Genomic DNA, 55120 nt, shown 5'->3' on the forward strand with positions numbered 1-55120 from the left:
ATCACAATGCTGAAGGCCACGGTCACGGTGACGACGTCCGGGGAGAAGAACCGCAGATAGAAGGCGTAGAGGCTTCCGGCCAGCGAGGCGGTCACCGCCGAGATAGCAAAGGCTGTCGCCTTGTAGCGCGAGGCGCGGATGCCGAGCATGCCGGCCGCGACGGAGTCGTTGCCAACCGCTGCGAGCGCCCGACCGGTCTGGGAGTTGCGTAGGTTGCTGGTGATCCAGGCGGCGATTGCACCCAGCACGACGAGGACATAGAAGTTCGCCTGGTCGGAGAAGACGGCGTAAGAGCCGAGGTGGAGGCTGGGGATGCCGACAAGCCCGGACGGGCCGTCGGTCAGAGAGATCCAGGCCGTGCTCAGGGACGCCGTCGCGACCGCGAGACCGAGCGTGGCCAGGGCGAAGTAGTAGCCGCGCAGGCGCAGGAAGCCTGCACCGAAGACGAGGGCGAGGAGACCGCTGAAGGCTGCAAGGACGAGTGCCGCCACCGCCGTTGGCCAGTGCCAGTCCATGGTGAGGAAACCGGCGCCGTACCCGCCGATCGCCATGAACATGGTCTGGCCGAGCGAGACCTGGCCGGCCTGGCCGATGAGGGGCGTCAGGCCGATCGTCGCCAGGTAGAAGATCCCGACCGTGACGAGCAGGCTCATCTGGGTGGGCACGAGGTAGGGCAGCGCGATGGCGATCGCGATGCCGACGACCCCGAGGAGGAGTCGGGCCGGCCGGGTGCGCACACCCGTGGGCCTGCCCGCGGACTCGACGGGCATGGGCAGTCGAGCGCTGGTCATCGGCGAACCCTTTCCGGAGTTCCGAACAGGCCCTGGGGACGCAGGAGGAGGACCGCAACCAGCAGCGCGATGGCCGCGAGCTGCGCCAGGTCGGCGTTCCAGTAGCGCCCGAAGACCCCCTGGAGCAGACCGAGGAGCAGACCGCCGACGACGGCACCGGCATTGCTCCCCAGGCCGCCGACGACGGCCGCGATGAAGCCTGCTACGGCGTACGGCGTGACGGTGGTGAACTGGAGGAACGTGATCGGGATGATCGTCGCGCCCGCCAGCGCGGCCATCGCCCCTGCGAGGGCGAAGGCCATCAGCCTCATCCGGTCGACCCGGATGCCCTGCAGCCGCGCCGCGCTGGGATTGGACGCCGTGGCCCGCATCGCCAGCCCGAGCTCGGTCTTGTTGAGCAGGAGCCAGAGACCGAGGACGCAGACCACGAGCGCGCCCGCGAGCCAGAAGTACTGGGTCGGGATCCGCACGCCGCCCCAGTCGAGCGGGTCAGAGCCCGTAAAGGCTGGCATGGTGTAGGGCAGGTTGCCCCACCCCAGGAGCAGCAGGCCGCCGACCGCCTGGAGCATGCCGACGGTCGTGAGCAGCAGCCGGTCGGGTGTGGCGCGCTTCGCCGCCGGGCGCACGATGACGACGTCGACCGCGGCGAGGCCGACTGCGAAGATCACCACGACGATCGGGACGACCGCGAGCGGGCTGATCCCCAGCGACTCCTGGAGCGAGACCGCGCTGAGCGCGGCCAGGACCACGAACCCGCCCTGGGCGAGGCTGATGATCCGACTGATGGAGTAGACCACCGACATACCGAGGGCGATTAGCGCGTAGACACAGCCGTCGGCGAGCCCTCCGAGGACGACCTGGACAAGGTCAGTCATCCCTCTCCACCTCCTGCATACTCGAATCCGTGCGTCGTCGCCTTGACGATCGCCACGTCCTTCTCGGTCAGACCGCGATGGTCGTCTCCGGAGAATGAGTAGGTCCCGACGACACCGGGGAAGTCGGTGATGTGCTCGAGCTCCGTCCTCGCCATGACCGGGTCGCCTTGCGAGCGACGCAGCGCCTCAGCGACGAGCCGCACGCCGTCGTACGCCACGCCGGGACCGAAGTCGGGCTGCTCGCCGTGTGCGGCGACGTAGCCCTGGTGATAGGTCGCCTCGAGATCGCGGATCTTCGGGTCCGAGTACGCCGAGGGCGCCCAGAAATCACGCGTCGCGGGAATCAGCAGCGGATCGGGGAGGAATGCCTTGATCCGCTTGATGAAGTCGTAGGTGAGGTTGCCGTCGGTGGTGGCCACCGGTACATCGAGGCCGACCTGCCCCAGTCCCTTGAAGGCGACCCCGGCGCCGGCACCGGTGGCCCAGACGATGAGGGCCTGCGGCCTCGCTTGCGCGATGCGGCTGAGCTGCGAGGTCACCGAGACGGCGTCCGGCGTGAAGGTCGCACTGCCAACCAGCTTCATGCCTGGCTCCTCGGCCACCGCCTCCTTCGCAGACTCCGCGCCGTCGGCGCCGGACGCGTCGGTGGTCGAGAGCAGCCCGAGGCGGGTGATCCCGCGCGCCTTCCAGTAGGCGACAAGCTGGCTGGCCAGATCTTTGGTCGCCGCGCTAGCCGACCACTGGTACCCAGCCGGCTTGAGACCAGGCGAGAGGCAGTAGTCGACCACCTTGGCGCTCCCGGCCAGCGCCGCGATCGCCTTGCACGGGCCCGAGGTCGAGGGGCCGACGATCGCATCGACGCGACCGAGCATCTTGCGGACCTGCAGCACCGCCTGCGACGGACTGCTCTGATCGTCGGCGGTGACTAGCCTGACCTGCTTCCCGTTGACGCCACCGGCTCTGTTGATCGCTTGGACGGCCAGCTGCGCCCCACGTAGTTCGCCGACGCCCAACTGACTGCCGGGCCCGGTCTGGCTGGCGATCAGCCCGATGGTGTAGGCGCCATCGTCAGCGGCGCTCTGCGCGGCACATCCCGAGAGCGCCAGAACGGCCGCCGCGCCGAGCAAACCGAGGTGCCGCGCCAGCAGAGCGGGCCGTCGCGCGGTCGTGGCACTCATCAGCATCTTTTCCTCTCTGAAGAAGTGCCCTCTGTTCTACAGTGATGCTCACCACACGTCAAGGGTCTCTGTAGAGGCTTTGCCGACCGGATCCGGGCACGCCAGAGCGTGCCCGGAGGCAGCACGAGGGGCCAGCACACGCCGCGCGTGTGCTGGCCTGCGGCGTGATCAGTGCAGGGTCGCCTCGAGCTCGACGACGGCCTCGTGGGCCATGCCGGCGAGCTCCTTGCGCCGCTTCGCGTTGATCCTGTTGATCGGGATCGAGATGTTGATCGCGGCCAGCACGGGCGCACCGTGTACGGCGACCGCGACCGAGCAGACGCTCTCCTCGCTCTCCTCGTTACTGAACGCGTAGCCGCGCCGGCGTACGCCCTCTAGCTCGGCGATCAGCTCGGATCGCGTGCCCACGGAGTTGGGGGTCATTCGGAGCAGCTCCTCCTCCGGGTAGAGGACCTTGAGGTGCTCGTCGTCCATCGTGGCGAGCATGGCCTTGCCGGTCGAGGTGCAGTGCGCCGGCATCGACCTGCCGGCCCTCGAGCTGACCCGGACGGCCTTCGGGCTCTCGATCGACTCCAGGAAGGTCACGGTCGTGCCTTCGAGCGTGCCGAGATGGACGGTCTCGCCGGACCTCTCATTGAGGCGCTCCAGTGCCGGCCTCGCCTGCTCGCGGATATCGAGGCGACGCAGTAGCGCGAAGGCGATCCGGTCGAGGGATGGACCGGCCTCATAGGCCCGCGTCGACGGGTTCTGCCGAACGAAGCCCCGATACTGCAGCATCGCCAGCAGGCGATGGGCGGTGGAGGACGCGACGCCCAGATACTGGCTGGCCTCGGTCAGCCGCAGTGAGCGCTGCGCGCTGAGCAGCCAGAGCAGCCGCAGCGCGTTGTCCACCGACTCGATCGGATATTGCGGCGAGGCGGTGTGCTCGGGAGCGGGCGGGAAGGCCTCGGCAGCGGCTGTCACGTCAGCACTCTATCGAGGCCCGGCACGGGGAAGCGTCATCTCCGTCAGAGCGGCGACAGGCATGAGTTCTGTCTTCCAGAGGGTCGCACGTCGCTCAGGCGTCTTCCTCGAGTCGAGCAAGCTCGTGGCGCCACGCCGTTCCGGTGTTGAAGCCGGCACCGAGATCCGGGAGCTCGGCCATGTCCTCCGCGGCAAGGTCGGCCAGCGTTCCGCCGGCGCAGCGAATCCGGAGCGAGAGCCGGGCGATCGCGTCGACGCTCGCCGCTTGGAGCACGGCCTGCTCGACCGTCTGCGCGGCGCTGGTGAGCCCGTGGCCGCGCAGGACGACCACGGGTCGCGCTCCCATCGCCGCGGCCATCTCGGCGCCGAGGGCGTCGTTGCGGACCAGCACGCCGCGCGGGTAGACGGGGACGCCACCGGCCGCAAGTCGCGCGCCGGGGATGTCGAAGGCTCCGACGATCGGCCTGATCGCAATCCCGGCCAGGTCGGCGGCCACGACGTCCGGTGGGTGGGCGTGGACCACGGCCTCGACGTCGGGCTGGGCGCGAAGGACAGCACTGTGGAGCGGCAGCTCGTTCGGCACCTGATAGCCCTCGAGCTCACCCTCGCCAGCCGGTACGCCGTCGAGCCCCACCAGCCGGATGTCCTCCGGCGTGGTCCAGGCGAGGCCGCGCTCGCGCGGGCCGCGGCAGCGCACGAGGATCGAGGCGTCGTCGACCCGGAGGCTGATATGGCCCAGGATCCCGTCGGCCAGTCCGCGGGCGGCGAGGACGCGGCACGCCGACGCGATCAGCTCACGCTCTGCCGGATAGGAGGCGCTCATGCGCCCTCCATGTCCCGGACCGGCCGGGGTGCGGCGGGCTCGAGCTTCGCGAGCACGTCGTCGTAGGTGCTGCCCGCCGCCATCGCCTTGCGCGTGGTGATCAGCGCCTTCGGCCAGTTGGCGACCGCGGCGCCGAGCAGAGAGCCGCCCGGTCCGGCGTACAGCACGGCGAAGCACCCCGAGGCGACATCACCGAGCAGCGTGTCGGCGACGGCTCCCTCGTGATGGCCGACGACCTGGATTTTCCAGTCGTACTGATCGGACCAGACGTAGTCGATCGCGTGGTAAGGGCGCGGCGAGTCCGGCGCCACGATGGTGCGCGCGACGCAGAGCGCCTGGTCGACCGCATTGGTCCAGTGCTCGACGCGGATCAGCTCGTCCGTGGTGGCGTCACGCCAGCGGCAGACGTCGCCGACGGCGTACACGCCCGGGGCGCCCTCGGCGCGGAGGTACTGGTCGCAGACCAGACCGTCCTCGACGGCGAGGCCGGAGGAGGCCAGCCACGTGGTGTTCGGGTCGGCGCCGATCCCGACCACGACCGCGCCCGCCGACAGCGCCGTGCCGTCACTGAGGCGCACCGTGAACGAGCCACGTTCCCCGTCGATGCCCTCGACTCCCGTCCCGAAGTGGGGCTGGACGCCGTGGTCCTGGTGCAGGCCGAGAAAGATCCGCCCCACCGACTCCTCGAACCCCCGGCTCATGGGCGTGGGCAGCGGGTCGACGAGGTGGACCTCGAGACCGAGGTCGCGCGCAGTCGCGGCGACTTCGGCGCCGATGAACCCGCTGCCCACTACGACGATCGTCCCCCCGTTGTCGAGGTCGGCGCGGAGCCGACGGGCGTCCGCGAGCGTGCGCACGACGTGCACGCCCGGACACCGGCCCCAAGGGGAGGGTCTCGCGTCGGCGCCGGTGGCGACAACGACGTTGTCGTACGCGATCCGGGTGTCGTCGGCGAGCTGGATCTGGCGCAGCGCCGGGTCGAGCGCGGTGACCTCAGCGCCGAGGACGAGCTCGAGGTCGAGCTCCTCGGCGGCCTCGCGGGTGAGCAGCCGAATCGAGTCGGCGTCGCTGGTGCCCTTCAGCAGGGCCTTGGACAACGGCGGCTTGTTATAGGGCAGCTCGGTCTCCCGCTCAAGCAGCACGATCTCACCGTCGTACCCCTCGGATCGGAGCGCCTGCGCGGTGCGCACTCCTCCGACCGAGGCGCCGACGATGACGGTGCGGCTCATTCGTCCTCCACACGCAGCGCCGACACGGGGCAGCTGCGCGCGGCTTCCTCGACGCGGGCGCGATCTCTCTCCTCGACGGTCGTCCTCAGGACAACGACCACTCCGTCGTCGTCGATGTCGAAGACGTCGTCAGCTGCGAGGACGCAGTTGGCGTAGCCCTGGCACGCGTCCAGATCTGCCACGATCTTGGCCATCGGTTCTCTCCTTCGGGTGGATGGCGGATGGGTCCGTCAGCGCTTCACCGCGATGCCGCCGTCGGGGTGGACGACGTCACCGGTGATGCCGCGGGCGCGCTCGGAGGCGAGGAACACATAGCCCCAGGCGTGGTCCTCGCCGCTGAGCGCCACGCCGAGCGGGACACGAGCGGCGAGCTCCTGCTCCCGCCCGGGGGTGTCGTCGAGGCGCCTCCCGTTGAGACCGAGGCTGTTGAGCCCGCGCAGGTCGGTATTGAGGGTGCCGCCCGGCGCGACGCCGTTGACCCGGATGCTCCGCCCCGCAAGCTCGTAAGCCAACGAGGTGACGGCGCCTCGGACCGCGAACTTCGACGGGACGTAGAGAATCCCGCCCCGTCCCGGGTAGTAGGCCGAGGTGGACTCGGTGAGGACGATCGACCCTCCGCTGGCCCGCTCGAGCGCCGGCAGTGCCGCCTTGACCGACATGAGGTGGGACTTGACGTTGATGCTGAACATCTCGTCGAACGCCTTGTCCAGCGCATCCGCGTCGATCTCGGTGATGCCCTTGTAGAAGTCGAAGATCCCGACGCAGTTGACCAGCACGTCGAGGCCACCGAAGGCGTCCACCGTGGCCGCGACCGCCTCCTCGTTGGCGGCGAAGGTGGTCGCGTCGCCGGCGACCACCGGCATGCCCGGATAGGTCTCCCGGATCGCCGCACACTTGTCCTCGGAGAGCTCCAGGACCGCGACCTGCGCGCCCTCCTCGAGGAACGCGTCCACCACCGCCCGGCCGATCCCAGAGCCGGCGCCGACGACGAGGGCACGGCGGCCCTCCAACCAGCCGCTCATGCCTCTTCCCCCGCGTCGTCGTCGGAGATCAGCGGCGCGAGGGGATGGCCGACCAACGCGGAGAGGGTCGCGGCGTTCTGCCACGTGATCGACTCCAGCTCGAGCGGGTCGAGGGTGATCCACTGCCCGGACTTCGGCGAGTCGATCAACAGTCGGGAGCCGTTGCGCGTCTCGACGCGCACGACCCGGATCTCGGAAAACTCGTTGGCGATGACGATCGGCTCGCCGACCGCGTGCTCCAGGAACCCTGCGCGCTGCTGCGCCGCGGTGATGGCGGCCTCACGGTCCTTGGACTCGCCCTCCCATTCCAGCTTCGACATCGCAGGCCTCACAGAAAGATCGCGAGGTTCTGGGTGCGGAGCACCGACTCGTCGACCGAGATGTGGCGACGGGCCAGCAGCCAGCCGCTCTCGCTGCGCCGGAGCAGGTCGACGCGGCCGGCGGAGATGAGGGCCGGTTCGCGGATGTCGCCGCGGCTGCGGAAGAGCAGCTCGGCCGAGTCGACGATCAACTCGTCGTCGTTGCGAGTCGCGAAGGTGCGGACGTTCGTGATGAAGTGCCGCAGCCGCGACGGCGGGTCCTCGGTCCAGGCGTGCTCAGTCGCGAACCGAGCTACACGGCGGCTGAGCGAGTACTTGTTCTCGTCGAAGTGGGCCATGCCGGGAGCGGTGTCATAGCCGGCGCCGAGTGCCGTGGTCACCTTGACTGGCATGTAGTAGTGGATGTCCTCGGCCAGGAGAGCCAGCCAGTCGTCGTACCGCTGCTGATCGAGAATGTAACTCTCCTCGACCAGCCAGCGGTGTGCCGCGAGGTGACGGGGATCGTCGAACATGAGGCTCTCGCCCACGCGCTCGGTGGTCGAAGCGTAGCCGCCCAGCTGAGAGCGGCTGCCGTCGATCGGGAAGTACGTCGTCATCGGACCGTCTCCTCCCGGGTCTCGCCTTGGATAGCCGGAGCTAGGTCGCCCGGCGTGTCGCACGACGTACCGAGCTGGCCACGGATGGCGCCGCCGATCGAGACAGAGTCGATCTGCTCGGGCTCGCGCTCGAGATAATCGGCCCAGCGGCTGAGGAGATGGCGCTGGTTGTATTCCCCGTAGCCGACGTACGCCGTGCCCGGGCCGGCGAACTGATCGGGGCCGAGCGCCGGGACGACCTCCGAGCCGTCCATCTTCATGCCCATCCGGCTGTTGAGGTGCAGGCGGCGCGCCATGGAGCCGGCGGCGGTGTTGGTCAGCGATACCCAGTTCTCGACATCGTCCTGCTCAAACATTCCGGTACTACCGAAGCACATCAGGTACGCCTTGTAAGACTGCGCCTTGAACTCCTCCGGCGCGTTCTTGTCCACGATGAACCAGGAGAGAACCTCGGTCTCGTTCTCGCTGATCGGCTGCCACTGACGCAGCGAGATGAACGGCAACACATCCTCGCCATCCTCGACCTTGGGCCAGTTGTGAACGAAGCTGAGGTTCGGGAAGATCGACGCCGCCGAGATCATGAAGCCGTTGTCGCCGACCACCGCGAGCTGCTCGTGGCTCCACGTCTGCTTCATCCGCTCGATCATCTCGTCGGGATAGCCGACGTAGCGCAGCCGCTCCTCCAGGGTTCCCTCCGGCAGCTTGTACGTCGTACCGCCGCCGTTGCCGGCCCAGTAGGTATTGCCATCCTTACGCTTCTCCGCCTTCGGCTCACGGAACAGGCCGATCTCAACGACCGATGTGTGGGTCTGAGGCGTGTGATACATATCGCCGGCGAAGTTCTCCGCACCGATCTTCCAGTTCGCCTTGACGCGCCAGCGCTGCGGCCCGCGCACCTCGACACCGTCCGGGCTCTGCTTGGTGTAGTAGTCGAGATAGAACGTGAAGTCGCCGAGAAACTCCTCCAGCGACGGCGCCGCAGGGTCGAGACTCACGAAGATCATCCCGTTGTAGCTGTCCACTGATGGCGCCGGCAGCAGCCGCTGACCCTTCTTGGCGAAGCCTTCCTCGCCTCCGTAGGCCTCCTGGTGGAAGGGCAGGCCGACGATCCGGCCGTCATTGCGGTAAGACCAGCCGTGGTAGGGGCAGCGAAAGTGGGACGCATTGCCCATCTCCGCCCGGCATACCTGCATGCCACGGTGCAGACACATGTTGAACATGACGCGGACCTCGCCGGTGTTGTCACGACTCACGATGAAGGAGTCGTCCAGCACGTGACGCACGACGTAATCGCCGACGTTCGGGATCTCGGACTCGTGCGCGACGAAGAGCCAGGAGCGGCTGAACAGGCGCTCCTTCTCCAGCGCGAAGACGTCCTGGTCGTTGTAGATGTGTGCCGGGATCATCCCCTCGCGCACAGCTTCGAACATGGCGGATTGGTCGCCCATCGTCTCTCCTCCGCATCTCTGTTTTTCAGAGACTCATTCTGCAAGAAAGAACTTGCGAGCACAACCCCGAGAGAAAGTCGACCCGCGGCGGCTGCCCGCGGCGGGCCGCACGGAGAGCGGAGCGCGCGCCCGCGCCACTTCCATTGCCGTGCGCGACAGGTTTGACCTGCTCTACCTCGACAGGATCTCGGGCCGCGGTCGGTGCGCGGCGTCAACCGCGTGGAGGGCCGCCTCTCTTTGCACGCAACCAACCCGGAGGGACGCTTCTCGCCTACGCTCCAGACGAGGTTGCGCAGCCCGCCATGCGTCGGCTGGCCCACGACGCCGTACACCGTCACAGCGCCACTTCAGTCGCGGCGAGGCCCGCCTGATCGCCGCACTCATCGTGGCCTCCCGCGCGATCGGTCGCGAGCTCACGTAATGCTGGGAGGAACGGATCGAGCGTCGGAGCAGGCACTTTCGGGCTCTGCCAGAAGTGCGGCGACCCGATCGGGAAGCATCGACTTCTTGCGCGGCCACAAGCGCGCCAGTGCATTACCTGCAGCCAACGCGACTGACCCTGAGAGAGGGCCGGTCAGGAGAGCAGGCGCAGGTGCTCCCCGAAACTGAGCGTTAGGTCCGCAAGGACGAGCTCGCCCTTCTCGGCGGTCGCGAGCGACGGCCGTCCAATCAGTCCTGACTGTGTGTAGCCGGCCATGCCAACGGCGTAGAGGTGGGTGCGCTCCGAGGCGATGTGGTCGGCATCGTCGAACCCGGTTCGCACCTGCTCGGGCGCGACGGCGAGGACGATGGAGGTCTCGAGCTCTCCCCCGTGCATGTCCTCGTGGTTGTCCGTCACCAGTCCGCCGACCTTGCGGGCGCGTTCCCAGTCGTCACGGTGTGGGAAGACGGCCATCCGGCGCCGGCCAACGTTCGCCTCCTGGGCGACGTTGCCGAGGACGTAGTTGCCGCCATGGCCGTTCACTAGGACGAGCTTCGTGATGCCCCTCTGCTCGAGCGAAGCCTGGACGTCTCGGATCACCTGGTAGAGGGTCGCCGCGCTGATGCTCACCGTGCCGGCGAAGTCGCTGTGCTCGTGCGAGCAGGCGATCGTGATCGGGGGCAGCAGGAACAGGTCGTAGCGCTGCGCGACGGCCTCGGCGATGGCACAGGCGACGATCGTGTCGGTGGCAAGCGGAAGATGGCGCCCGTGCTGCTCGAAACTTCCGACCGGGAGCACCGCCACTGACGCTCCGCGCTCGGCCTCCTCGACCGACGTCGACTTCGGGAGCGTGTCCACGATTCTCCCTTCAGTCACCGCTCACTTCAGCCTGGCAAGGTCTCGTCGGAGCTCGGAGACGGCCGCGCTTCGCTCGTACGGCGCCAGGCGCTGCTTCAGGGACACCCACGTAGCGCGAACTCGTGCCGATCCGGCGGCCCGATAGGCAGCGAGCGCATCCTGACCGACGGCGCACGCCGCATCGACGTTGCCGCGGGTCGCCTCGACCATCGAGAGGCGTGCGAGGCAGGGCGCACGGTCGCGCACGAACCCCGCCGGCCACTGATCGAGCGCGGTCGCCAGTCGGGTCGCCGCGACGTCGTACCGGCGGAGGAAGTAGGCGCTGGTCCCGGTCTCCATCAGGACGTACGCCGGCGTGACGAAGTCGAAACCGCCGCCCCCGTCGACCTCGTCGCTGATGACCTCGAGAGCCAGCTCGGCGGCTCGCTCGCTACGGCGGTGGTCACGGACGAGCGCGTGAGAGATCGCCGTCTGCCGCAGCGTCAACGCCCGCACGGGCGGCGAGACCCGGTCGATGTCGCGACATGAGGCGCTCGTCAGGGTGAGCGCGCGGCCGTGCTCGTGGCGCTCGGCGGCGATGTTGCTCTTGCGCATCAGCACGTAGGCGCGCGTCTCGGGATCTCCGACCTCCTCGGCGAAGTCCATCGCGAGATCGGTCCAGCGCTCGGCCCCGTCGAGATCGCCGGCGTCCTGCCCGAGCCAGCCGGCGAACTCTGCGAACCTCGAGCAGAGCTCAAGCCCATCCTGGCGAACCCTTCCACGTGCGCCGATCAGTGTGGGCTCGAGCGTCGACACCTGCTTCGTGGCGAGCTCGAAGAGGCGTTGCGGCCCGACCGTGTTGTCGACCTGGACGAACTGCCCCAGCAGCGCCTGATAGCCACCGATCGACTCGCGTGAGAGCGGGACCGGATGGTCCGCCACTCCCCCGCCGTCGAGGCCGAGCTCGTCTGGGGTGACGCCGAAGATGTCGGACAGCAGCGTCGTGTAGGGCTCCTGCGGCGTGACGTGGCCGTTCTCCCAGCGGGAGAGCTGCGTCTTCAGGCTCTCGCGGGTCGGCAGCGGCACGCGGCGTGAGGCGCCGAGCGCCTCCAGCTCACTGATCAGGCGCAGCTGCGACCAGCCGAGCGCCTGCCGCGCCGCCTTCAAGCGTGTCTCCATGACTCACTCCACGCAGGAGAGGACCGAACGCCTCCCAGTGGAACACCAAGCACCGACAACTTCGCGCCGCTCGGGCGATCCTGTGGATAACTGCCTGGCGACGTGCCCTGTTAACAACGCTCATCTACCGAGCCACGGCCGGACACGGTTCCCTCGAGGTGGACACACGGAGACCGACCTCGGGATCCACCAGCACCGAAGGAGCGCAGTCATGGTCGCGACCGCCCGATCGACCACCACGTACGTCAGCCTGGTCGAGGCAGCCGAGATGCTGGGCCAATCGGTGAAGACGCTTCGCCGGCGGATCGCCGAAGGGACGCTGCCGGCGTACCGCTTCGGTCCACGCTCCATCCGGGTGCGACTGGCCGATCTGAAAGCCTCCGGACACCGGATCCCCAGCGCCCGACAATGAGCCGATCACCTTCCGGATCCGATGCATATCCGATGCAAGCCGAAATTGAAACAGCCCCTGAATCTGCGTTTCCGCAGGTCAGGGGCTGCTTTTCGACTGGTGGGTGATACTGGGTTCGAACCAGTGACCTCTTCGGTGTGAACGAAGCGCGCTACCACTGCGCCAATCACCCATCGCGGCATCGGCCGCGGACGCAGACATTATCGCATCGAGCGCCGGGACTCACATTCAGGGCGCCATCACACGCTAGCGGAGCCACGTGGGACCGGCGCCTCCCAGCCGCGCCACATGGCGAGCAGCCGCCACCCGGCGCAGACGACGAATCCGACGATCGTGACGAGGGTCTGCGACAGACCGACCTGGAGACCGAACGATGTTACGGCGGCGCCGGCGGCCGCGGGGACGGCGTACAAGGTGCTGCGCCGCAGGATGATGGGCACGCGTCCCGCCAGCACGTCGCGTACGGCGCCGCCGCCGACACCGGTGGCGAGCCCCATCAGCGCGGCCGGCACGGGGCCGAGCCCGTAGTCGATCGCCTTGGCCGCCCCGGCAGCCACGAAGAGTCCGAGCCCGAGCGCGTCGAAGGTGTCGACCAGCCGCTCCATCCGACCCAGCGCCGGATGGTAGAAGAACGTCAGCAGCCCGGCCCCGAACGGCACGAGCAGATAGCGCCAGTCCGCGAGCGCCGCGGGCGGGGTCGCGCCGATCAGCACGTCGCGGATGAACCCGCCGCCGAGCCCGGTGGTGGCGGCGAGCACGAGCACACCGAGGACGTCGAGATCCTTGCGCACCGCGACGAGGCCCCCGGAGATCGCGAAGACGAAGATCCCCACGAGGTCCACGACCACGAGGGTGAGCGACTGGTCCGACCCCACGGCGGCCATGTTCGCGGCATCTCGACGAAACACATCGCAGGCGCGCCGGAGTGCCGCCGGGGATGTGCGTGCGTCGTGGCGTAGGGTCGTCACAACCACTCGAAGGATGAGACGAAGACGAGGATGTCGGCCGACGAACTGCCCCTGACCCCCGCCCAGCTCCCCGAGCAGGGCTCCGTGGCGGATGCGCGCCCTCAGGGGCTGACGCTCGTCTCGGTCAGCCGCGACGGACGCCGGATGCTCTTCGTCGACGAGGCGGGACACGAGTTCACCGTCGACGTCGACGACCGTCTCCGTGCGGCCCTCCCGGCTGACTCACCACGCCGATCGGAGCCTCCTGTGAACCAGACCAGCAGCCTTCGCCCCCGCGACATCCAGGCCCGGATCCGGGCCGGGGAGAGCGCCGAGGAGGTGGCCGCGGCCGCGGGCACCACGCCGGAGAAGATCATGGCCTTCGCCGGCCCGGTCCTCGCCGAGCGCGAGCACATGGCCGAGCGCGCCCAGAAGGCGTCCGTACGCCGCAAGGCCGGTGAGGCGGGCACCGCCCGCACCCTCGGGGACGCCGTCGCCGCCCACCTGCGCACCGTCGGTCTCGACCCCGAAGGCGTCGTGACCTGGGACTCCTACCGACGCCCGGACGGACGCTGGAAGCTGACCGGCGAGTACGACACCCCGGCGCGGGCCGGCATCGCCGAGCTGACCTTCGACGTGCAGGGCAACTACGTCGGTCTCGACAACGACGATGCCCGCTGGCTCGTCGGCGACCGCGTGACGGTGACCTCCGAGGTCGTGCAGCCGGTGGTGGACGACCTCCGGGCCGCGCGTGCCCGCCGGCTGCAGGCACCGGTGGCGCCCGAGCCCGCGGAGACGCCCGAGGCGCCCGAGGCGCCCGCCGCTCCCCCGGCGGCCACGTCCGCTCCGTCTGTGGATCCCATCGACGCTGTCGAGGACACCGTCGAGACCCCGCTCGAGGTCGACACCCCGGTGGAGGCCTACCTCTTCGACGACCCCGTCGCCCCGGCCCGCCGTACGCCGGACGAACCCGCCTCGCCCGAGCCGTCCGAGGACAAGTCGGCTGCGGAGCAGCCCGCCGCCGAGGAGGCTCCGGCCGAGCCGGCCAAGCCGCGGCGCACCTCCCGCCGCAAGCGTGCGTCGGTCCCGAGCTGGGACGAGATCATGTTCGGCGGCGGCAAGTCCGAGTGAGTCCCGCGGGCTGACGGCGCCGCCGTCGGTCAGCCGAACGGCAGCGGCTCGGCGACCAGCGAGACCGCCTTCGCCCTCGCAGCGGTGAGGCGACGGCGGTGGTGCTGGCGGCAGAGCACCTCATAGGCGACCACGCCGGCCTCGCCACGAGGCTGCTCGACCGGGTCGACGTCCCCGACGACGATGACCTCCCCCTCGGTCACCATGATCCCGTCCTCGGTCCGGGCGTTGTGCGTCGCGCGCTTGCCGCACCAGCACAGCGCCTCGACCTGGAGCACCTCCGTGCGGTCGGCGAGCTCGACCAGCCGCGCCGACCCCGGGAAGAGCCGGGTCCGGAAGTCGGTGAGGATGCCGAAGCAGAAGACGTCGATCTGGAGCTCGTCGACGATCTTGGCGAGCTGGTCGATCTGCCCGGGGCTGTAGAACTGCGCCTCGTCACAGATGAAGTAGTCGATCCGGGCACCCTGGGTCAGCGCATCGACGGCATACCGCCAGAAGTCGAAGTCGACGGTGACCTCCACCGCGTCGTGGGTGAGCCCCAGCCGCGAGGTGACCATCGCCTCGCCACCGCGGTCGTGGGCGGTGAAGATCCGGCCGGCGCGGCCACGCGCCGCGTGGTTGTGGTTGGTCTGGAGCGCGAGGGTCGACTTCCCTGCGTCCATCGTCCCCGTCCAGAAGGTCAGCTCGGCCACGGCGCAGATCCTTTCACGGCCTGCGCCGCGGCCCGAGCCGGGTCATCCGTGGGTCATCGGTGGGTCACTGGTGGGACTCCGTGACCGCGAGACCCTGCTTGCCCATCGCGCTGGTGATCGTCGTGACGAGCCCGCTGATCGTCGTCAGCGAGGCGAGGTCACCGTGCCGGATCTTGCTGCCCAGACCCGAGACGGCCGCGGAGAGCTTCTGCAGCGGGGTGCCGATCGCCTTGCAGAGAGCGGGGCTGGCCTGCACGTTGGATGTCGCGTTCTTGGTCAGCTTCGCGATCAGCAGCGACGCGCCGCCGGCCTTGATCATCGCCCAGGTGCGGCCGTCCGCGCCCTTCTGGAACTTGCCGGCTTTGTAGGGCTTCCAGATCCAGTGGTGGAACGAGCCGGCGATGAGGCCGACGTCGGCCACGAACCGAGTCTTGGGGAACGCCTTGGTGTTCTCGGTCGGGCACGTCATCGACGCGCTGGTGCTGGTCGTCTGCGTGTCGCTGTCGTCCGAGCCGCAGGCCACCAGGCCGAACGTCGCCAGCACCACGACGGCCAGAGCGGCCACCATTCGTCTCATCACGTGCTCCTTCGGGAGGGTCCGCTCATCGAGCGTCGCGTCGGTCTTCACGAGCATGAGGACGAGGATGGCGCCGGTTCGTGACGCGGTCCAGACCAGCGCGCCGTTCAGCTGACCAGCAGCGGGATCAGCATCTCGTCCGGCGTGAGCGAGCCATGGAGTCCCACGAGGGTGTTCTCATAGGGGAAGTCGGCGGTCGAGACGACCGCATGGTCGGCGTACGCCGCCACGATCACGTCGCCGAGCCTCGGAAGCACCGCGGGGCTGACCCGGCCGAACCAGCCGCGGCCGATGGCGTCCTCGCGCGTCATGACCTCCGCGCGGTCGCCGAGGACCTCTCGCCACGTGTCGACGACGTCGACCACGGCGCCGCGCGCGCAGTAGAGATGCCGGAAGCGAGCCTCGCCGCCCAGCAGCGCGACGCCGTCGCGGAGCACGTGCTCCTCGTCGACGTCGATGCGGTGCTCCGGCGGGCAGTCGATCATGCCGTGGTCGGCGACGACGAGCAGCCGGGTCGAGGGCGGCAGCGCGTCGCGGAGCTGCTCCGCCTCGGCGTCGATCATGGAGAGCTGCTGGAGCCACGGCGCCGACGCGACGCCGTACCGGTGGCCGGTCCAGTCGAGATCGCCGTCGTAGAGATAGGTGAGCGAGGTCGGCTGCCGCGAGACCGACAGCGCGGCGGCGATCCGCTCCCCCACCCGGTCGGCGCCGAGGTAGTCCGCGCCGCGCTGGGAGGCGAGGGTCAGTCCGCTGCCGGCGAACTCCCGCTTGTTGACCACCGTCGCTGCGACACCGACCTCGGCGAGGCGCTGGAACGCGGTGGGGTGGGGCTGCCACTCCTGGGGATCGACGTCCTTGCGCCACTGCAGCGCGTTGAGCAGGTGGTCGGTCCCCGGCACCCGGGAGGTGAACCCGACCAGGCCGTGGCCGCCGGGAGTCAGCGCCGTGCCGAGCGAGGTGAGGCTCACCGCGGTCGTGGACGGCACCCCCGCCGTCGCCGGCTCCTGGTGGTCGAGGAGCGAGGAGAGGTACGGCGCGGCGTGGGCGTAGCGGCGCAGCAGGTTGGCCCCCAGCCCGTCGACGAGGAAGAGGACGTACGACGCCGCCGGCGGCAGCTCGGGACCGGTCGGCGGCTCGGGGTCGGCCGGCGTGCCCGGGAGCGGGCGGCCGAGGGCACGCGCGATCGCCGGAACGACGTCACCGAGCGACCGCTCGCCGTAGGCGGGCGGGACGAACCCCGTCACCTGCGGTGGGTGCGCGACGAGAGCGACTCCGCGAAGGCGAGGAGCCGGCTGACCGCGTCGGGGCCGTCGGCGGCGGCCGAGACCCGCAGCGAGAAGTCGTCGGAGGAGAGGACGCCGGTGTAGCCGTGGTCGGCCTCGCAGTTGGGGTCGGAGCAGGTGGCCGGCTCGAGGTCGACGCGGCTCACGCCGCCCCACCCGATGGTGAGCACGGCCTCGGCCGGACGGCCCGGCCCCGACGTCGGGTTGGCGATCATCCGCGTCACCACCACCGAGGCGACCGAGTCGAGCCGGACGGCCTCGGTGGAGGTCGAGGTGTAGGGCTCCGGCAGCAGGTCGTCACCGGCGTGCTCGTCGGTGTGGGCCAGGATCAGGCGGGTCGGGGTGAGCACCAGCACGGAGAGATGGCGACGGACCTCGTCGTGCTCGAAGGTCGGCTCGTGGTGGACGAAGAAGGAGACGACCTGCTCCCCCGCCACCGCCGAGGCGACGCCGTCGGTCACCACGTCGGGGTAGTAGCCGGTGCGCTCGATCTCGGTCCGGAGCTCGAGGGAGCGATCGAGGTCGTCGGTGCGCGTGCTCATGATGCAGAGTCTGTCACGACACCCGCAGCCATCCGGCGGCGAGTGCACAGGCAGACAGCTCAGTCGGGCAGCGTGTCGGCGATGGCGGGGTTGAGGCGGCGTACGAACCAGTCCGAGCGCGGGTCGGCGACCGGCTCGACCCGGGCGGTCGCGGTGAGACAGCTCGACCCCTGGATCCCGACCAGGACGAGCGAGAGCTCGAGCGAGCTGATCTGCGGCTGGTCGTTCTGCAGCTGGGCGACTCGGAGAATGAGCCGCTCGATCTCCTCGACGTCGACGACGTCGCCGCCGCGGTAGCCGAAGAGCATCGGCGCCGCCTTGACCTCCCGGACCATCGACGCCGCATCACGATGCGAGAGCGGCGGGATGCGGTAGACACGGTCGCCGAGCAGCTCGGTCAGTGGGCCCGCCACGCCGAAGGAGACGACCGGTCCGAAGAGCGGGTCCTCCATGCTGCGGATCGTGATCGGCACTCCCGGCGGGGCGGTCTTCTGGACGGTGAATCCGCCGACGTCGGGCGTCACGCGACCCGCGATCAGCTCCCACGCGTCGAGCATCTCCTCGGCGTCCTCGATGTTGCGGACGACGTGGGCCTGGTCCGGCCGCTCCCGCACGCTGTCCGCGGTCGCCTTGAGGACGACGTCCCAGCCCAGCCCCTCGGCCGCCGCGACGGCCTCCTCCGGGGTGCTGACCGGGTGGGATCCCCACAGCTCGATGCCGTACGCCGCCAGCAGCCGCCGCAGCTCGTCGTCGCCCAGCTCGCCACCGGCGGGACGCTGGGCGAGCACCTCGCTGACGAGCTTGCGCGCCGCGGGGACGTCGACGTCGTCGGCCGCGATGGGCGGGCCGTCGGGGGTGCGGAGCCAGACGGCGTACTCCACGACCTTGGCGAGTGCGCGCACGGCGCTCTCCACCGAGGAGTACGACGGCACCGACCCGCGTCCGGCGGTCGATCCGGCCACATCGGGGACGCGCAGCAGCTCCGGCACGCCCTCGGCGCCCAGGAACGACGAGACGAGCGGCTTGTCGGACTGTTCCCCCACCGCGGCGAGCACGTTGGCGATGTCCTCGCCGGTGACGTCCAGCGGCGGGATGTAGACCGCGACGACGGCGTCGACATCGGGGTCGTCGATCGCGGAGTCGAGCGCGTCCTCGAAGTCCTCGGGGGTGGGCTCCGCCGCCAGCGGCACCTGCTTGTTGACGACCAGGCCGACCGAGGCGGCGGCGTCGGCGGCGAGCAGCCCGAGCGCGTCGGAGTTGCCGACGATGGCGACCCGGCGCCCGCGCGGCAGCGGCTGGTGGGCGAGGAGCTGGGCGACGTCGAACATGTCGTCGAGCGTGTCGACCTGGATGATCCCGGCCTGGCGGAACATCGCGTCGACGGCGGCCGGCGGCGCCGAGATCTTGCGGACCGCGTGGCCCATCGGGACACCCTGGGTGGTGCGACCGGAGCGGACCGCGACGATCGGCTTGCGCAGGCTCACCCGGCGCGAGATCCGGGAGAACTTGCGCGGGTTGCCGATCGACTCCAGATACATCATGACGACCTCGGTGGAGTCGTCCTCCTCCCAGTACTGCAGGAGGTCGTTGCCGGACACGTCGGCGCGGTTGCCGGCCGAGACGAACGTCGACAGCCCGAGCCCGCGGTTGTTGACCTTCTCCAGGATCGCGCTGCCGAGGGCGCCCGACTGGCAGAAGAAGCCCGCGCGGCCGCGCGGCGGCATGAGCGGTGAGAGGCTCGCGTTGATCTGGACGGCCGGGTCGGTGTTGATGATGCCGAGCGCGTTGGGGCCGATCAGGCGCAGGCCATAGCTGCGGCTGAGGTTGACCAGGCGGCGCTGGCGCTGGCGTCCCTCCTCGCCGGTCTCGGCGAAGCCGCTCGAGATGACGACCAGGCCGTGGACACCCTTGGCCGCGCAGTCCAGGACGACGTCCTGCACGGCCTCGGCCGGGACCGCGACGATGGCGACGTCGACGTCGTCGGCGATGTCCTGGACCCGCTTGTAGGCCGGCATGCCGCTCACCGCCGGCGAATTGGGGTTGACCACGTAGACCCGGCCGGTGAAGTCGCCGATCACCAGGTTGCGCACGAGCGCCTGGCCGATGGTCTCCTGACGCCGGCTCGCCCCGATGACCGCGACGCTGCGCGGGTTGAAGAAGCGGTTGATCGAGGCCGCCTCGGCCTCGTGCTCGCGCTTGGCGAGGATCCCGACCGCGGTGTCGGTCACGTCGATCGGGAACTCCAGCGAGATCACGCCGTCCTCATAGACCGACGCGACCTTGTAGCCGGCGTCGCGGAACGTCTGGATCATCCGGCTGTTGTCGGGGAGCACGTCGGCGGTGAACCGCGAGATGCCGCGCTCGCGCCCCGCCTGGGCGAGGTGCTCGAGGAGGATCTGCGCGATGCCCCGGCCCTGGTAGTGGTCCTCCACGAGGAACGCCACCTCGGCCTCGCCGGGTCGGACGACGTCGTACCGTCCGACGGCGATCATCCGGCCCCGCAGCGTCAGGATGAAGGCCACCCGGGTGACGTAGTCGAGCTCGGTGAAGCGGTGGATGTCCTTCTCCGACAGCGTCGGCATCGGCGAGAAGAAGCGGTAGTACTTCGACTCGTCGGACACCCGGGCGTAGAACTCGACCAGCAGGTCCTTGTCCTCGGCCGTGATGGGCCGGATGTGGGCCGTCCGCCCGTCGCGGAGCAGCACGTCGGCCTCCCAGTGGCGGGGCCAGGAGGGGCTGCCTGAGGGGCTGAGCGTGGTCACGCCTGAAATCTAGCGGGAGACCATGGCGTACGGCGTACCGTGCCACCTCACGGGAGGCTGCGGACCGCGTCGTACGACGCCCTCCGGCGTGCCCCCGTGGGTTCTGTCGGTAGCAGCAGGGAGAATGCCCGCATGGCACGTGGCAAGACCCAGCAGGAGCCCGAGGACTTCGAGGAGCACATCCTCGACATCGACGTGGGCGACGAGATGCGCTCCTCGTTCTTGGAGTATGCCTACTCCGTCATCTACTCCCGCGCGCTCCCGGACGCCCGTGACGGGCTGAAGCCGGTGCAGCGCCGGATCCTCTACACGATGAACGACATGCGGCTCTTCCCCGACCGCGGTCACGTGAAGTCGGCCCGTGTCGTCGGCGAGGTCATGGGCCGGCTCCACCCGCACGGCGACGGCGCGATCTACGACGCACTCGTGCGCATGGCGCAGTCCTTCGCGATGCGGCTGCCGATGGTCGACGGGCACGGGAATTATGGTTCTCCTGACGATAGTCCGGCAGCCATGCGATACACCGAGTGTCGGATGGCGGCGCCGGCGGTGGCGATGACGGCGAGCATCGACGAGGACACCGTCGAGTTCCGCCCCAACTACGACAGCCGCGAGCTCGAGCCGGCCGTCCTCCCCGCGGCGATCCCCAACCTGCTCGTCAACGGCGCGTCCGGGATCGCGGTCGGGATGGCGACCAACATGGCGCCGCACAACCTCGTCGAGGTGGTCGCGGCCTGCCGTCACCTCATCACCCATCCGGACGCCACGCTCGACGACCTGATGCGCTATGTCCCGGGCCCCGATCTGCCCACCGGCGGGACGATCGTCGGCCTCGACGGGATCCGGGACGCCTACGAGTCGGGCCGAGGCAGCTTCAAGATGCGCGCCACGGCCCGGATCGAGCCGGTCGGCCGCCGCAAGGGCATCGTCGTGACCGAGCTGCCCTACAACGTCGGCACCGAGAAGGTCATCGAGCGGATCAAGCAGCTCGTCCAGTCCAAGAAGCTCCAGGGCATCAGCGACGTGAAGGACCTCACCGACCGGGAGAAGGGCACCCGCCTGGTCATCGAGCTCAAGAACGGCTTCGTGCCCGAGGCCCTGCTCGAGCAGCTCTATCGCCAGACCCCGCTCGAGGACTCCTTCGGCATCAACAACGTGGCCCTCGTCGACGGCCAGCCGCGCACGCTCGGCCTCAAGCCGCTGCTCGAGGTCTTCCTGGGGCACCGGTACGACGTCGTACGCCGCCGGAGCCAGTACCGCCGCGGCAAGGCCGCCGACCGCCTCCACCTGGTGGAGGGCCTGCTGATCGCGATCCTCGACATCGACGAGGTCATCCAGGTCATCCGGTCCTCCGACAACGCCGGGCAGGCCAAGGAGCGCCTGATCGGGGTCTTCGAGCTCTCCGAGGCGCAAGCGGAGTACATCCTCGACATGGCGCTGCGGCGTCTCACCAAGTTCTCCCGGATCGAGCTCGAGAAGGAGCAGAGCGAGCTCCAGCGCACCATCGAGGAGCTCGACGCGATCCTCTCCGACGAGCAGCTCCTCAAGAAGGTCGTCTCCGACGAGCTCGCCGAGGTCGCCAAGACGTTCGGCACACCCCGCCGGACCGTGCTGCTGCAGTCCGCCGGCTCCGCGGCCATCGAGGCCCAGAAGATGTCGGTCGAGGTGGCCGACGAGCCCTGCTTCGCGTTCCTCTCCTCGACCGGCCTGCTCGCGCGTACGGCGAACGCCGACCCCCTCCACACCGGCGGCGGCCGCGCCAACCACGACGTCATCGTCTCGGCGGTGGCCACCACCGCCCGCGGCGAGGTGGGCGTCCTGACCTCCACCGGTCGCCTCGTGCGGCTGGGCGTGCTCGACCTGCCGGCGATCCCCGCGACCGCCGGGGACCCCAACCTGCAGGGCGGCGTCCCGCTCTCGGCGCTGCTCTCCCTCGACGCCGGTGAGCGCGCGCTCGCGCTGTGCACGCTCACCACCGAGGGGCCGGGGCTCGCGCTCGGCACCCGCCTCGGCACGGTCAAGCGGGTCAACCCGGAGGTGCTCAGCAAGGACGAGTGGGAGGTCATCCGCCTGGCCGACGGCGACGAGGTCGTCGGCGCGGTCCAGCTGCAGACCGGCCGGGAGGAGCTCTGCTTCATCACCTCCGACGCGCAACTCCTCCACTTCGGCGCCGACGGCGTCCGGCCGCAGGGCCGCACCGGGGGCGGCGTCGCCGGCATCCGGGTGGCGCACGGGTCGCGCGTCGTCTTCTTCGGCGTCGTCGACCCCCAGGACGGTGCGGTGGTCGTCACCGTGTCCGGCTCGTCGAGCGCCCTGCCCGGCACCGAAGCCGGCTCGGTGAAGGTGACGCCGTTCGGTGAATACCCCGCCAAGGGCCGTGCCACCGGTGGCGTGCGCTGCCACCGCTACCTCAAGGGCGAGGACACCTTGGTCTTCGGCTACGCCGGGGCCGGGCCCGCGCGCGCCGCCGCCAACAGCGGCGTGCCCGTCGAGCTCCCGGCGGCCGAGGGCCGGCGGGACGGCTCGGGGATCCCCGCGGGGCAGCCGATCGACGCGGTCGCCGGCCCCGTCGCCGTACGCCTCGGATTGGACGTCGCCCCGGGCACGGAGTCGTGATGTCCAGGCCGGGGTCCAGGCGGCACGGCGTCCTCGTCGGCGTCCTCGCCGCCGTCACGCTGGTCGCCACCGGCTGTGGCGGCTCCGGCGGCGGCCTGACCCCGCACGATGCGCTCGCGGAGGCCAAGAAGCACCTCGACGACACCGCCGGCGTCCACGTCGTGCTCGCCACGAAGGACCTGCCCGACGGCGTCGACGGGCTGGAGAAGGCCGACGGGGTGCTGACCAGGGCGCCCGCGTTCAAGGGCACCATCACGGCGCCGATCAAGGGGCTGAAGGCGAGCGTCGACGTCGTGGCGGTCGGCGGCAAGGTCTACGTCAAGCTGCCGTTCGTCGGCAGCTTCCAGGCCGTCGATCCGGCCGACTTCGGGGTCCCCGACCCCGCGACGCTCCTCGACGAGAAGACCGGCATCTCCTCGCTTCTGCCCGCCACCGAGAAGGTGACGAAGGGTGACAGCGTCCGCGGCGGGAAGGACAACAAGCAGGTCCTGACCGAATACTCCGGCACCGTTCCCGGGTCCGCCGTCGCCGGCATCATCTCCGGCGCGACCGGCGACTTCTCCGCGACCTACACCATCGACGGCGACGGCGTGCTCACCGAGGCCGTCCTCACCGGCCACTTCAACGGGACCGGCGTCGCCGCCAACACCTACACCGTCGACCTCGACGACTACGGCACCCACCCGGAGATCACGGCCCCGTGACGCGGCCCTCGCGGCGCGCGCGGACGCTGCTCGCCCTCGCCTCCGTGGCGGTCGCGTTCGCCGCGGCCGACACCTACGTCGTCGTCCTCGCCCTCCCCGACATGATGGCCGGGGTCGGGCTCTCCGTGGAGCAGCTCCAACGCGCGGCCCCGGTGGTCTCCGGCTTCCTGCTGGGGTACGTCGCGATGCTGCCCCTCATCGGCCGCATCGCCGACGTGCGCGGTCGGCTGCCCGTGCTCGTCGCGGGGCTCGTGGTCTTCGCTGCTGGCTCGCTCGTCACGGCGGCGGCGTACGACCTGGCCTCGATGGTCGTCGGCCGCTTCTTCCAGGGACTCGGTGGCGGTGCCCTCGTCCCGGCCACGATGGCGCTGGTCGCCGACCTCTATCCCGTCGAGCGCCGCGGGGTGCCGCTCGGGCTCGTGTCCGCCGTCCAGGAGCTCGGCTCGGTGCTCGGTCCCCTCGGCGGTGCCGTCGTGCTCGCGCTCGCCGACTGGCGCGGCATCTTCGTGGTCAACCTCGTCGTCGGCGTGGTCCTCGCCCTCGCCATCCGCCGACTCGGTGCGCATGCTCGGCCGGAAGGACCCGCCGAGTCGGCCCCCATGGTCGCGAGAGTCGATCCGATCGGTGTGGCGCTCCTGATCGTCATGCTCGTCGCCGCGGCGCTCGTCGTCATCGAGCCGACGGGCATGATGCGCGACGTCACCTGGGGCCGGCTCTTCATCCCCCAGCTCGGATCGGGACGCTGGACGACCCCGCTGGGACTGGTCGCGATCGTCGCCGCCGCGGTGTTCCTCGAGCGCTGCGCAACGGCCCGCCGGCCGCTGCTCGACCTGCGCGGCTGGCTCCGGAGCGCGCGTGACGTCGACCTGCTCGGCGCCTTCCTGCTCGCGGTCGTCCTCGGCGGCATCATCCTGGCCTTCGCGACCGCCGACCCGTCGGTCCAGGTCATCTCCGCCCAGGGGGTCTGGTATCTCCTGGCCGCCGCCCTCGCCGCGGTCGCGCTCGGCGTCCACCTCCGGCACGCCCGCGACCCGCTCGTCCCGGTCGGCACCCTGCGTCGTACGCCGGCGTGGGGCTCGGTCCTCGTCAGCTTCCTCGTCGGCGCCGCCCTGGTCGCGGCCCTCATCGACATCCCGCTCTTCGCGCGGACGACGATCTACGGCGACAGCCAGCTCAAGGCCGCGCTCGTCCTGCTCCGCTTCCTGGTGGCCCTGCCGGTGGGGGCGGTCGCCGGCGGCTACCTCACCCGGCGGGTGCCCGCCGGGGCGGTCGCCGGCGCCGGCCTGCTGCTCGCCGCGCTCGGCTTCGTCTGGATGACCCGCTGGGACGTCGACAGCCTGGCCCAGGCCGCAGCGACGCTGCCCCTCGTCGTCGGCGGTCTCGGCTTCGGTCTCGCCCTCGCCCCGGTCAACGCCGCCGTCCTGGCCACGACCGACAGCGCCGTCCACGGCGTGGCGAGCTCCCTCGTCGTGGTCGCCCGGATGGTCGGGATGCTCGTCGGGATCTCGGGACTGACGACACTCGGGTTGCGCCGCTACTACGCCGAGCAGGCCGACCTGCCCCCGCTGCGCGAGGTGTGCTCACCAGGCGCGGGTCTCTGCCGGGAATACTCCGACCTCCTCCAGCGCGCCGGCATCGCCCAGGAGCACACCGTCTTCGCCGGCGCCGCGGTCGCGGCTCTCGCCGGCGCCGTCCTCGCCGTGGTCCTCTTCCGGGGTGCGCCCACCCGTGAGGTGGATACCCGCGAGGCGCTCTCGGCCGTCGGATAACCTCAGACCATGGCCGACGACTTCGAGGATCTCCTTGCTGCCAACCGCGACTACGCCGCGAACTTCGCCCTGAGCGGCTTCGACGGCATCGCCCACGCCGGCGTCGCGATCGTGACCTGCATGGACAGCCGGATCGACCCGCTCAACATGCTTGGGCTCAAGGCGGGCGACGCCAAGATCTTCCGCAACCCCGGCGGCCGCGTGACCGTGGCCGCGATGGAGGCGCTGGTGCTCGGCGTCCACCTGCTCAACGTCAACCGCATCCTCGTCGTCCCCCACACCCGCTGTGCCGTCGCGAGCAACAGCGAGGCCGAGCTGAAGAGCCGCATCGCCGAGTCCGCCGGCCAGGACGCCAGCTGGCTGCCGCTCCACGTCATCGACGACCAGGTCCGTGCCCTCGCCGAGGACGTCCAGAAGGTGCGGTCGCACCCGCTGATCCCCGACACCACCCTCGTCGGCGGCTTCCTCTACGACGTCGACTCGGGTCTGCTCAGCCAGAAGGTCTGAGCAGGCGGACTCGGCCGGGACGGGTCACGCGCGCGGTCGCCAGCGCTTCCACAGCGCCTCGGCCTCGGCGCGCACCTTCCCCTCCCACTCCAGGCGTACGGCGGCGGTGATCTGCGCCTCGTCGGCCTCGAGCGTCTCGGCAACCAGCGTCACGGCCTCGGTCAGCGGCGCCGGCCGTCGGTAGCGCACGTCGATGCCGGCGGTGACGTAGGCCAGGTCCTGGCCGGGCGCGGGCAGCCAGCCGGCGGCGAACGCCGTGTGGTGGACGGCCGCGGCGCTGTGGCAGTCGAGCAGCGTCGCGATCACCCCACCGTTGAGGTATCCGCCACCGTTGTCGTGCTCGGGCCACGGCATGAAGGTCGCGGTCACCGTGCCGTCCGGCTGGGCGAAGCTCTTCAGCTGCAGACCCGCCTTGTTGGCCGGGCCGCAGCCGAAGCACGTCATCGTCGGCCACCACTGGTCCTGGAGCGCGTCGGTCGTCATGGCCCCAGCCTGCCCGAACCGCGCGAGACGCGCGTTGCGACCGGCCGAGATGCGCGTTGGACCGGTCGAAATGTGTCTTGTGACCGGTCGAGATGTGTCTTGTGGACGCGTCCCGAGGGCCACGACCGCTGACTCGACCCGTTGGAACCGACATCTCGGGGTCTCAGGAGACCAGCTCGGCCCCTGCGTAGACGTTGAGGTCGCCGTGGCGGACCATCCCGGCGAGGAGGAGGTCGTGCTCGCGGGCGAGGTCGACCGCGAGCGAGGACGGCGCGGAGACCGCGACGATTCCGGCCACGCCGGCGGCGACGGCCTTCTGCACGATCTCGAACGACACCCGACCGCTCACCACCAGCAGGTGGTCGGTGGCCGGCAGCAGGCCGTCGAGCAGCGCGCGCCCGACGACCTTGTCGACGGCGTTGTGACGGCCGACATCCTCGAAGGCGCACCGCAGCTCCCCGTCTGCGGTCGCGAGCGCCGCGGCGTGGACTCCGCCGGTCTTGTCGAAGGCACGCTGCCGCGCGCGGAGCGCGTCGGGCAGCCCGGCGAGCACGTCGCGGTCGACCGCCCAGCCCGGCGTGTGGGGTGTGGCGCGTCGCAGCGGTGCGAGGTCGAGCACGTCGGCGGAGCAGACGCCGCAGGCGGCCGACGTGATGAACGCACGCGGTCGTGGCGGCGTGACGCCGGCGGCGAGGGTCATGTGGACCCGGTCGGTGTCCTCCTCGCGACAGGTGCGCAACTGCACGATGTCGTCCGGGCGGCGTACGCCGGACTCGACCGTCAACCAGCCGGCGGCGAGCTCGAGGTCGTGACCGGGCGTGCGCATCAGCGTCGCGACCGCCTCCCCGTCGAGCCCGAGCACCAGGGGCGCCTCGACCGCGAGGTCGTCGGGCGCGCTCACCCCACGTCGCACGATCGCGCGTCGGGTTGTCATCACGGCCATGGTCCCAGCCTAGATCTCGGTAGGTGAGTCCGCCGACTTCCGCAGCGGCTACGGATCCCGTCGCCGTGCCGTGCTCCGTAGGTTCGGCCCGACGCCACCCCACCATCCGCCTGAAGGAGACCACCATGCCGCTCTACATGGACGTCCACCGCGTCGGCCCGGTCAAGGCCGACGACGTCGCCGAAGCCCACGCCAAGGACGTCGCCATCCAGGACCAGTACGGCGTGAACTACCTGAACTACTGGGTCGACGAGAGCGAGGGCCTGATCTTCTGCCTCGTCGACGCGCTCGACCCGGAGGCCGCCAACACGGTTCACAAGCAGTCTCACGGACTCGTCGCCGACGAGATCCACCAGGTCAGACAGGGCTGAGCGCCCGCGCTCAGCCGCCGAGGAGCAGCGCCCGCACCGCGACAGCCGCCGGCGTCACACGCCTGGTGCGGCGTGGGGTCCCGGACGTTGCGGGAGAGGCGGCCGGCAGGCGAGGAGGAGCGTTCAGTCGACCAGCACCGGAGTCGCGGTCACCGCCTCCAGATCCAGCTCCGGCCCCTGGATCGTCACCGTCCCCGCCACCGCACGCCACCTGCCGCCATCGACCCGGAAGTCCGCCCCATAGGTCGTCTCCAGACTCGGATGGAACATCCCCTTGGTCAGATAGCGGTGCGTGATGTCGCGCGCCAGCGCCGCCTTCGTCGTGAACGGCCTCCCCGGATCCCGCGTGGTCAACCAGTGACCATCCCCGAAGACGAACGAAAATTCGTTCGGCCGGATCCGGAACTCCACCCGATGACCCAACAACCTCACCGACCGCCGAAACGACCCCTGCGTCGTGTAGAACACCGTGTCAAAGTTCACCAGCGTCCGCCCCTTCGGCGGCTGAATCACCAACGGCGCGGCCGGCAACGGAAGCTCTCGGAAAGCGTGGATGACGCGCTCGACGGTCAGGCTCACCGGGCCGTCGTCGGTTTCAGTTTCGGATGCGCAACCTTCATGCGGATCCGTGGTCCTGCCGTCGGGGTACTCGTACCAGATCCACGTCATCAAGCTCCCGTCGTCACACTTCATCGGGTGCAGACACTTCGCCGTCATGCTCATGCCGCACAGCACGGTGGTGTGCTTCTTGAGCGCTTGGTGCGCCACGTCCCTCGCTTCGCCGCCAGGCGACTCCTCCGATCCCGTCGCGCTCGCCAGCTTCTTCGCGTCGTTCTGACGCTTGGTCATATCGACATGGAGCCGGTCTCCCTTCGCGGTCGCACTGGATGGCGGGTCCGTCGCCCAACCTCGCGCAGGGATGACGGCGAGCAAGGCAACCATGGCGATCAGTGCAGCGACCCTCCCGCGCACTCAGAGCACCTCCCACGACATGAGGCTCCATCCCCCTGATCCGTCGCTCATCAGGAGGCGGTCGCGGACGTCGGCGGCCTCATACGTTGCTTGTCGCCCGCTCGGGTAGGTGATGACCTCCCTCGTCGTGTGGCCGAAGATCGTCACCTGCATCGGCCGAAACTTCCCAGCTTGGAGCGGAACGACTCTTATCGATGTGACCGTCCAGTCACCGCCCGTCACCGTGGCGTTCTTCTTCCGATCATTGGCGATGATTTCAATCGCTGACTGGCAACCATCGCAGTGCTGGCTCGAGATCTGCCGAAGAGGCGCAGGGTCGAGCATGAGCGTTGCATAGTTCGTCGTCTCGACGACGTATCTCGCGAACGCCTTCGCCCCCGCGACCGTGTGCCGCTTCGCGGCCTCAGGCATCTCCGGCGGAGCGAGATCGTCTGCCGGCGCAGCGCTCGAGCTGACCACCGACGGCGACGGATCCGCCGAGTGCGAGAACCGCGGCTTCGGGTCTCCCCCACACCCCGACAACCCACCGACCACCAGCACGCCCACCACGACAGCCGCCGTCGACGTACGCCTCATCCCACGTCCTTCCCGAGAACCGACCCGCCGCCCGAGCGGCGTGCCAGCAGTATGCGCGCGCGTGGACGACGTCGCCACCGTTGAGCCGGCGCGCTGTGGATGACGCGCGTGAGCACTTCGCTTCGGACGTCGGCAAGATCGTGAGCAGGGCCGCCGCTCACCCTTGACGCGAAGACGGCCCCGCGGCGGCTCTTGCCGCACACGTCACCGACCGAGCAGCGTCCGCAGGTCGCGGTCGACGATGGCGTCCGTGAACGCGGGCCCCTCGAGGGCGGCGCGCAGCTCGGCGAGCGTCCCGACACCCGAGAGCAGCGCCACGAGCGCATCCACGGCCGCGGCGACGTCGCCGGCGCCGCCGGCCGTGTCGAGGGGCACGTCGACGAGCAGTGGGCAGTCGACCGCGCCGCCCTCCGGCTCGGGCTGGTCGAGGGCAGGCAGCCAGCCGCCGACCTCGAAGTGCAGCGCCGCGTCGGGGCGCGGCCCCGCGGAGCGCAGGTCGACGTACCACTGCACCTCGGTGCCGGCGAGGCGCCAATGGCCCTTGCGCAGGGCGATCTTGTGGGCGCGGAACGCCTTGGCGACCGCGGTGCGCGCCGCTTTCTGGTCCATGTGGTCCCCGGACTAGAAGTCCAGGTCCTCCTCGGAGAGCTGCGAGCTGCCGGCGACGATGAACTCCTTGCGCGGCGCGACGTCGGTGCCCATGAGCAGCTCGAAGACCTGCGCGGCCGTGTCGGCGTCGTCCACCGTGAGCCGACGGAGAGTGCGGCGTCGCGGGTCCATGGTCGTCTCGGCCAGCTGGTCGGCGTCCATCTCACCCAGGCCCTTGTAGCGCTGGACCGGGTCCTTCCAGTTGACGCCCTTCTTCTTCAGCTCGGCCAGTTTCCGCTGCAGCTCGTCGTCGGAGTAGGTGTAGACGTACTTGTCCATGCCCTTCTTCGGGTTGGAGAGCTCGATGCGATGCAGCGGCGGCACCGCGGAGTAGACCCGGCCGGCACTGATCAGTCCGGGCATGTACTTGAAGAAGAGCGTCGCGAGCAGGGTCCGGATGTGGGCGCCGTCGCTGTCGGCGTCCGCCATGAAGATGATCTTGCTGTAGCGCGCCGCGTCGAGGTCGAAGGTGCGGCCCGTGCCGGTGCCGACCACCTGGATGATCGAGGCGCACTCGGCGTTCTTCAGCATGTCGCCGACCGACGCCTTCTGGACGTTGAGGATCTTGCCGCGGATCGGCAGGAGCGCCTGGTACTCCGAGTCGCGGGCCAGCTTCGCGGTGCCGAGCGCGGAGTCGCCCTCGACGATGAAGAGCTCGGCGCGGTCGTCGGTGGCGCGGCAGTCGGCGAGCTTGGAGGGCAGCGCCGAGGACTCGAGCGCGCTCTTGCGACGCTGGTTCTCCTTCTGCTGGCGCAGCGTGAGGCGCGTCTTGGAGGCGGCGTACACCTTCTCCATGACGAGCTTGGCCTGCTGCTTCTGCTGTCCCTTGGAGGCGGTGAGGAACTTCTTCAGCTCCGCCGCCACCACCTTGCGTACGACGGTCCGCGCGGCCGGAGTCCCGAGGATCTCCTTCGTCTGCCCTTCGAACTGCGGCTCGGCGAGCCGCACCGTCACGACCGCCGTCATGCCCTCCATGACGTCGTCCTTGATGACGTCGGCGTCGTTGACCTTGAGGACCTTCGCCGTGCGCATCGCCTCGTTGAACGTCTTGGCGACCGCCTGCTCGAAGCCGCTGACGTGGGTGCCGCCCTTGGGGGTCGCGATCACGTTGACGAACGAGCGCATCTCGGTGTCGTAGCCGGTCCCCCAGCGCACCGCGACGTCGACCAAGAGCTCACGCTCGACGTCCTGGGGCGTCATGTGGCCCGCGTCGTCGAGCATCGGCACGGTCTCGGTGAAGGCGTCGGCGCCCTGCAGCCGCAGCACGCCGGTCACCGGCTCGTCGGCGGCGAGGAAGTCGACGAACTCGGCGATGCCGCCGTCGTGACGGAACTTCTCCTCGACGGGCCCGCCATCGTCACCCGCTCCGCGCAGGTCGCGGATCACCAGCTCCAGGCCGGGGACGATGAACGAGGTCTGGCGGGCGCGGCCGAGCAGGCCGTCCAGGACGAAGTCGGCGTCCTTGGTGAAGATCTGCTTGTCGGGCCAGAACCGGATCCGGGTGCCGCTCCTGCCCTTCGCGACCCGGGCGCCCTTGCGGGAGAGCCCGGACTGCGGGGTGAAGCCCGCCTCGGGGCCGTCGCCGTCGAAGACGCCCGGCACACCACGGCGGAACGACATGCCCTGCCGGGCCGGCGAGCGGTCGACATCGATGTCCATGCGCGACGAGAGGGCGTTGACGACCGACAGACCGACGCCGTGCAGGCCACCGGTCGCCATGTAGGAGGATCCGCCGAACTTGCCGCCTGCGTGGAGCTTGGTCGCCACCACCTCGACACCGGGGAGCCCGGTCTTGGGCTCCTTGTCGGTGGGGATGCCGCGGCCGTCGTCGTACACCTCGACCGAGCCGTCCTCGTGGAGCGTCACCTCGACGCGCTGCGCGTGACCTCCGAGCGCCTCGTCGACGCCGTTGTCGATGATCTCCCACAGGCAGTGCATGAGGCCGCGGGTGTCCGTGGACCCGATGTACATCCCGGGACGCTTGCGAACCGCCTCCAGGCCCTCGAGGACGAGGAGATGGGCGGCGTTGTAGGTGTCGTTGGCGATGACGGACTCCTGGCGTGCGGTGGTGCTGCTTCCCACGAAATCTACCCGCGACACGCCGCCGGGTCGGACACGCCACGCCTCACCTCGCCGCCGGGCTTACGGTGCTGCCAGGCAGAGGCGTCACGGCGTGGCCCGTTCGGTGACCTGAATCGGTGAGATTCCGGCCCAGGTTCGGCGAAAGGCAACCACGAGCGTGACGGGAGAGTCAGACTGATGTTCCGGACAGCGCGGTCCCGGGTGGTTCAGAGCACGGGATCCGCGGGTACCAGAAGTGATGTCCATGATTGGATTGAGGGTGATCGGGACCACGTTCACTCGGGAATCAACCATTCCCCACGTACGTTGTCCGGGCAGCCGAAAGATCGAGAAATGAGGCCGATGTGACCACTGCCGTTGCCACCAGCAGCCCGCTGACCGCCGCGGACCGCTGCGACCGTTGCGGAGCCCAGGCCTACCTTCGCGTGGAGCTCCAGTCCGGCGGTGAGCTGCTCTTCTGCGCTCACCACGCGCGCGAGCACGGAGACAAGCTCAAGGAGATCGCGGTGAACGTCATCGACGAGACCCACAAGCTGACCGGCACGCCCGCCACCGCTCCCGACGACGAGAGCTGATCCCCCAGACCACCTCTTCTCCGTGGCCCCGGACGCGAGCGTCCGGGGCCACGTCCGTCTCCCGGGCACCCTAGGGTGTCCGCCGTGAGCGGAGTCGAAGTCCTCGTCGCAGTCGTCATCGCGGTCGGCCTCGCCGGCATCCTCGTGCCGGTGCTCCCGGGCGGCTCGCTGCTCGTCGGCGCCGCGGTGCTGGGCTGGTCCGTCTGGCAGGGAAGCGCCCTCGCCTGGGTCGTCTTCGCGATCGCCGCCGTGCTCCTCATGACCGGCGTGATCGTGAAGTACGCCGTCCCGGGCCGCCGGCTCAAGGACGCCGGCGTCCCCTTCTCGACCCAGCTCGTCGGCGGTGTCGTCGGCATCGTCGGCTTCTTCGTGGTCCCCGTCGTGGGGCTCGTCCTCGGCTTCGTGCTCGGCGTCTTCCTCGCCGAGCTGCGCCGGCTGCGCGACGCTCACGCGGCCTGGTCCTCGACGAAGCACGCCCTGCGTGCGGCCGGCCTGTCGATCCTGATCGAGCTCGCCGCCGGCGTACTCGCCACCGTGACGTGGGTCGCGGGCGTGGTGGCTACCTGACCCGCGGGCACCCGTCACTAGGCTCCGCCAGGTGATCGCGATTCTCCTGGCGCTGCTCTCGGCGCTCTGCTACGGCACCTCCGACTTCGTCGGCGGCATGCTCTCGGGCCGGCTGGCGCCGTGGGCGGTCGCGATGGGCGGTCAGCTCGCGGGCGGGGCCGTCACGCTCGTCGCGGCCGTCGTCCGAGGGGGCACCCTGACCACCACGGACCTCGGCTGGGCGGCGCTCGCCGGAGTCGGCAGCGGCCTGGGCTGCGCGTTCCTCTACCGGGGACTGGCGTCGGGCCGGATGGGGGTCGTGGCTCCCATCTCGGGCGTCGGCACCGCGGTGGTGCCGGTCATCGCCGGCGTCGTGGGCGGGGAGCGCCCCGCCGTCCTCGCGTGGCTCGGCATCGTGCTCGCGCTGCCGGCGATCTGGCTCGTCGCCCGTGAGCCGGGCGAGCGGGCCGGCTCCGCGGCGGTCGCCGACGGCGCACTCGCCGGCTGCGGCTTCGGCCTCTCCTTCGCCGCTCTGGGCCAGGTCTCGCCCGATGCCGGGCTCTGGCCCGTGGCGATCAACCTGCTGGTGGCCGCGGTCGCCGTCGGCATCGGCGCGTACGTCGCCCGCGAGCACTGGCTCCCGCGCGGACGCGGCGGGTGGCTGACGGTGGTCCCGGGGATCCTGGGTGCCGGTGCGCTCGTGCTCTTCCTGACCGCACGGCACGAGGGCTACCTCACCGTCACCGCGGTCATCAGCGCGCTCTATCCGGCAGCGACGATCCTGCTGGCGGCCGTGGTCCTGCACGAGCGTGTCCACCGCGCCCAGGCGGTCGGACTCGGCCTCTGCGCCGCCGCCGTCACCCTCGTCGCCGTCGGTTGACCAGGATCGACCGCTCCTGAGCCCACCGACGCGCTGCGCCCCGCCGAGACGTGCTCGGCGGGGCGCAGCGCAGGTGTGTCAGGGAGTCAGTCGAGGTAGTCGCGCAGCACCTGGGAGCGCGACGGGTGGCGCAGCTTCGACATCGTCTTGGACTCGATCTGGCGGATCCGCTCGCGGGTGACGCCGTAGACCTTGCCGATCTCGTCGAGCGTCTTCGGCTGACCGTCGGTGAGGCCGAAACGCATGCTCACGACGCCCGCCTCACGCTCGGAGAGCGTGTCGAGCACGGCGTGGAGCTGCTCCTGCAGCAGCGTGAAGCTGACCGCGTCGGCCGGGACGATCGCCTCGGAGTCCTCGATCAGGTCACCGAACTCGGAGTCGCCGTCCTCGCCCAGCGGGGTGTGGAGCGAGATCGGCTCGCGGCCGTACTTCTGGACCTCGATGACCTTCTCCGGGGTCATGTCGAGCTCCTTGGCCAGCTCCTCCGGGGTGGGCTCGCGGCCGAGGTCCTGGAGCATCTGGCGCTGGACGCGCGCCAGCTTGTTGATGACCTCGACCATGTGCACCGGGATGCGGATGGTGCGGGCCTGGTCGGCCATCGCGCGGGTGATCGCCTGGCGGATCCACCAGGTGGCGTAGGTGGAGAACTTGTAGCCCTTGGTGTAGTCGAACTTCTCGACCGCACGGATCAGACCGAGGTTGCCCTCCTGGATCAGGTCGAGGAAGAGCATGCCGCGGCCGGTGTAGCGCTTGGCGAGGGAGACGACGAGACGCAGGTTCGCCTCGAGCAGGTGGTTCTTCGCCCGGCGGCCGTCCTCGGCGATCCACTCGAGCTCCTCGAGCACCTTCGGCGTGATCTTGCTGCCCTTGCCGAGCTTCTCCTCGGCGAAGAGACCGGCCTCGATCCGCTTGGCGAGCTCGACCTCCATCTCCGCGTTGAGCAGCGGGACCTTGCCGATCTGCTTGAGGTAGTCCTTGACCGGGTCGGCGGTCGCGCCCGCGACCATGACCTGCTGCTCGGGCTCGTCGGTGTCGTCAGCGGCGGAGACGACGAAGGAGGCCTCCTTCTCGTCCTCCTTGATCGTCGGGTCGCTGGCGACGTCCTTCTCGAACTGCTCGTCGGAGATGTCCGGGAGGATCTTCTTGCCGTCAGGGCCGATGCGCACACCGGTGTCCGCGCTGCCGTCCTCGGCGTCGTCGGAGGCGCTCTCGTCGACCTCCACCTCGTCGCCCAGGTCGAGGTCGCCCGGCTCGAGGTCCTCGGCCTCGGCGGTCTCGTCGGCGTCCGCGGAGTCCTTCGCCGACTCCTCCGGCGCCGCCGCGGCGGCGGCCTTCGTGGTCTTGGTCGGCGCAGCCTTCTTGGCGGCCTTCGCCGCCTTGGCGGTGGCGGTCTTCTTGCGCGTCGAGGTCGCCGCGGCGGCTCGACCGGACGCAGCGTCACCGAGATCGACGGAGATCCCGAGCGTGCTCAGGTGGACGAGCAGGGCCTTGAGATGGCGCGGCTCGACGGCCGCGTCCTCACTGGCGCGACGGACCTGCTCGGGGGTGACCCGGCCGGTCGGTCTGCCGCTCTCGACAAGGGCCGCGACGGCAGGGTGGGCGAGCACCTCAGCGGGGATCTTGCGTGCGTTCGAGGACACGAACACCTCTCGGTCGAACTGGGTTCGGGGCGCGGCGAGGCCCGGTGACGTCAAGAGCCGCGAACTCATTCTGCCACGGACCTGGTCGCGCCCACGATCCCGGGCGGTGTGTCGGCGGTGACGGTCACGCCGCCGACGTACGCCTCACTGCTGTGGCTTCGTCATGCGCGCCATGATCGGCGCGGCCAGCGCGTCGGGCAGATGGGTGCCGAGCTCGGCCTGGAGCCTGTTCTTGAACGAGCCGGCGACGACGCTCGCCTTCCCCGCCATCAGTGCCTCGTAGCCGTCCTTCGCCACGTCGCGGGCATCGTCCTTGTCGGCCTGCCCGACCGGGGTGTCGCCCATGTCCGCGCGGGAGAAGAACTCCGTCTCCGTCGGACCGGGCATCAGCGAGGTGACCGTGACGCCGGTGTCCTTCAGCTCTTCGCGGATGCCCTCGGCGAAGGAGTGCACGAAGGCCTTCGAGGCGGCGTACGTCGCGTGGTAGGGCCCGGGCGCGACGGCCGCGATCGAAGAGGTGACGAGCACCTTCCCCGACCCGGCCGCGACCATGTCGCGGACGACGAGCTTCGCGAGGTGGACCGTGGAGCGGACGTTGAGGTCCACCAGCCGCAGGTCGTCCTCGAGCGCGGTCTGGTCGAACCGACCGCTCACCCCGATGCCGGCGTTGAGCACCAGCGCGACGACCGGCCGCCCGAGCTCGGTGACGCGGGTGTGCAGCGCCGTGACGCCGTCCGCGGTCGAGAGGTCGGCCTGCACGGGGACGATCTGCTGGCCGTGCTCGGCCAAGGCGTCGGCGGCCTCGTGGATCTCGGGCTCCTCGGCGGCGATCACCACGTCAAACCCGTGCTCGGCGAGCTGGGCCGCCAGCGCGCGTCCGATGCCGGTCGACGCGCCCGTCACGACCGCGAGGGGCGTGGCGCCGATGCTGGTCCCGGTGTTGGTCTCTGTCTCCATCCCTCGTCGGTAACCGCGCCCGACCGGCCCATTCCTGGCCGCGTGTCGGGCGCGCGTTCGGGTACCGACCCAGGCGAGCGATCCCCGAACCCCACCCCGAGGAGCAAGACGATGCGTGCAGTGACCTGGCAGGGCCCCAAGCACATGAGCGTGGAGGAGGTCCCCGACCCCATCCTCGAGGAGCCGACCGACGCGATCATCCGGGTAACGACGACAGGACTGTGCGGCTCGGACCTGCACCTCTATGAGCCGTTGAGCCCGTTCATGACGCCCGGCGACATCGTCGGGCACGAGCCGATGGGCGTCGTCGAGGAGGTCGGCGCGGCCGTCACGAACCTGTCGCCCGGCGACCGGGTCGTCATCCCGTTCAACGTCAGCTGCGGCGAGTGCTGGATGTGCGGCCACGGCCTGCAGAGCCAGTGCGAGACGACCCAGAACCGCGAGCACGGCACCGGCGCGAGCCTGCTGGGCTACAGCAAGCTGTACGGCCAGGTGCCGGGCGGGCAGGCGGAGTACCTCCGCGTCCCGTACGCCGGCTACGGCGCCGTCAAGGTGCCCGACGGGCCGGTCGACGACCGCTACGTCTTCCTCTCCGACGTCCTTCCCACGGCCTGGCAGGCGGTCGAGTACGCCGGGGTCGGCCCCGGCCAGACCCTGCTGGTCCTCGGCGCGGGTCCGATCGGCGACATGGCGGCCCGGATCGCGCTGCGCCGTGACGTCGAGGTCATCGTGGCCGACCGTGTCCCCGAGCGACTCTCCCGGGTCGCGTCCCGGGGCGCCTCGGTCATCAACATCGACGAGGCCGGCAAGGAGCTGGCCGACGAGGTCCGCAGCCGCACCGGCGGCCGCGGCGCGGACGCCGTGATCGACGCGGTCGGGATGGAGGCCCACGGCTCCCCCGTCGTCGAGACCATGCACAAGGTCGTCGGGAAGCTGCCCGACGCGATCGCACAGCCGCTCATGAAGAAGGCCGGGACCGATCGGCTGGCGGCGCTGTCCAGCGCCTTCGAGGCGGTCCGGCGCGGCGGCACGGTGTCGATCTCCGGCGTGTACGGCGGCGCCGTCGACCCGATCCCGATGATGCAGCTCTTCGACAAGCAGCTGCAGCTGCGCATGGGGCAGGCCAACGTCCGGCGGTGGACCGACGACATCGTCGCCCTGCTCAACCAGGACGAGGACGTCCTCGGCGTCGAGTCGTTCGCGACCCACCACCTGCCCCTGGACGCCGCACCCTCGGCGTACGCGGACTTCCGCGCGAAGGCGGACGGCATGGTCAAGGTCGTCTTCAACCCGTGATCCCCGCCGAGCCAACGACCCGACAGGAGACGGACCAGATGACCCAGACGTCCCAGCAGGATCTCGCCGAACGCGTCGTGCTCGTGACCGGAGCTGGGAGCGGGCTCGGTCGCGCGACGAGCAGGCTCTTCGCCGAGTCCGGCGCGCACGTGCTCGTGACCGACCGCGACCTCGATGCGGCCAAGGCCACCGTCGAGCTCGTGAGGGGCGACGGCGGCGCGGGTACGGCGGAGGCCATCCACCTCGACGTCACGGACCGCGCGCAGGTGGACCAGGTCGTCGGCGAGGCCGCGGCGTCGTACGGCGCCCGCTTCGACTGCCTCGTCAACAACGCGGGCACCGACCGCGGCGCCGACCTGGTCGACGTCGACGACGACCAGTGGCACGGCGTGTTCGGCGTGAACGTCGACGGGCCGATGTATCTCAGTCGCGCGTTCGTGCGGCACCGGCAGGCGCTGGAGGGTGAGGAGGAGGCCGTCGCCGATCTCGTCTGCGTCGTCTCGATCAGCGCGCTCACCGTCGGTGCCGGCGCGGGCGCCTACAACGCCTCCAAGGCGGCGCTGCTCAAGCTCGCCGAGGTCATGCAGACCGAGGCGCGCGAGCGCGCGTGGCCGGTGCGGGTCAGCGCGATCAACCCGGCCGCGATGGCCACGCCGATGATGGACCAGTGGGGCCTGCCACCCGAGCGGATGATGGACCCCCGGCAGGTCGCCGGGCTGATCCGGTTCGCGATCACGCTGCCGCCGGAGAGCTTCCTCCAGAGCGCGGTCGTGGCCCTCCGCAACGAGTACTACCCGCGATGACGGCGCTGACCGAGCGCGCGCTCGACGGCGCGCGGGTGCTGGTGACGGGTGGGGCGGGCTTCGTGGGGTCGTGGCTGTGCGAACGGCTCCTCGACGAGGGTGCCGCGGTCTGGTGCGTGGACTCCTTCCTGACCGGCTCCCCTGACAAGGTGGCGCACCTGCGGGACCGGCCGGACTTCACGCTGGTCGAGGCGGACGTCAGCGACGGCGTGCCCGACCCCGGCGGGCTCGACGTGGTGATGCACCTCGCCTGCCCGGCCTCGCCCGTCCACTACCTGCGGCGGCCGCTGGAGACCCTGCGGGTGGGCAGCGTCGGGACAGCGCACTGTCTCGACCTCGCCGAACGGCACGGCGCACGCTTCGTGCTGGCCTCGACGTCCGAGGTGTACGGCGACCCGCTCGAGCACCCGCAGCGCGAGTCCTACTGGGGCCACGTCAACCCGATCGGCCCACGCAGCGTCTATGACGAGGGCAAGCGCTTCGCCGAGGCGACGACCGCGGCCTACCGGCGTGAGCGCGGCGTCGACACGGGGATCGCGCGCATCTTCAACACCTTCGGCCCGCGGATGAGCCTGGACGACGGACGGGTGGTGCCGGCGTTCGTCCACCAGGCGCTCCTCGGCGAGCCCCTGACCGTCGCCGGCGACGGCTCCCAGACCCGCTCGCTGTGCTGGGTCGAGGACACTGTCGACGGTCTGGTCCGGCTCGCGTGCGCCGACGAGCCGGGACCGGTCAACCTCGGCAACGACACCGAGACCACCGTCCTGGAGCTCGCCCGGACGATCATCGGACTGGTCGGGTCCTCCTCCACGATCGAGTTCGTCCCGCTCCCCGAGGACGACCCGAAGGTGCGTCAGCCCGACATCTCCCGCGCCCGGGAGCGGCTCGGCTGGAGGCCGCTCACCGACGTGGACGAGGGGCTGAAGCAGACGGTGCGCTGGATGCACGAGCTGGTCGGTCCCGACGGCGCAGCGCCGCGTGCGCAGCCGTGAGGACCTCCTCGACCGTGATGCGCAGCAGCGCCGGGTCGGGCTCGCCGGCGTGCGGGTCGCCGACCTCGGTGCCGTGCCAGAGGACCGCGTGCGGGCCCGGTGGCGGCCCCCAGCGGCGCGGGGGCGTCGGCCCGAACAGCAGGACCGACCCGGTGCCGTAGGCCGAGGCCAGGTGGGCCATGCCGGTGTCGCCGCAGACGACCAGGGCGGCGGCCGCGGCGAGGGCCGTGAGCTCGGCCAGGTCGGTCCGCCCGGCCAGGAGGGCGTCGGCGGGCAGACCGGCCCGCCGGCGTACGTCGTCGGCGAGCGGCCGCTCGCCGGGCGAGCCGGTGACGACGACCCGGTGGCCCGCGTCCACGAGGTCTCGGGCGACGGCCGCGTACCGCTCGGCCGGCCATCGCCTGCTGCCCGATGCCGCGCCCGGGTGGACGACGACGGCCTCGGGTGCCGGCGAGGCGACCGTCGGCGTCGCGAGACCGACGTCGTCCGGATCGGCGGCGACGCCGAAGGTCGTGGTCACCAGCCGGCACCACCGGGCTCGCTCGTGCTCGTCGGGGTCCCAGCGTGGCCCGTCGGGAGTCTCGAACGCGACGAGACGGCCCGGTGCGAGCCGTTCGAGCAGGCTGCGGGACGCCGGTCCGTTGCCGTGCAGGTCGACCGCGACGTCGGGGGGCGGTCCGTCCCAGGCGACGGGGGCGAGCTCCTCGGTCGGCAGCAGGCGGTCGACGGCATCCACCAGCTCGACGATCGGGCCTTGCGCGCCCGGCGCCGCGAGCACGAGCTCGTGGTCCGGCAGCGCGCGCCGCAGCGCGCGCAGTGCGGGGACGCCGGTGAGCAGGTCCCCGAGGCCGATGGCGCGGTAGACGAGCGCGCGCGGCCTCATGCCCGGGAGAGCGCGGTGGTCACGAGCGACGTCGTCGAGCGGCCCTCGAGGTAGGGCAGGACGACGGCCTGGCCACCCCAGTCGCGCAGCAGGGCGGCCTCGGGCAGGTCGGCGCCGGCGTAGTCGCCGCCCTTGGCCCACACGTCGGGCCGGACCCGCCGCAGCGCCTGCTCGGGGGTGTCCTCGTCGAAGATCACCACCTCGTCCACGCACTCCAGCGCCGCGAGCACGCGAGCCCGGTCCGCCTGCGGGACGAGCGGGCGGCTGGCGCCCTTGAGGCGGCGAACGGACGCGTCGGAGTTGAGGCAGACCACCAGGCAGTCACCGAGGGACCGCGCCGCCTCGAGGGTGGCGACGTGACCGGCGTGAAGCAGGTCGAAGCATCCGCCGGTCGCGACCACGGTGCCACCGGCGGCCCTGACCCGGGTGACCGCGTCGTGGCCGTGCTCGACGGGTGCGGCCGCGCCGAAGGCCGCGGCTCCGCCGGCCGCGACGAAGCCCGCCGCCGAGGTGACCGCCTGCTGCACCGCCTCGAGCGTCACCGCGCCCGCGGCGAGCGCGACCAGGGCCGCGGAGGCGAACCGGTCCCCTGCCCCGCACGTGTCCGACACGGCCACCCGCGGCGCGGGCACGACGGACGGCGACGTCTCGCCGCGGCTGAGCAGCGCGCCGCCGGCTCCGAGCGTGATGCAGACCGCCTGCGCCCGCCACGCGGCGACGAGCGCAGCGGCCTGCGCGCTGACCGCCGCGAGCCCGGTCCCCTCCCCCGCGCCGGCGGCCGGGTCCGGGCACAGGCGCGCGGCCTCGTCGTGGTTCGGCGTCGCCAGTCGTACGCCGGCCACCGGGCGCGCCCCGCGCGGATGCGGGTCCCACACCGTCGGGACCCGCGCGGGGAGGCCGTCGAGGGCTGCTCGCACGGCAGGCTGGGACGTGATCCCGCGACCGTAGTCGGAGACCAGCGCCGCCGTTGCCCCGGCGATCGCCTCGAGGGCTTGTGCCGGTGGAGCGCCGACGTCGCCCGAGCCGCCCTCGTCGAGCCGCAGCAGCGACTGTCCCGAGGCCCGGACCCGGCGCTTGACGGCCGTCGTGCCGTCGTACGGGAGGGGGACGAGCCGGACGCCGCTCTCGGCGACGAGCGCGGCCAACCGCGCCCCGGCCTCGTCGTCGGCGACCGGTGCCACCAGGACGACGTCCTCGCCGTCGCCGGCGGCGAGAGCCGCCGCGAGCGCCGCGCCACCCGGGCGCGGACGCTCCTCCAGCTCGTCGAGGACCGGCACGGGCGCGTCGGGCATGAGCCGCCCGGCCCGACCGACCAGATCGATGTCGAGCAGGGCGTCACCGACGACCACGAGCGTCATCAGGCACCCGCCTCGAGGTCCTCGACCGAGCGACGGGTCCGTGAGACGCCGACGCCCAGGGTGCGGTCGAGCGCCGCGCAGAGCATGTGCAGCGCGACGAGGTGGAGCTCCTGGACCGTCGCGGTGTAGGGCGCGTCGACGGCGCAGTACTCCGTGCTGTGCTCAGCCAGCGGGTTCGGCAGCGGCCCGGTCATCGACCACACCTCGAGCCCGACCCGCCGGCCGCGCCGGGCCGCCGCGACGAGGTTCTCGCTGCGGCCGCTGGTCGACATCAGCACGAGGACGTCGCCCGGGCGACCGTGCGCCTCGACCTGCCGGGCGAAGAGCTCGGAGGCCGGGTAGTCGTTGGTGATCGCGGTCAGGCTCGACGTCTCCGCGGAGAGGCAGATGGCGGAGTACGGCGCGCGGTCCTCGCGGTAGCGACCCACCAGCTCGGCCGTGAGGTGCTGGGCCTGGGCCGCGCTGCCACCGTTGCCCGCGGCCAGCAGGCGGCCACCGCCCTCGAGCACCCGGGTCAGCCGGACGCCCCAGTCGTCGACGATGTCGACGCAGGAGCCGAACCCGGCGAGCGCCTTCTGGAGCTCTGCGAGGTGCTCGTGGTCGCAGGGGGTGTGGCTCATCATTCGCTTCATCGGGGTCCCCGATCGATTGTTCGGCGGAGGAGCGGAGCGGGGGAGTCGAAGAATCGAGTGGGGTGAATCATCGTGCGGCCTCCGTGCTGGTGCGGGCGGTCAGGGACGTGCCGGCGACGGCCTCGGCGTACGCCTTCTCGGTGCGGGCGACGACGTTCTCCCAGTCGTAGAGCGTGACGGCGCGCTCCCGGCCGGCCTCGCCGTACCGGCGGCGTCGCTCCGGGTCGGCGAGCAGATCGCGCAGGGCCGCGGCGAGCAGCGCAGGTTCGCGCGGAGGGACGAGCTCACCGGTCCGGCCGGGGACGACGGTGTCGAGCAGGCCGCCGACGGCGGACCCGACGACGGGGCGCCCGCAGGCCATCGCCTCGAGCGGAACGATGCCGAACGGCTCATACCACGGGACGGTGACGACCACGTCGACGCTGCGGATGAGATCGGGGACGTCGGGCCGGGCGACGCTGCCGAGGAAGCGGACCCGGTCGAGGATGCCGAGCCGGTCGGCGAGCCGGCGCAGCCGGAGGACCTCAGGGTCGGCGGCGAGCGCCTCCCCCGGCGAGCCGCCGGCGACGAGCAGCTCGATGTCGGCCCAGCCGCGCTCGGTGAGCTCGGCGACGGCCTCGAGGGCGTTGCCGACGCCCTTGCGGGTCACGAGCCGACCGAGGACGAGGAGCCGGTGGGGCCGGCCCTCCGGCCGAGGCTCCCCCGGGTGGAAGACCCGGGTGTCGACGCCGCACGGGATGACCGTCGCCCGGCTGCTCGGCAGGCCGAGGAGGCGCAGCTCCTCGACCTCGTCCTCGCAGGTCGCGATGACCTGGTCGACCTCGGCGCAGAGCCGACGCTCGTGGTCGATGCGGGACGGCGGGCTGGTGTCGAGCGCTCCCTGCTGGCGCCGCTTCACCGAGCCGAGCGCGTGGAACGTCTGCAGGACCGGGATGCTCGTGCCGCGGGTCGCGTGCAGCGCCGCGAGGCCGCTCATCCAGAAGTGGGCGTGCACGAGGTCGGGCGGCTCACGGCGCCACTGCTCACGCAGCCGGACGCCGAGCTCGGTGATGTGCGGGAGCAGCTCGTCCTTCGCGATGTCGGTGGGCGGGCCGGCCGGCACATGCTCGACGGCGTACCCCTCCTCCGTGATGACCCGCACGGGCGCGTCCACCGCGTCGCGGCGGGTGTGGACCGTGACCTCGTGGCCCCGTGCCGCGAGGCCGGCGGCGAGCGCGGCGACGTGGACGTTCTGGCCACCGGCGTCGGCGCCGCCGAGTGCGGCGAGCGGGTTGGCGTGCTCGGAGACGAGCGAGATCCTCATGACGCGTTCCTTCCGGTCAGGCGGTCCGTTCCCGGGACGGGCAGACCGCACAGCTCGATCACGGCCGTGACCACGTCGTGCGGCGTGACCGAGGTGAGGCAGGGGTGGCCGGCGACCGGACACGCGCGTGCCCGGGTGTCGCGGCACGGCGCCTCCTGGTCGCCCAGGAGCACCCGCGGGACGCCGTACGGCGCCCAGCGCACGGCCGGGACGGTCGGTGCGTATAGCGAGACGACCGGCGTCCCGACCGCGGCAGCGAGGTGGGCCGGGCCGGTGTTGCCGACCACGACCGCGTCGGCACCCGCGAGGACGCCGGCCAGCTCCTCCAGGTCGAGCAGCCCGCCGAGGTCGAGCACGTCGCTGTCCGGGCCGTCGGCGACGTACGCCGTCAGCTCGGTCTCGTCGGGACCGCCGGTGACCACGACGTGGTAGCCGATCTCCCCGAGCTGGACGCCTGCCGAGCGGAAGCGCTCAGCAGGCCAGGCACGCGCGGGCACCGACGTGCCGGGGTGGAGGACGACGTAGGGGCGGGGCAGGTGCGGCGGAGGCGTCGCGACGTCGTCACGCAGGGCGAGCCGGCCGTCGTCGCCGTCCGGGAGCGAGCCCCCGGAGGCGACCGCCAGCGAGAGCGCGCGCTCGGGCTCGGGCACGTCCTCGTCCACGCGGTGTCGCAGGTCGAGCAGCGACCCCGGATAGTCGACGCTGATCGCCCCGACCCACGGCACCCCGGCCAGGCGGAGGACGAGCGCGGTCGGGAGGGCCGACTGGTGGAAGCTGGTGAAGACGACGGCGCGGTCGTAGCGGCCGGCGGCCACCATCGCGCGCAGCTCCTCGACGCCGTCGGGGTCGACGGGGCCCGGGTCGGCGAGGATCCACGGCGCCGGCCAGCAGAGCACCTCGTCGACACCCGGGAGCAGCTCGGCGGCGGGGCGTCCCACGGGCCCGCAGAGCAGGCTGAGGTGGTCACTGGTGGCCGCCAGCGCGCGCAGGGCCGGACCGGTGACGAGCAGGTCACCGAGGCTGTCGAGTCGTACGGCGAGGGTCCTCACCACTCCCCCTTCAGGATGCCATCGATGGCGTCGGTCAGGGTCGCGGCGCGGCGCGGCGCGGCGGCGACCTCCTCGGGCCTGGTCCGAGGTGTCGGCACGAGCACCGCGCGTACGCCGGCGGCGGCCGCCGCGTCGACGTCGCTGCCGATGTCGCCGATGAGCACGGCCCGGTCGGGCGCGACGCCCGTCTCGCCGAGCGCCTGCTTCACCAGGCCGGGCGCCGGCTTGCGGCAGTCGCATCCGTCCTCGGGGGCGTGCGGGCAGACGTAGGTCGCCTCGAACGGCCCGAGAAGCTCCGCCACCCGGCCGTTGACGGCGCCGACCTGTTCGGCGGTCAGGAGGCCGCGCCCGACGCCGGACTGGTTGCTCACGACCGCCAGCCGCACACCCTCGCGGCGGAGCCGGTCGAGGGCCTCGCGCGCGCCGGCCATCGGACGGACCAGCGCCGGGTCGCCGTTGTAGGGCACGTCCTCGACAAGCGTCCCGTCCCGGTCGAGCAGCACGAGTTCGGGCAGGCCGCGCCAAGGCCGGGCGTCACGGTGGCGCCACCAGCCGCGCAGCGAGTGCCAGGTCGCGGCCGGTGGGATCGCGGCGCTGGTCAGCAGCATGCGCCGGACCTCGGCGCCGTCCCGTGGCCCGGGGGCGATCCGGCGCCAGGCGAACTCGGCCGTGCCGACGAGCCAGCCGACCGCGCCGGCCGCGGCGATGCCGGGTCGACGCGCGGCCATTCCGCCGACCGCGAGCGCAGCGGCCGCCGTGACGGCGACGTGGGACCAGCGGCGGCCGACCGGCGCGACCGCGCGCCGCTGCCACCGCGGGCCGTGGAGGGCGCGCATGAGGAAGTCGTCGGCGTTGCCGGTCTGCTGGCGCAGGCTGGCCCAGTCGTCGGCGGGCCGCACCGGGTGGGTGATGCGGCGGGTGCCGGTCGTGATCCGCCCCCGCTCCGCCCCGAGCCGCAGGGCCAGGTCGGCGTCCTCCCGGAACGCCCGCGGGAAGCGCTCGTCGAAGCCACCGACCGCCGCCAACTCGTCGCGTCGGTAGGTCAGGTCGGCGGTGATCCAGCGGGAGGTCTCCAGCCCCTTCGTGCCGCGCTCCCAGTCGGTGGGGCGCCGGCCCGGCGGCAGTGGCACGGTCACGAGCCCCGCGCTGCCGATCACGTCGGCGCCGTCGTGGACGGCGTCGTCCAGCCGTGCCAGGTCGGCGAGCAGCCGCTCATACCAGTCCGGGTCCGGCACGACGTCGTCGTCGAGGAAGGAGATCCACGGCGTCCGCGCACGGCGCCAACCGAGGTTGCGTGCCCGGGCCGGGCCACCGCCGCCGCTGCGCACGACGGTCAGGTCCAGCGGGCTCTGCGGCGCGAGCGGTGCCCCGCCGGGGCGGTCGTCCACGAGGACGACCGGCGCGTCGACGTGCACACTCTGCGCGGCGAGCGCCTCGAGGAGCGCCCCGAGGCTGGGCCGCCCCATCGTCGGCACGACGATCGTCGTCCCGATCATGCCGTCGCCCCCGTCAAGAGAAGCGGAGAATACGGGCGCGACGGCCCGAGAATCCGAATGATCGCTCGCTGCCGCTCGCTCATGCCAGCGCCCGGCGTCGTACGACGAACGGCCCGATCGCCAGCAGCGAGACCGGCGCCGACCCGAAGCACTCCAGCGCGTCGCGCGGGTCGTCCACCATCGGCCGACCGGCGGTGTTGAGGCTGGTGTTGACCACCACCGGCAGGCCGGTGCGGGCCTCGAACTCGGCCAGCATCTGCGCGACCAGTGGCTCCTGCGCGGCGTCGACGGTCTGGACGCGGGCGGTGCCGTCGACGTGCACGACGGCCGGGATCCGCTCGCGCCACGCCGGTGCGACGTCGTGGACGAAGAGCATGTACGGCGAGGGCAGCGGCCCGCGCGAGAAGATCTCGCCCGCGCGCTCGGCCCGCACCATCGGGGCGACCGGCCGGAACTGCTCACGGCCCTTGACGTCGTTGAGCCGCTCGAGGTTCTCGCGGCGACCCGGGTGGGCGAGCAGCGAGCGGTGGCCGAGGGCGCGCGGACCGAACTCGCTGCGCCCCTGGAACCACGCGACGACGCCGTCCGCGGCGAGGCACTCCGCCACCTCGGCCGCCACGTCGGCGGGCCGCTCGTAGGGCAGCTGGGCGGTCCGCAGCCAGCCCTCGATCTCCTCGTCACTCCACCCGCGGCCGAGATCCGCACCGGTCACCGGCGCCAGCGTGTCCCCCGCCTGCGCCGCCACGTGGAGCGCACCGCCGAGCGCGGTGCCTGCGTCCCCGGCGGCCGGCTGGACCCAGACGTCGTCGTACCCGCTGCGCTCGAAGAGCACCGTGTTCGCGACGCAGTTGAGCGCGACGCCACCGGCCAGCGTGAGCCGTCGCGACCCGGTCCGCTCACGCAGCCGGCCGGCGAGCTCGAGGAGCACCTCCTCGAGCCGGGTCTGCACGCTCGCGGCCAGGTCGGCGTGCTCTGGCGCCCACTCCTGCCCGGGCTCCACCCGCTTGGCCAGGGCCTGCCAGTCGATCCGCTCGGTCACGAAGCCGCCGTCGTCCGTGGCGCGCACCCGGCGGCGCAGCTCGTCGAGGAACCGCGGTTCGCCGTACGACGCCATCGCCATGACCTTGTACTCGTCGCTCGAGCGCAGGAAGCCGAGGTGCTCGGTGAGCTCCTCATACATCAGCCCGAGCGAATGCGGGAGCTCCTGGGTGTGGTGGATGGTGAGCCGGCCCTCGTCATAGGTGCCGGCGAGGTGGCTGGCGCACTCACCGCGCCCGTCGAGCACGAGGACGTCGGTCGGCCCACCGCCGTCGGCGACGTAGGGCGCCGCGAGCGCGCTCGACGCGGCGTGCGCGACATGGTGGGCCACGAACCGGACCTGGGCGGGGTCGAGCCCGGGCAGCGCCGTCGCCAGGAAGCCGGGCGCCTCCCGGGCGTACGCCTGCCGGAGGTGGTCCCAGGGGTCGTGGAGACCGAGCTCCTCGGCCGGGCGCGCCAGCGCCACGTCGAAGGAGTAGGTCACGGCGTCGAGGTCGGCCACGTCCAGGCCGGCCTCTGCCAGGCACCAGGCCGCCGCCTTCTCGGGCAGCTCCCAGGCCGCGAACGGCACCGGGCGGTGACCGTGCTTGCGGCGCGAGAACCGCTCCTCCTCCGCCGCGGCGACGGTGCGGCCGTCGACGACGAGCGCCGCGGAGGGATCATGGAAGAGCGCGTTGATGCCGAGGACCTTCACAGGCGTCTCCAAGTGGGGAACGGATAGGAACACCGCGCGCGAGGGATACGACGGTGCTCCCGCTGCGGTTCCCACGAAGCGCTTCGGTATTCACTTCTCCCGAACTCCCCACCAGCCACGTAGAACCAGGCGTTCCGAACGCATGAACGGGGCACCGGCACGGGCATGCGGATACTCCTGTGGCACGTGCACGGCTCCTGGACCACGGCGTTCGTGCAGGGCGCGCACGAGTACCTCCTGCCGGTCCTGCCCGAGCGCGGACCCGACGGCCTCGGCCGCGCGCGGACCTGGGACTGGCCGGCGTCGGTCGTCGAGGTGAGGCCCGAGGAGCTGCGGGAGACCGACGTCGACGTCGTACTCCTGCAGCGGCCGCACGAGGTCGACCTGGCCGAGCGCTGGCTGGGCCGGCGTCCGGGGCGCGACGTCCCGGCGGTGTACGTCGAGCACAACACGCCGCTCGGCGACGTACCCGACACCCGACACCCGCTCGCGGGCCAGCGGGAAATCCCCATCGCCCACGTCACCGGCTTCAACGACCTGATGTGGGACGGCGACGGCGTGCGCACCCACGTCATCGACCACGGCATCGTCGACCCCGGGCATCGCTACACCGGTGAGCTGGCGCGCGCGGCGACCGCCGTCAACGACCCCGTCCGCCGCGGCCGGTCGGTCGGCACCGACCTGCTGCTCGCCCGCCCGGGGCTGACCGACCTCGGAGTCGACGTCTTCGGGATGCGGGTCGACCGGCTGCCGTCGCTCCCCGGCCTGACGGCCTTCGAGGACCTCCCCCAGGACGCGATGCACGACGAGCTGGCCCGGCGGCGCGTCTATGTCCACCTCAGTCGCTGGACCTCGCTCGGGCTCTCCCTGCTGGAGGCGATGCACCTGGGGATGCCGGTGGTCGTGCTGGGCACCACCGAGGCGCCGATGGCCGTGCCCGCGGACGCCGGCGCGGTCCTCACCCGGCGCGAGGAACTGCTCCCCGCCGTACGCCGCCTGCTGGAGGACCCCGAGGCGGCGGCCGCCGCGGGGGCCGCCGCCCGGCGGCACGCGCTCGAGCGCTACGGCCTCAAGCGCTTCCTGCGGGACTGGGACGCGCTCCTGGCCGAGACGGTGCAGGGGTGAGCGCGCCGGCAGAAGCGCCGGTCACGGTCGTAGTGATGACGCGGAACCGCTGGGACGACCTGGCCGCCTCCCTGCCGCACCACGAGGGACCGGTCATCGTGGTGGACAACGGCTCCACCGACGGCACGCCGCAGCGCGTCCGACAGTCGTTCCCCTCGGTCGCGGTGATCGAGCTGCACCGCAACCTCGCCGCGGTCGCGCGCAACGTCGGCGTCGAGGCCGCGACCACGCCGTACGTCGCCTTCGCCGACGACGACTCCTGGTGGGAGCCGGGTGCCCTGGCCCGGGCCGCGGCGATCCTCGATGCCCACCCACGGCTGGCCGTGCTCGCCGGCCGCATCCTGGTCGGAGACGACGGGCGGGCCGACCCCGTGTGCGAGGCGATGGCCGCCTCGCCGCTCGGGACGGAGGCCGACCAGCCAGGGCCCTCGGTCCTCGGCTTCGTCGCCTGCGGCGCGGTCGTGCGCCGCGAGGCGTTCCTCGACGCGGGCGGCTTCGACCAAGTCGTCGGCTTCCCGGGCGAGGAGGAGGGCCTCGCCCTCGACCTGGCCGACCGTGGCTGGGGGCTCGCCTACGTGGCCCACGTCGTCGCGCACCACCACCCGTCCTCGTCCCGCTCGACCTCCCACGCCCGGCGCGTCCTCGAGACCCGCAACGACCTGCTCACCTGTCTCCTGCACCGCCCCTGGCCCGTCGTCGGGCGCCGGTTCCTCGACGTGTGGCGCGCGGGGTCCGTCGGACGCGCCGCCGTGCTGCGCGCGATCCGCCGGGCGCCTCGCGCGCTGCGCCACCGCCGCCCCACCTCGCCGAGTGTCGAGATGCGGCGCCGGCGGCTCGACGGTCTCTTCCCCGGCTGAGTGAACTCCTGGCGACGAGACGGGATTGCTCGCCGGACCCTGCGTGTCCGCCGCGGTGGTCGGGTACCCGGCCAGGGACGCGCCCTGACGCGATGTGACATCACCCCAGACGTCCCTGGAGGAATCCCCATGACCGACCAGAACATTCCGGGCGCCCCGAGCTCGGAGGAAGCCGCGCTCGAGGAGCCGACGACACCCCGTGGGCCGCTGCCGCCCAAGCCCGACCAGACCGGCCCCGACGTACGCACGGCGAGCGGCGCCGTCGCGAACGAGGACCAGGCCGTCAATGCCCAGCAGGGCGAGTGGCTGACGACCGCCGTCGGAGTCCGGCTGCGGGAGACCGACAAGTCGCTCAAGGCGGGCCGACGTGGGCCGACGCTGATGCAGGACCACCACCTGCGCGAGAAGATCACCCACTTCGACCACGAGCGGATCCCCGAGCGCGTCGTGCATGCGCGCGGCGCGGCCGCCCACGGTGTCTTCGTCGGCTACGGCACCGCCGAGTCGGTGACGTCGGCGCACTTCTTGAAGAAGGACGTCGAGACCCCGACGTTCGTCCGCTTCTCGACGGTCCTCGGGTCACGCGGGTCGGCGGACACGGTCCGCGACACCCGTGGCTTCGCGACGAAGTTCTACACCGCCGAGGGCAACTTCGACCTCGTCGGCAACAACATCCCGGTCTTCTTCATCCAGGACGGGATCAAGTTCCCCGACGTGATCCACGCCGGCAAGCCGCACCCGGACCGGGAGATCCCCCAGGCGCAGAGCGCCCACGACACGTTCTGGGACTTCGTCTCGCTGCACACCGAGGCACAGGCCCACGCGATGTGGAACATGTCCGACCGCGGCATCCCGCGCTCCTTCCGGATGATGGAGGGCTTCGGCGTCCACACCTTCCGGCTTGTCAACGAGGCCGGCGAGACGTCGCTGGTGAAGTTCCACTGGAAGCCGAAGCTCGGCATCCACGCCCAGGTCTGGGAGGAGGCGCAGATCACCGCCGGTATGGACCCCGACTTCCACCGTCGTGACCTCGCCGACGCGATCGAGGCCGGCGCCTATCCGGAGTGGGAGCTCGGCATCCAGGTCTTCCCCGACACCCCGGAGCAGATGTTCGAGGGGATCGACCTGCTCGACCCGACCAAGATCGTCCCCGAGGAGCTCGCGCCGGTGCAGCGCATCGGGAAGATGGTGCTCAACCGCAACCCGAGCAACTATTTCGCGGAGACCGAGCAGGTCGCCTTCCACGCCGGCCATTTCGTGCCCGGCATCGAGGCGACCGACGACGCGCTGCTGCAGGCCCGCCTCTTCTCCTACGTCGACACCCAGCTCACCCGGCTGGGCGGGCCGAACTTCAACGAGATCCCGATCAACCGGCCGCACGCGCCGGTCAACGACATGCTCCGCGACGGCTTCCACCAGGACGCGGTCCACCGCGGGGTCGCGCCGTACCACCCCAACTCGCTCGACGGAGGCTGTCCGTTCTTCGCCGGGAACGAGCAGCACGCGTTCGTCGACAGCCCGGTGACCATCCCGCCGACGGGCGGCCCCGTGCAGAAGACCCGTGAGCAGGAGGCCAGCTTCGACGACCACTTCAGCCAGGTCCGGCTGTTCTGGAAGTCGATGACGCCGGTCGAGCAGGAGCACATCATCGAGGCCTACAGCTTCGAGCTCAACAAGTGCTACGAGCAGAACATCAAGGCCCGCCAGCTGCAGCACCTCGCCAACATCGACCCGGTGCTCTGCAGCGGGGTCGCCGAGGCGCTCGGCCTGCCCGCGCCCGACCCGACGATCGAGCTCCCCGAGCCCGAGCCGAGCCCGGCGCTGTCCATGGTCGGCCAGAGCTGGCCGTCGGACGGCCGGATGATCGGCGTCGTCGTGGCGCCCGGAAGCTCGATGGAGGAGATCGGCGAGCTCCGTACGGCGATCTTCGAGGCGGGCATGACGCCGCTGCTCATCGCGCCGACCGGCGGCGTGCTCGCCGACGGCACGCCCGGCCAGCGGACCTTCGCGACCGCCCGCTCGGTCGAGTTCGACGCGCTCGTGGTCGCCGACGGGACCTCCGAGCACGCCGCCCACCCGCAGGTCACGCTGCTGGTCCAGGAGTGCTTCCGGCACGCGAAGGCCATCGGGGTCTGGGGCGACGGGGCCGAGGCCCTGACTGCTGCGGGCGTCGAGCCGTCCGCGCCGGGGATCGTCACCGCCGACGCGCCCACCGCGGTCTTCGAGGGCCTGTCCGGTCTGCTGCCGCAGCACCGGGTCTGGGAACGGCTGGCCTCGGCGTGACGCTCCCGTCCGTCTGGCAGGGGCGCCGTCCCGCCACTCCCCTGACGGCCACGTCCCACGCCCCGGAGGGCGCGTGGGACGTGGCCGTCGTGGGTGGCGGGCTCACCGGGCTCACCACCGCACTGCTCCTGGGCCGGGCCGGGTCGCGCGTCCTGCTCCTCGAGGCCCGCCATCTCGGCGCGGGCACGACCGGCCGCTCCACGGCCAAGCTCAGTCTGCTGCAGGGGACGCTGCTCTCCCGGATCCGGCGGCGGCACTCCGCCGATGTCACGCGCGAGTACGTCGAGGGCCATCGCACCGCGCAGGCCTGGGTCGCGCGGTTCTGCGAGGAGCACGGCGTCGCGACGCAGTCGCGGCCGGCGTACACCTATGCCAACCGCGAGCACGGCCGCCGTGCCGTGAAGGCGGAGCTGGCGGCCGCCCGTGAGGCGGGCCTGGAGGTCACCTGGCTCGACGACGTACCCCTGCCGTTCGCGACACGCGGCGCGGTCCGGCTCGACGACCAGCTCCAGCTCGACCCGCTCGAGCTGGTGGCGGCGCTCGCGGCCGAGGCCGAGCGGCACGGCGTCACGATCGCCGAGGGCCAGCGCGTCCGCAAGATCCGCGGCCACGGACCGGTGCGGCTGAGCATCGGCTCCCCCGACGGAGCGCACGGCTCCGTGTCCGCGCAGCGCGTCGTGCTGGCCACCAACATGCCGCTCCTGGACCGCGGCGGGTTCTTCGCCCGGGTCTCTCCCGAGCGGTCCTATTCCATCGCCTTCCGTACGCCGGCGCCCGCCGTCGACGGGATGTACCTCTCCGCCGACCAGCCGTCCCGTTCGCTGCGCGACGCTCCCGACGACGGCGGCGGCAGCCTGCTCCTCGTCGGCGGCAACGGCCACGTCACCGGCCGCTCGACGCCGACCAGCCGACGTCTCGACGAGATCCGCGCCTGGACCCACGAGCGCTTCCCCGAGGCGGCCGAGACCCACGCCTGGTCGGCGCAGGACTCCGCGCCGGCCCACGCCCTGCCGTACGCCGGCCCGCTGCTGCCCGGCACCGACCGGCTGCTCGTCGCCGGCGGGTTCTCCAAGTGGGGCTTGACCGGCGGCGTCGCGGCCGCCCTCGCCGTCTCCGCCGAGATCCTCGGCAAAGACACGGCGCAGCCCACCTGGGCGCGCGCCTGGCGGCCGTGGGGACGCAGCGAGGCCACCGGCGTCCCGGGGACCGCGAAGCTGAACGCCGAGGTCGGGGTCGAGCTCGCCCGCGGCTGGGTCCGCCCACTGCATCGCTCCGGGACGGGCCGCGGCGTCTGCACCCACCTCGGCGGCCGACTCGTCTGGAACGACGCCGAGCGCAGCTGGGACTGCCCGCTCCACGGGTCGCGCTTCGACGAGGACGGCAGCGTGCTCGAGGGCCCCGCCGTCTGTCCCATGCGTCGCGTCTGACCGGGCGCCGGACTCGGCGTCAGGGGCGGAGCTTCTCGGGGATCACCTTGTGAGTGCCGTCGCACCATGGCTTGGTCGCCGACTTCCCGCAGCGACAGACGGCCGAGACGGGGCGGGTCGTTCGGTGCGCGCTGCCGTCCTCGTCCTGCACCACGTGGTCCCCACGGAGCAGCAGCGGCCCGCCGGGGCAGACGACGACGTCCGGGCTCTCGGACGAGCCAGCGGTGGCGCCGCCAGCGCCGCGAGCACTGCCGGCGTCCCGGGCGCTCACGCGGCACCCCACCGGTCGAGAAGGTACGACGCCAGCCGATCCTCCAGGTCGAGGCAGCTGAACGCGCCGAACCAGACGTCGTCCTCCAACTCCGGTTCGACGGCCAGCAGCCCGCCGCAGATGGTGCGGACGGCCAGCTGCTCGTGGACGGCGTCGGCCTCGACATGCTCGCGGTAGTAGGCCTGCATCTCCTCGGCGAGGCCGAGGCGCTCGAGCCCCTGTGCCATCCGACGGCTCGGCAGCGAGCTGGTCGCCTCGAACGCCGCCAGGTGACCCAGCGCGGCGCCGCGCAGCCGGCGGTGGAGACCGAAGAGGCTCATCGTGTTGTTCTGCTCGAGGACCACGAGCGGCGCCTGGTCGATGTAGGCGCCCTCGGTGGGGTCGAGCCCGAGGGCCGCCATGCCGTCGGCGAAGAGCCGGGCGTGCAGATGCTCGGGCCGGCCGGTGCCGTACTCGTCGTACTGCAGCTCCATGAGCGATGCCCGCGGCGCCACCGGCAGCCGGGGCACCACCCACGCGACCGGGTCGGACTCCTTGAGGTGGTAGATCGAGCGCAGCTGCAGCAGCTCGAGCACCTGGTCGGCGGTCGCCTCGGTGTGGACGAAGCGCGCCAGCGAGGGGCCCTCGTGGGCCTCGATCTCGGCGAAGAACGCGTCCGGGAACGCGGCCGGCCCGCCGTCGTACGCCGGACGACCGGGCCAGCGTGAGCGCAGCCGTGCCTCCAGGTCGCGTTCGAGCTCGCCGCGCAGGCGCACCGCGGAGGGATCCCACTCGCGGTCGTCGTCGACCTCGGCGAAGCCGCGGTAGGACATCTCATAGAGCGTCCATAAGGTGATCGCGGCGTCCTCCTCGTCGACGATCGCCGGCCGCTCCGGCACCGGCCGCCCCTCGACGAGGGCGGCGAAGACCCGCTCGCCGAGCGGGCCGCGTGGTTTCGGCAGGGGCGTCGGTCGTCTTACGACGGCGATCTCGGTCATGCCGCGTCAGTACCCGTCCGCGGCGCCGAACGTGCGCGGAACGAGTAGTTCCGCGGCCTTGTGCGGGGCACCGGTCGTCATGACCCCGACTGCCGACCCGCCCGCGAGGACCGAGGCGTCGCCCGGGCACGTGTTCGTCGTCCACGGCCGGCTCGAGTCGCTCGTCCACGACGCCGCCGTCGTCCCGACCGACGACGGCTTCGGCCTCGAGCCCACCTGGGGGCCGCTCCTCGACGAGGCCTCACCCGACGCGCTGCGCCCACCGGGCTGGCCCGGGCCGGGGTATGGTCGCGCCGCCGACCGCCGTCCCGTGTGGTTCGTGAGCGTCGCCGAGGGCCT

General features: G+C 71.5%; 54 protein-coding genes, 1 tRNA gene and 1 pseudogene (2 of these 56 only partly in view). 19 read left to right on the forward strand and 37 right to left on the reverse strand.

Features of this window, described 5'->3' with window-relative positions; all coding sequences use genetic code 11:
* The 11 genes from AB3X52_RS08820 to AB3X52_RS08870 form a co-directional block, all read right to left on the reverse strand.
* Positions 1 to 791: the 5' portion of a branched-chain amino acid ABC transporter permease gene (locus tag AB3X52_RS08820; protein WP_367993373.1), read on the reverse strand. Its footprint begins 241 nt before the window's first position; only the first 791 of its 1032 coding nucleotides appear in the window; its start codon is at positions 789 to 791; the stop codon falls past the left edge of the window.
* On the reverse strand, positions 788 to 1666 hold the full coding sequence (locus AB3X52_RS08825) for a branched-chain amino acid ABC transporter permease (protein ID WP_367993375.1): 879 nt from the start codon (positions 1664 to 1666) through the stop codon (positions 788 to 790). The genes AB3X52_RS08820 and AB3X52_RS08825 overlap by 4 nt, the downstream gene beginning before the upstream one ends.
* Positions 1663 to 2844, reverse strand: coding sequence for an ABC transporter substrate-binding protein (locus AB3X52_RS08830; protein ID WP_367993377.1), 1182 nt, complete (start codon positions 2842 to 2844; stop codon positions 1663 to 1665). The genes AB3X52_RS08825 and AB3X52_RS08830 overlap by 4 nt, the downstream gene beginning before the upstream one ends.
* A 168-nt stretch (positions 2845 to 3012) precedes the next feature.
* Positions 3013 to 3807, reverse strand: a complete 795-nt coding sequence (locus tag AB3X52_RS08835; RefSeq protein WP_367993379.1) for an IclR family transcriptional regulator — start codon at positions 3805 to 3807, stop codon at positions 3013 to 3015.
* Positions 3808 to 3901: 94 nt separating this feature from the next.
* Positions 3902 to 4630: a 3,4-dihydroxyphthalate decarboxylase gene (gene phtC / locus AB3X52_RS08840; protein WP_367993382.1), complete on the reverse strand. Its 729-nt coding sequence runs from the start codon at positions 4628 to 4630 to the stop codon at positions 3902 to 3904.
* On the reverse strand, positions 4627 to 5859 hold the full coding sequence (locus AB3X52_RS08845) for an NAD(P)/FAD-dependent oxidoreductase (protein WP_367993384.1): 1233 nt from the start codon (positions 5857 to 5859) through the stop codon (positions 4627 to 4629). Before AB3X52_RS08845 ends, phtC begins: the two co-directional genes overlap by 4 nt.
* On the reverse strand, positions 5856 to 6053 hold the full coding sequence (locus tag AB3X52_RS08850) for a ferredoxin (RefSeq protein ID WP_367993386.1): 198 nt from the start codon (positions 6051 to 6053) through the stop codon (positions 5856 to 5858). The genes AB3X52_RS08845 and AB3X52_RS08850 overlap by 4 nt, the downstream gene beginning before the upstream one ends.
* Positions 6054 to 6089: 36 nt before the next feature.
* Positions 6090 to 6881 (reverse strand): 3-(cis-5,6-dihydroxycyclohexa-1,3-dien-1-yl)propanoate dehydrogenase, encoded by a 792-nt coding sequence (hcaB, locus tag AB3X52_RS08855; protein WP_367993388.1) that lies wholly within the window; start codon positions 6879 to 6881, stop codon positions 6090 to 6092.
* The gene (locus AB3X52_RS08860; protein ID WP_367993390.1) at positions 6878 to 7201 is read right to left on the reverse strand and encodes a hypothetical protein; all 324 of its coding nucleotides are present in this window, start codon (positions 7199 to 7201) and stop codon (positions 6878 to 6880) included. The genes hcaB and AB3X52_RS08860 overlap by 4 nt, the downstream gene beginning before the upstream one ends.
* Positions 7202 to 7209: 8 nt before the next feature.
* Positions 7210 to 7797, reverse strand: a complete 588-nt coding sequence (locus AB3X52_RS08865) for a 3-phenylpropionate/cinnamic acid dioxygenase subunit beta (protein ID WP_367993392.1) — start codon at positions 7795 to 7797, stop codon at positions 7210 to 7212.
* Entirely contained in the window at positions 7794 to 9245 is a 1452-nt protein-coding gene (locus tag AB3X52_RS08870) for a Rieske 2Fe-2S domain-containing protein (RefSeq protein WP_367993394.1), read from the reverse strand. The genes AB3X52_RS08865 and AB3X52_RS08870 overlap by 4 nt, the downstream gene beginning before the upstream one ends.
* 464 nt (positions 9246 to 9709) lie before the next feature.
* Here AB3X52_RS08870 and AB3X52_RS08875 point away from each other — a divergent pair.
* Positions 9710 to 9802: pseudogene (locus tag AB3X52_RS08875) on the forward strand (TraR/DksA C4-type zinc finger protein); the annotation flags it as partial.
* Positions 9803 to 9819: 17 nt separating this feature from the next.
* On the opposite strand, the gene AB3X52_RS08880 reads toward AB3X52_RS08875, so the two are convergent.
* Positions 9820 to 10524 carry a creatininase family protein gene (locus AB3X52_RS08880; protein WP_367993396.1) on the reverse strand — a complete coding sequence of 235 codons (705 nt, stop codon included), beginning with the start codon at positions 10522 to 10524 and terminating at the stop codon, positions 9820 to 9822.
* A 21-nt stretch (positions 10525 to 10545) separates the two neighbouring features.
* Positions 10546 to 11682 carry an NsdA family TPR-like regulatory protein gene (locus AB3X52_RS08885; protein ID WP_367993398.1) on the reverse strand — a complete coding sequence of 379 codons (1137 nt, stop codon included), beginning with the start codon at positions 11680 to 11682 and terminating at the stop codon, positions 10546 to 10548.
* Between the two features lie 211 nt (positions 11683 to 11893).
* Between AB3X52_RS08885 and AB3X52_RS08890 the strand changes: the two genes are divergently transcribed.
* Complete coding sequence (locus tag AB3X52_RS08890; protein ID WP_367993400.1) at positions 11894 to 12094, forward strand: helix-turn-helix transcriptional regulator; 201 nt, start codon at positions 11894 to 11896, stop codon at positions 12092 to 12094.
* A 97-nt stretch (positions 12095 to 12191) separates the two neighbouring features.
* Here AB3X52_RS08890 and AB3X52_RS08895 read toward each other — a convergent pair.
* Both AB3X52_RS08895 and AB3X52_RS08900 read right to left on the reverse strand, forming a co-directional pair.
* Positions 12192 to 12266, reverse strand: a tRNA-Val gene (locus AB3X52_RS08895).
* 67 nt (positions 12267 to 12333) lie between these two features.
* Entirely contained in the window at positions 12334 to 12978 is a 645-nt protein-coding gene (locus tag AB3X52_RS08900; protein ID WP_367993402.1) for a trimeric intracellular cation channel family protein, read from the reverse strand.
* A gap of 114 nt (positions 12979 to 13092) precedes the next feature.
* Here AB3X52_RS08900 and sepH point away from each other — a divergent pair, with 114 nt between their 5' ends.
* Positions 13093 to 14172 carry a septation protein SepH gene (gene sepH / locus AB3X52_RS08905; protein ID WP_367993404.1) on the forward strand — a complete coding sequence of 360 codons (1080 nt, stop codon included), beginning with the start codon at positions 13093 to 13095 and terminating at the stop codon, positions 14170 to 14172.
* Positions 14173 to 14201: 29 nt separating this feature from the next.
* On the opposite strand, the gene AB3X52_RS08910 is transcribed toward sepH, so the two are convergent.
* From AB3X52_RS08910 to AB3X52_RS08930, 5 genes are all read right to left on the reverse strand, one after another.
* The gene (locus tag AB3X52_RS08910) at positions 14202 to 14864 is read right to left on the reverse strand and encodes a thymidine kinase (protein ID WP_367993406.1); all 663 of its coding nucleotides are present in this window, start codon (positions 14862 to 14864) and stop codon (positions 14202 to 14204) included.
* 64 nt (positions 14865 to 14928) lie between these two features.
* Complete coding sequence (locus tag AB3X52_RS08915) at positions 14929 to 15498, reverse strand: hypothetical protein (protein WP_367993408.1); 570 nt, start codon at positions 15496 to 15498, stop codon at positions 14929 to 14931.
* 50 nt (positions 15499 to 15548) lie between these two features.
* On the reverse strand, positions 15549 to 16685 hold the full coding sequence (locus AB3X52_RS08920; RefSeq protein ID WP_367993410.1) for an alkaline phosphatase family protein: 1137 nt from the start codon (positions 16683 to 16685) through the stop codon (positions 15549 to 15551).
* On the reverse strand, positions 16682 to 17266 hold the full coding sequence (locus AB3X52_RS08925; protein WP_367993412.1) for a DUF5998 family protein: 585 nt from the start codon (positions 17264 to 17266) through the stop codon (positions 16682 to 16684). Before AB3X52_RS08925 ends, AB3X52_RS08920 begins: the two co-directional genes overlap by 4 nt.
* Before the next feature lie 59 nt (positions 17267 to 17325).
* A complete protein-coding gene (locus tag AB3X52_RS08930; RefSeq protein ID WP_367993414.1) occupies positions 17326 to 20028 on the reverse strand; it encodes a bifunctional acetate--CoA ligase family protein/GNAT family N-acetyltransferase in 2703 nt (900 codons plus the stop codon).
* A gap of 132 nt (positions 20029 to 20160) precedes the next feature.
* Here AB3X52_RS08930 and AB3X52_RS08935 point away from each other — a divergent pair, with 132 nt between their 5' ends.
* Genes AB3X52_RS08935 through AB3X52_RS08950 form a run of 4 tightly spaced genes read left to right on the forward strand, consistent with a single transcriptional unit; the run spans position 20161 to position 25624 of the window.
* Positions 20161 to 22644, forward strand: a complete 2484-nt coding sequence (locus tag AB3X52_RS08935; protein WP_367993416.1) for a DNA gyrase/topoisomerase IV subunit A — start codon at positions 20161 to 20163, stop codon at positions 22642 to 22644.
* Positions 22644 to 23348 (forward strand): LppX_LprAFG lipoprotein, encoded by a 705-nt coding sequence (locus tag AB3X52_RS08940; RefSeq protein WP_367993418.1) that lies wholly within the window; start codon positions 22644 to 22646, stop codon positions 23346 to 23348. The genes AB3X52_RS08935 and AB3X52_RS08940 overlap by 1 nt, the downstream gene beginning before the upstream one ends.
* The gene (locus AB3X52_RS08945) at positions 23345 to 25117 is read left to right on the forward strand and encodes an MFS transporter (protein ID WP_367993420.1); all 1773 of its coding nucleotides are present in this window, start codon (positions 23345 to 23347) and stop codon (positions 25115 to 25117) included. The genes AB3X52_RS08940 and AB3X52_RS08945 overlap by 4 nt, the downstream gene beginning before the upstream one ends.
* Before the next feature lie 9 nt (positions 25118 to 25126).
* Positions 25127 to 25624: a beta-class carbonic anhydrase gene (locus AB3X52_RS08950; RefSeq protein ID WP_367993422.1), complete on the forward strand. Its 498-nt coding sequence runs from the start codon at positions 25127 to 25129 to the stop codon at positions 25622 to 25624.
* Positions 25625 to 25648: 24 nt separating this feature from the next.
* Here AB3X52_RS08950 and AB3X52_RS08955 read toward each other — a convergent pair whose 3' ends face one another.
* Positions 25649 to 26107, reverse strand: coding sequence for a PaaI family thioesterase (locus AB3X52_RS08955; RefSeq protein WP_367993424.1), 459 nt, complete (start codon positions 26105 to 26107; stop codon positions 25649 to 25651).
* Between the two features lie 163 nt (positions 26108 to 26270).
* On the reverse strand, positions 26271 to 27050 hold the full coding sequence (gene fdhD / locus AB3X52_RS08960; RefSeq protein ID WP_367993425.1) for a formate dehydrogenase accessory sulfurtransferase FdhD: 780 nt from the start codon (positions 27048 to 27050) through the stop codon (positions 26271 to 26273).
* 125 nt (positions 27051 to 27175) lie between these two features.
* Between fdhD and AB3X52_RS08965 the strand changes: the two genes are divergently transcribed.
* Complete coding sequence (locus tag AB3X52_RS08965) at positions 27176 to 27421, forward strand: DUF4242 domain-containing protein (RefSeq protein WP_367993427.1); 246 nt, start codon at positions 27176 to 27178, stop codon at positions 27419 to 27421.
* Between the two features lie 123 nt (positions 27422 to 27544).
* Here AB3X52_RS08965 and AB3X52_RS08970 read toward each other — a convergent pair whose 3' ends face one another.
* The 4 genes from AB3X52_RS08970 to AB3X52_RS08985 all read right to left on the reverse strand — a co-directional run bounded on the left by AB3X52_RS08970 (position 27545) and on the right by AB3X52_RS08985 (position 31699).
* Entirely contained in the window at positions 27545 to 28270 is a 726-nt protein-coding gene (locus AB3X52_RS08970) for a hypothetical protein (RefSeq protein ID WP_367993429.1), read from the reverse strand.
* A 123-nt stretch (positions 28271 to 28393) separates the two neighbouring features.
* Positions 28394 to 28969 (reverse strand): DUF6318 family protein, encoded by a 576-nt coding sequence (locus AB3X52_RS08975; protein WP_367993431.1) that lies wholly within the window; start codon positions 28967 to 28969, stop codon positions 28394 to 28396.
* A gap of 204 nt (positions 28970 to 29173) precedes the next feature.
* Entirely contained in the window at positions 29174 to 29578 is a 405-nt protein-coding gene (locus AB3X52_RS08980) for a hypothetical protein (protein WP_367993433.1), read from the reverse strand.
* A 12-nt stretch (positions 29579 to 29590) separates the two neighbouring features.
* On the reverse strand, positions 29591 to 31699 hold the full coding sequence (locus tag AB3X52_RS08985; protein WP_496559904.1) for a DNA gyrase/topoisomerase IV subunit B: 2109 nt from the start codon (positions 31697 to 31699) through the stop codon (positions 29591 to 29593).
* 344 nt (positions 31700 to 32043) lie between these two features.
* On the opposite strand from AB3X52_RS08985, the gene AB3X52_RS08990 reads away from it, so the two are divergent.
* From AB3X52_RS08990 to AB3X52_RS09000, 3 genes are all read left to right on the forward strand, one after another.
* Positions 32044 to 32274, forward strand: coding sequence for a DUF7455 domain-containing protein (locus AB3X52_RS08990; RefSeq protein ID WP_367993435.1), 231 nt, complete (start codon positions 32044 to 32046; stop codon positions 32272 to 32274).
* An 84-nt stretch (positions 32275 to 32358) separates the two neighbouring features.
* A complete protein-coding gene (locus tag AB3X52_RS08995) occupies positions 32359 to 32841 on the forward strand; it encodes a DUF456 domain-containing protein (protein ID WP_367993437.1) in 483 nt (160 codons plus the stop codon).
* A gap of 31 nt (positions 32842 to 32872) precedes the next feature.
* Complete coding sequence (locus AB3X52_RS09000; RefSeq protein WP_367993439.1) at positions 32873 to 33700, forward strand: EamA family transporter; 828 nt, start codon at positions 32873 to 32875, stop codon at positions 33698 to 33700.
* Between the two features lie 86 nt (positions 33701 to 33786).
* Here AB3X52_RS09000 and AB3X52_RS09005 read toward each other — a convergent pair whose 3' ends face one another.
* Both AB3X52_RS09005 and AB3X52_RS09010 read right to left on the reverse strand, forming a co-directional pair.
* Positions 33787 to 35346, reverse strand: coding sequence for an RNA polymerase sigma factor (locus AB3X52_RS09005; protein WP_367993441.1), 1560 nt, complete (start codon positions 35344 to 35346; stop codon positions 33787 to 33789).
* Between the two features lie 138 nt (positions 35347 to 35484).
* Positions 35485 to 36297 carry an SDR family NAD(P)-dependent oxidoreductase gene (locus AB3X52_RS09010; protein ID WP_367993443.1) on the reverse strand — a complete coding sequence of 271 codons (813 nt, stop codon included), beginning with the start codon at positions 36295 to 36297 and terminating at the stop codon, positions 35485 to 35487.
* 111 nt (positions 36298 to 36408) lie between these two features.
* On the opposite strand from AB3X52_RS09010, the gene AB3X52_RS09015 reads away from it, so the two are divergent.
* Genes AB3X52_RS09015 through AB3X52_RS09025 form a run of 3 tightly spaced genes read left to right on the forward strand, consistent with a single transcriptional unit; the run spans position 36409 to position 39388 of the window.
* Positions 36409 to 37593 (forward strand): alcohol dehydrogenase catalytic domain-containing protein, encoded by a 1185-nt coding sequence (locus AB3X52_RS09015; RefSeq protein ID WP_367993445.1) that lies wholly within the window; start codon positions 36409 to 36411, stop codon positions 37591 to 37593.
* 38 nt (positions 37594 to 37631) lie between these two features.
* Positions 37632 to 38396 (forward strand): SDR family NAD(P)-dependent oxidoreductase, encoded by a 765-nt coding sequence (locus tag AB3X52_RS09020; RefSeq protein ID WP_367993447.1) that lies wholly within the window; start codon positions 37632 to 37634, stop codon positions 38394 to 38396.
* The gene (locus AB3X52_RS09025) at positions 38393 to 39388 is read left to right on the forward strand and encodes a UDP-glucuronic acid decarboxylase family protein (protein WP_367993448.1); all 996 of its coding nucleotides are present in this window, start codon (positions 38393 to 38395) and stop codon (positions 39386 to 39388) included. Before AB3X52_RS09020 ends, AB3X52_RS09025 begins: the two co-directional genes overlap by 4 nt.
* Here AB3X52_RS09025 and AB3X52_RS09030 read toward each other — a convergent pair.
* The 7 genes from AB3X52_RS09030 to AB3X52_RS09060 form a co-directional block, all read right to left on the reverse strand.
* On the reverse strand, positions 39297 to 40271 hold the full coding sequence (locus AB3X52_RS09030) for a glycosyltransferase family 9 protein (RefSeq protein ID WP_367993450.1): 975 nt from the start codon (positions 40269 to 40271) through the stop codon (positions 39297 to 39299). The two genes, AB3X52_RS09025 and AB3X52_RS09030, sit on opposite strands and share 92 nt — an antisense overlap.
* On the reverse strand, positions 40268 to 41629 hold the full coding sequence (gene rfaE2, locus AB3X52_RS09035; protein WP_367993452.1) for a D-glycero-beta-D-manno-heptose 1-phosphate adenylyltransferase: 1362 nt from the start codon (positions 41627 to 41629) through the stop codon (positions 40268 to 40270). Before rfaE2 ends, AB3X52_RS09030 begins: the two co-directional genes overlap by 4 nt.
* On the reverse strand, positions 41629 to 42249 hold the full coding sequence (locus AB3X52_RS09040) for a D-sedoheptulose-7-phosphate isomerase (protein ID WP_367993454.1): 621 nt from the start codon (positions 42247 to 42249) through the stop codon (positions 41629 to 41631). The genes rfaE2 and AB3X52_RS09040 overlap by 1 nt, the downstream gene beginning before the upstream one ends.
* Positions 42250 to 42328: 79 nt before the next feature.
* Entirely contained in the window at positions 42329 to 43564 is a 1236-nt protein-coding gene (locus tag AB3X52_RS09045) for a glycosyltransferase (RefSeq protein WP_367993456.1), read from the reverse strand.
* The gene (locus AB3X52_RS09050; RefSeq protein ID WP_367993458.1) at positions 43561 to 44613 is read right to left on the reverse strand and encodes a glycosyltransferase family 9 protein; all 1053 of its coding nucleotides are present in this window, start codon (positions 44611 to 44613) and stop codon (positions 43561 to 43563) included. The genes AB3X52_RS09045 and AB3X52_RS09050 overlap by 4 nt, the downstream gene beginning before the upstream one ends.
* On the reverse strand, positions 44610 to 46109 hold the full coding sequence (locus tag AB3X52_RS09055; RefSeq protein WP_367993460.1) for an HAD-IIIA family hydrolase: 1500 nt from the start codon (positions 46107 to 46109) through the stop codon (positions 44610 to 44612). The genes AB3X52_RS09050 and AB3X52_RS09055 overlap by 4 nt, the downstream gene beginning before the upstream one ends.
* Before the next feature lie 79 nt (positions 46110 to 46188).
* Entirely contained in the window at positions 46189 to 47853 is a 1665-nt protein-coding gene (locus tag AB3X52_RS09060) for a carbamoyltransferase family protein (RefSeq protein WP_367993462.1), read from the reverse strand.
* Positions 47854 to 48006: 153 nt separating this feature from the next.
* Here AB3X52_RS09060 and AB3X52_RS09065 point away from each other — a divergent pair, with 153 nt between their 5' ends.
* From AB3X52_RS09065 to AB3X52_RS09080, 4 genes are all read left to right on the forward strand, one after another.
* The gene (locus AB3X52_RS09065) at positions 48007 to 48966 is read left to right on the forward strand and encodes a glycosyltransferase (protein ID WP_367993464.1); all 960 of its coding nucleotides are present in this window, start codon (positions 48007 to 48009) and stop codon (positions 48964 to 48966) included.
* 35 nt (positions 48967 to 49001) lie between these two features.
* Positions 49002 to 49823 carry a glycosyltransferase family 2 protein gene (locus tag AB3X52_RS09070; protein ID WP_367993466.1) on the forward strand — a complete coding sequence of 274 codons (822 nt, stop codon included), beginning with the start codon at positions 49002 to 49004 and terminating at the stop codon, positions 49821 to 49823.
* Positions 49824 to 49952: 129 nt separating this feature from the next.
* Positions 49953 to 52106, forward strand: coding sequence for a catalase (locus AB3X52_RS09075; protein WP_367993468.1), 2154 nt, complete (start codon positions 49953 to 49955; stop codon positions 52104 to 52106).
* On the forward strand, positions 52103 to 53533 hold the full coding sequence (locus AB3X52_RS09080; RefSeq protein ID WP_367993470.1) for an FAD-dependent oxidoreductase: 1431 nt from the start codon (positions 52103 to 52105) through the stop codon (positions 53531 to 53533). The genes AB3X52_RS09075 and AB3X52_RS09080 overlap by 4 nt, the downstream gene beginning before the upstream one ends.
* Before the next feature lie 19 nt (positions 53534 to 53552).
* On the opposite strand, the gene AB3X52_RS09085 is transcribed toward AB3X52_RS09080, so the two are convergent.
* The gene (locus AB3X52_RS09085) at positions 53553 to 53804 is read right to left on the reverse strand and encodes a CDGSH iron-sulfur domain-containing protein (RefSeq protein ID WP_367993472.1); all 252 of its coding nucleotides are present in this window, start codon (positions 53802 to 53804) and stop codon (positions 53553 to 53555) included.
* A complete protein-coding gene (locus AB3X52_RS09090; RefSeq protein ID WP_367993473.1) occupies positions 53801 to 54781 on the reverse strand; it encodes an iron-containing redox enzyme family protein in 981 nt (326 codons plus the stop codon). Before AB3X52_RS09090 ends, AB3X52_RS09085 begins: the two co-directional genes overlap by 4 nt.
* Before the next feature lie 79 nt (positions 54782 to 54860).
* Between AB3X52_RS09090 and AB3X52_RS09095 the strand changes: the two genes are divergently transcribed.
* Positions 54861 to 55120: the start of an SIR2 family protein gene (locus tag AB3X52_RS09095; protein WP_367993475.1), read on the forward strand. It continues 1234 nt past the right edge of the window; only the first 260 of its 1494 coding nucleotides appear in the window; it begins with the start codon at positions 54861 to 54863; its stop codon lies beyond the right edge, outside the window.

It is taken from the genome of Nocardioides eburneus, assembly GCF_040838215.1.
GTDB classification, from domain to species: domain Bacteria; phylum Actinomycetota; class Actinomycetes; order Propionibacteriales; family Nocardioidaceae; genus Nocardioides; species Nocardioides eburneus.

Excerpts from the sequence above, each read along its gene's own strand:
- AB3X52_RS08825 (WP_367993375.1), bottom strand. The coding sequence starts at position 1,666 with ATGACTGACCTTGTCCAGGTCGTCCTCGGAGGGCTCGCCGACGGCTGT.
- AB3X52_RS08830 (WP_367993377.1), bottom strand. The coding sequence starts at position 2,844 with ATGAGTGCCACGACCGCGCGACGGCCCGCTCTGCTGGCGCGGCACCTC.
- phtC (WP_367993382.1), bottom strand. The coding sequence starts at position 4,630 with ATGAGCGCCTCCTATCCGGCAGAGCGTGAGCTGATCGCGTCGGCGTGC.
- AB3X52_RS08845 (WP_367993384.1), bottom strand. The coding sequence starts at position 5,859 with ATGAGCCGCACCGTCATCGTCGGCGCCTCGGTCGGAGGAGTGCGCACC.
- AB3X52_RS08850 (WP_367993386.1), bottom strand. The coding sequence starts at position 6,053 with ATGGCCAAGATCGTGGCAGATCTGGACGCGTGCCAGGGCTACGCCAAC.
- hcaB (WP_367993388.1), bottom strand. The coding sequence starts at position 6,881 with ATGAGCGGCTGGTTGGAGGGCCGCCGTGCCCTCGTCGTCGGCGCCGGC.
- AB3X52_RS08860 (WP_367993390.1), bottom strand. The coding sequence starts at position 7,201 with ATGTCGAAGCTGGAATGGGAGGGCGAGTCCAAGGACCGTGAGGCCGCC.
- AB3X52_RS08865 (WP_367993392.1), bottom strand. The coding sequence starts at position 7,797 with ATGACGACGTACTTCCCGATCGACGGCAGCCGCTCTCAGCTGGGCGGC.
- AB3X52_RS08870 (WP_367993394.1), bottom strand. The coding sequence starts at position 9,245 with ATGGGCGACCAATCCGCCATGTTCGAAGCTGTGCGCGAGGGGATGATC.
- AB3X52_RS08885 (WP_367993398.1), bottom strand. The coding sequence starts at position 11,682 with ATGGAGACACGCTTGAAGGCGGCGCGGCAGGCGCTCGGCTGGTCGCAG.
- AB3X52_RS08890 (WP_367993400.1), top strand. The coding sequence starts at position 11,894 with ATGGTCGCGACCGCCCGATCGACCACCACGTACGTCAGCCTGGTCGAG.
- AB3X52_RS08900 (WP_367993402.1), bottom strand. The coding sequence starts at position 12,978 with ATGGCCGCCGTGGGGTCGGACCAGTCGCTCACCCTCGTGGTCGTGGAC.
- sepH (WP_367993404.1), top strand. The coding sequence starts at position 13,093 with ATGTCGGCCGACGAACTGCCCCTGACCCCCGCCCAGCTCCCCGAGCAG.
- AB3X52_RS08915 (WP_367993408.1), bottom strand. The coding sequence starts at position 15,498 with ATGCTCGTGAAGACCGACGCGACGCTCGATGAGCGGACCCTCCCGAAG.
- AB3X52_RS08925 (WP_367993412.1), bottom strand. The coding sequence starts at position 17,266 with ATGAGCACGCGCACCGACGACCTCGATCGCTCCCTCGAGCTCCGGACC.
- AB3X52_RS08935 (WP_367993416.1), top strand. The coding sequence starts at position 20,161 with ATGGCACGTGGCAAGACCCAGCAGGAGCCCGAGGACTTCGAGGAGCAC.
- AB3X52_RS08940 (WP_367993418.1), top strand. The coding sequence starts at position 22,644 with ATGTCCAGGCCGGGGTCCAGGCGGCACGGCGTCCTCGTCGGCGTCCTC.
- AB3X52_RS08950 (WP_367993422.1), top strand. The coding sequence starts at position 25,127 with ATGGCCGACGACTTCGAGGATCTCCTTGCTGCCAACCGCGACTACGCC.
- AB3X52_RS08955 (WP_367993424.1), bottom strand. The coding sequence starts at position 26,107 with ATGACGACCGACGCGCTCCAGGACCAGTGGTGGCCGACGATGACGTGC.
- fdhD (WP_367993425.1), bottom strand. The coding sequence starts at position 27,050 with ATGGCCGTGATGACAACCCGACGCGCGATCGTGCGACGTGGGGTGAGC.
- AB3X52_RS08965 (WP_367993427.1), top strand. The coding sequence starts at position 27,176 with ATGCCGCTCTACATGGACGTCCACCGCGTCGGCCCGGTCAAGGCCGAC.
- AB3X52_RS08970 (WP_367993429.1), bottom strand. The coding sequence starts at position 28,270 with ATGACCAAGCGTCAGAACGACGCGAAGAAGCTGGCGAGCGCGACGGGA.
- AB3X52_RS08975 (WP_367993431.1), bottom strand. The coding sequence starts at position 28,969 with ATGAGGCGTACGTCGACGGCGGCTGTCGTGGTGGGCGTGCTGGTGGTC.
- AB3X52_RS08980 (WP_367993433.1), bottom strand. The coding sequence starts at position 29,578 with ATGGACCAGAAAGCGGCGCGCACCGCGGTCGCCAAGGCGTTCCGCGCC.
- AB3X52_RS09010 (WP_367993443.1), bottom strand. The coding sequence starts at position 36,297 with ATGGAGACAGAGACCAACACCGGGACCAGCATCGGCGCCACGCCCCTC.
- AB3X52_RS09015 (WP_367993445.1), top strand. The coding sequence starts at position 36,409 with ATGCGTGCAGTGACCTGGCAGGGCCCCAAGCACATGAGCGTGGAGGAG.
- AB3X52_RS09020 (WP_367993447.1), top strand. The coding sequence starts at position 37,632 with ATGACCCAGACGTCCCAGCAGGATCTCGCCGAACGCGTCGTGCTCGTG.
- AB3X52_RS09025 (WP_367993448.1), top strand. The coding sequence starts at position 38,393 with ATGACGGCGCTGACCGAGCGCGCGCTCGACGGCGCGCGGGTGCTGGTG.
- AB3X52_RS09030 (WP_367993450.1), bottom strand. The coding sequence starts at position 40,271 with ATGAGGCCGCGCGCGCTCGTCTACCGCGCCATCGGCCTCGGGGACCTG.
- rfaE2 (WP_367993452.1), bottom strand. The coding sequence starts at position 41,629 with ATGACGCTCGTGGTCGTCGGTGACGCCCTGCTCGACATCGATCTGGTC.
- AB3X52_RS09040 (WP_367993454.1), bottom strand. The coding sequence starts at position 42,249 with ATGAGCCACACCCCCTGCGACCACGAGCACCTCGCAGAGCTCCAGAAG.
- AB3X52_RS09045 (WP_367993456.1), bottom strand. The coding sequence starts at position 43,564 with ATGAGGATCTCGCTCGTCTCCGAGCACGCCAACCCGCTCGCCGCACTC.
- AB3X52_RS09055 (WP_367993460.1), bottom strand. The coding sequence starts at position 46,109 with ATGATCGGGACGACGATCGTCGTGCCGACGATGGGGCGGCCCAGCCTC.
- AB3X52_RS09065 (WP_367993464.1), top strand. The coding sequence starts at position 48,007 with ATGCGGATACTCCTGTGGCACGTGCACGGCTCCTGGACCACGGCGTTC.
- AB3X52_RS09070 (WP_367993466.1), top strand. The coding sequence starts at position 49,002 with ATGACGCGGAACCGCTGGGACGACCTGGCCGCCTCCCTGCCGCACCAC.
- AB3X52_RS09075 (WP_367993468.1), top strand. The coding sequence starts at position 49,953 with ATGACCGACCAGAACATTCCGGGCGCCCCGAGCTCGGAGGAAGCCGCG.
- AB3X52_RS09090 (WP_367993473.1), bottom strand. The coding sequence starts at position 54,781 with ATGACCGAGATCGCCGTCGTAAGACGACCGACGCCCCTGCCGAAACCA.